Origin of the sequence: Vibrio satsumensis (assembly GCF_050337435.1) — a bacterium.
In the GTDB taxonomy this organism is placed as follows: domain Bacteria; phylum Pseudomonadota; class Gammaproteobacteria; order Enterobacterales; family Vibrionaceae; genus Vibrio; species Vibrio satsumensis.
In genome coordinates this window covers 57,672-115,342 of record NZ_JAKJSX010000010.1, presented here as the reverse complement: position 1 = coordinate 115,342, position 57,671 = coordinate 57,672, and the positions used below count along the sequence as shown (strand labels likewise).

Below are 57,671 nucleotides of genomic sequence, written 5' to 3'. Positions count from 1 at the left end.
TTGCGTTGAAAAGTACGCTGCCAAGACCTGGGTAGTTAAAGATGATTTCGATAATTAACTGACCACCGATTGCCATACCTAGAGACATTGAAAGAGCAGTCACACTTGGTAGCATCGCGTTACGAGCTGCGTAGTTGAATACCACTCGGTTTTCGCTCAGGCCTTTGCCTTTCGCCATGGTGATGTAGTCTTCTGCTAGTAGGTTGATCATGTTGTTACGCATGTTTACTAGGAAGCCACCAATTTGAACAACAGAAGCACAGAACAGTGGTAAGAAGGCGTGGTAAGCGACATCTTTAATGAATGCCCAGCTTGTCCAATCTGGCATAGTACCTGCGGTGTAGGCGTAACCTGTTGGGAACCACTTTAAGCCAATTGCAAAGGTAAATAGTGCAATCATCGCGATAACAACTTGAGGAACAGCTTGTAGAATCAGCATCCCTGGAGTTACGAAGGCATCGTATTTACTGCCGCGTTTCCACGCTGCGAAAATACCTAGGATTGAGCCAATCGAGAAAGAAAGAATAACTGCAGTGCCTGCTAAGAAAAGCGACCAACCGAATGCTCCACCCAACAGTGTGTTTACAGAAAGTGGGTAGAATTGAATTGATGTACCAAGTTCCCAGCTAAGAATGTTCTTCATGTACGCTACGTATTGAACCAGTAGACCGCCATCAACGAAGCCTAATAGTTCTTTCATTGCAGCAATACGCTCTGGAGTAACTTGTACAGAAGCGTTCGCAAACATCATGGTAACGGGGTCACCAGGCATTGCTCTTGGAATAATAAAGTTTAACGTCGCAGCAACTAATAGCGCGACAAAATAAAATGACAAACGTCTTAAAAAATAACCCATAACTCACACCTTACTCACCCAGATTGTTTCCCTGTTTCTGGATTCAGGTCGCTCCTAGCGAAATTTGGAACGAAAAATCCCCTGACGACTAGCGCCATACTTTCAATTGAGAGTGTGGGGATTTTTATAAGCGGCGTAAGAGGTTACGCCGCAAGGATTGAACGATTACTTATTTAACTGGTTTTAGGTCCAGTACATGAAGTAGACGCTCTGGAATACCAGCCCAAATGTTTGGACGGCCTTTTGGATTTTCTTCGTTCCACCAACCAGTGAAGCGAGTTGTGTTGTATTGGTACATGTAAGCACCAGACATCACAGGGATTGTCACTTGGTCTGCAGCGATGATTTGCTGAATACCGTGTGCAATGTCTAGCTGCTCGTTCTTATCAGCTGTTTTGTAGAAGCTGTTTAGAAGACCATCTAGCTTGTCGTTTTTGTAGAAGTGCATAGCGAAACGAGGCATACCATCACCAGATTGTAGTGATGAGTTGTAAGCACTGTTCCAGTACGTGTATGGATCCGCACCGTGGAAGTAGTTTGTGTATGCTACGTCGTATGTACCTTCAAGCATTGCTTGATTGTAAACAGAGAAGTCAGGTGTACGAGCTTTCGCTTTAATACCGATTTCGTTCAGCTGTTCTACCGCTAGTTGAACTGTGTTGTTGAAGTCAGTCCAGCCGTTTGGCGATTGAATCATTAGTTCGAAAGACTTACCTGATGGAGTGTCAACAAAACCATCTTTGTTTACATCTTTGAAGCCAGCGTCAGCAAGAAGCTTCTTCGCGCCTTCAGCGTTGTATGTGTTGAAGCCTTTGTACTTGTTATGAGTTTTTTCATCAGACCAAGCTTCAAACGCGTAGCCAAGACCCGATGCGAAATCGTTCACAGTACCGCCACCGTAGAATGCGATGTCGATGATAGTTTGACGGTCAAGAGCCATAGAGAAAGCACGACGGAAGTCAACGTTGCTCAATGCTTCATGCTTCGCAGCATCAGGGTGCTTGAAGTTAACGATGAATGCCTGTGTACCTGCTGGCGGGTACCAGTAGTGGTGTTTAGGGCTTGCTGCTGCGTATGTACGATCGATATCTGGAACGAAAGAAGACGTCCAGTCCATTTCACTGTTTACAACTTTACCTAAGAATTGGTCGTTGTTCGCAATTTGTGGAACACGTAGACAGTCAACATCTAGGTTGTCTGCATCCCAGTAGTTCGGGTTTGCACACTGGATGTATAGTTGCGCTGTAAACGTATCGATTTCTGTAAATGGACCAGAACCTACCGGGTTCTCATTGGTAAACGTTGATGGATCTTTAACGTCTTTCCAGATGTGCTTAGGTACTACAGGTACTTTAGCAATCTCGTAAGGTACGTTTGAGTTTGCTTCTGTTAGAGTGAACTTAACTTGGTTGTCGTTTAGTTTTTCTACAGAAGTTACCCAAGAGTTGATACCAGATTGGTCAAGCTCTGGCTTCTCTTTTACAAGGTTGAAAGAAAAAACAACATCATCAGCAGAGAAAGTTTCTCCGTCAGACCATTTAACACCCTTACGAATGTCGAAAACAACGCTCATCAGATCATCTGACATCTTGAAGTTTTCAGCTAGACGGAACACTGGAGTGTTACCGTGCATTTCGTTAAATACTACTAGCGGCTCATACATGAAGTCAGTTGTAGTATGTAGGTTAGTAGCACCAAGGTACGGGTTAAAGTTACGTACGAATGTAGTGTACTCTTTCGGGTGAACGGTCAGTTCGCTGCGTTCTGCAGCAGTTGCTACTGATGCAAAACCTGTTGTAGCAGTTGCAATAATTGCTGTTGCTAGTGCTGTTTTTTTTATATTGGCAAGCATAGCTGTTCCTTACTATTTGCTTTCATTTCACTAATGGATTGAATGTTATCTGTCGCTAAATTGTTTAGTAGATACACACTCTGGTTAAAGGCCTACCTCTTCTTCGTTGCTCCAGATTCATCGTTGATTCTGAGAAGTGGTAAGAGTGGCCTGTAGGCCTTTGGCAGGAGTAAGAAAACACCTTATCGATGAATTAATCAAACTCGTTTCCCGTCAAAAACGTTAAAAACACTTAACTCCACGTCATTAACGTCAAAAACGGGTGGTTTGGTGGTTTTTTATGCGCAATTGTTAAGGTGATGTGACTCGCATTTGATTTTGCGATGATGTTATAATGTTAGTGCTTACTTACTATTTGGGCTTTTTATTGTAAGGCTTTAAGGTGTGGTAGTGTAATTGTAGATCTCGGTCACTTGCCGGTTTTACGTTAAATTTCCCTAGAAAATTAAATCTGCCGTTCTGTTGTGACTCGCTTCTCAAACTGCAACAAAGAGTCGGAGAACTGTGAAATTCAGCCAAGAATAAGCTTCTAAATAGCGATTGAGCAGGTGATTGTTTAAGCTTGAGTAACGTGTCATTTTGCTTGTTTAATACCGTGAAAGAAGTGTGTTTGAATGGATGTTATCGTGCTTTGGTTACGAGCGATACCCACAAAAAAAGCCCACGCTAGGTGGGCTAATAAGGAGGTATTGGTTCAGGTTTAACTGGTCAAGAGTTTCTGCAGTTTATCCCTTAGCATCTCAATATGCGTCCTCTCTGGTGTTTGTTCTTTACAGTGATCAAGTATGAATTCGATAGAACTCAATACCGTTCGCCAGCGAGGTGTTTTTGGTAGGGTTTCGACGCGTAGGTATTTGTCTAGCGTTCGAGTTTGCAACGTACTGCGATCTAAGTAGACACGCCACAAGCCACTCTTCTCGGCGAAAGCAAATTTGGTTTCACCAGTCACCGATTCCCAGTAGATGATGGCATTAGTCATCGCATCGACTAAGACCTCACGCATTAACTCTTGCTTGTTTTTACCTTCTCCAGTGGCTTTATCTGCCAGACGAGTAAACTCACCACCGAGTTCTTTCAATTGTTGCAGTTTGTCCTTATCACCTTCAAATGCATAGCTAGAAAGCGCTTCAACAGCGGTCTCAAGGTTATTAATACGGTTTGAGTTAACGCCACCGCCTACATTAAAGATATACATGGTGTCGAGCCCTGAGCCTTCAGGTAGCTTAAGGATGTCACTTGGTATGCGCTGACGTGTGTCATCTATATAGATATCAATGTCACCGCAGTAGTGTGCTTGTTCCACCTTAAGGTATTTAGGTGCGATGATCTCGTCAGCCATTGAGCGTTTAAGTTGTTCTTGACCGCGCCTGAATAGCTTCGCTGCCGCTTCGTTAGCAAAGCGAATACGTTGGTCATCACGAATACAGATGATAGCCTCAGGTGCCGATTCTAACTGTTCTAATAAGCGTCCTTGAGTTTCCAACAGGTTAGCCTCAACCATCGCTCTATGTTTGAGCTCGAGTTGCAGTTGGTCGTTTTCAAGGCGCCTCTGTTCGGCTTTACTTGCTGATAGATGCGCTGTTATTCGAGCCGCCAGTTCTTGTTTGTTGAATGGCTTCGATAAGTAGTCATTGGCACCCGCTTCGAAACCTCGAACACGGTCTTCTGCTTGGTTGAGTGCCGTTAGCATGATGATTGGCAATTGAGCATGATCGTATTGCTTACGCAGTGCTTCACAAACCTGATAGCCGCTCATACCTGGCATCATTATATCGAGCAGCAGTAGTTCCGGTTTCTCTTTTTCAATCAACTCGATGGTTTCAGGGCCGTCACATGCAGTACGTACTCGATAACCTTCTAACTTCAAGAAGCTGTCTAATACTCGCAGGTTAACCGGCTCATCATCGGCGATAACCAGTAACGGACCATCTGGGTTTTCACTGATAACACTGTTTTCTTGTTGGCTGTTATCAATTAAATCAGGCGCTTGGAAGTGCGAGTAGTGACCTGATTCGTTGTAACTGTCCAGCTCATCTTGAGTAGCTAGGGGCAGGGTAAAGCTAAACGTAGTGCCAAGCATTGGCTGGCTACTTACGTACAGCGAACCGCCCATTAACTCAATTAACTGACGACTGATCGATAATCCAAGCCCAGCACCTTGGCGGTAGTTACTCGCATCTTGTCCTGCTTGAATCAATGGCTCAAAGATGTGTTCAAGATACTCGGCCGGAATACCTTGGCCAGTATCGACAACTTGTACACGAATGTTGTCGTCGATAACGCTGGCAGAGATAACAATTTTACCTTCTGAGGTGTACTTGATGGCATTGCCGACTAAGTTATACATCACTTGCTCAAGTCGTTGAGGATCCGACGAAACCAGCCCTAAATCACTTGGCACTTGGTTAATAATACGGATTGGCTTATTGCCCAACAGGTGATGAGACAACTCTAGGACCAAGCTGGTGGCTGCAGACAAATCAACGGCTGACTTCTTAATGTCCAAGCTGCCATAGCGCATCTTGTGATAATCAAGCAGATCATCAACCAAGGTCGCCAATCTCTGACCACTATTGATGATGATATCCAACTGATACTTCTGATTAGCAGGAATAGGACCATTCGCTCCAGATATCAACGCTTCAGCAATGCCCACCATGCCATGCAGTGGTGTTCTCAATTCGTGAGAGGTGGTTGCTAAGAACTCATCTTTGAGTTTGTTAGCCAGCTGCAAATCTTCGTTTTGCTTTTTAATGGTCTTGAGGTTGTCTTCAAGCTCATCATTTTGGCTTTTGATAAGCAGCATCTTTTCACGAATGGAGCGCTGCATTCGTTCAAAGCTTACCGCCAAACGACCGATTTCATCTTTACGTTCGGTATTGATCATCGTCTCATCAAGATCACCCGCAGAAACTTTCTCGGCTGCCCACGTCAGTTTAAGTAGCGGTGAGGTGATGAAGTTAGACAGATAGTGCGATGCGACAACAACCAGAATGATCGCGGTTAACATCACTATCACGAAGATCTTTTCTAACTGATGAATACGGGCAAATGCCTCTTTCTCCGGAAGCTCGACAACAAGAGCCCAAGTCGCGTACTTGAGTTCAATTGGTGTATAGGCTGCGATGATCGCTTGATTCAGGGTGTTGTCGAAGGTGCCAACCGCTGTTTCGCCAGCCAATGCTTTATCGACAACATCTAAGCTTAAGTTGATAGATTCTTGTGAATGAGCAAGGCTACGCGGCAGGTGATCATCACCCACAAGTAGTGTTTGAATATTCGAACTCTTGTTGAGATCCGCAATCAGCTTAGTAATGCCGTTGATTGGCAATCTAAACATCGCGTAACTGTGTAGGTAGCCCTGTTGAACGATAGGTGCGCCTAGCCATGCGGTCTGCTTGCCGTTCTCGTCTTTAAAGTCAGAAACGATAACCGGCGTGTAATCTTCGTTAGATTTGCGTCGGTCGGTTACGTCTTTCGCTAGTCGTTGAAAGGTAATACCTAGGTTGGAGTCCTTGTATTTTCCAGTCAGCAGGTTGGTGCCGTAATCATCATTTTTAAAGACGGAATAAGCGACGTTACCGTTGATATCAACCAAGAGAATATCGTCAAAATCAGAGCGTTTAAGCAGCTCTAGGTAAGCATTATGGTAGCGCTTGTGAAGTAGTCGATAACGCTCGCTGCCAATAAAGCTACTGGACTCTGGAAGAATCGACGTTTTGATTTGATCGCCAGATCCCTGAATGTAGCGTTGCTGCGCATTACTGCGTGCCTCGTCAATATCTAACCCCAATCGTTGGAAAGCATTGATCAAACCATAAAATCGCCCGCCACTGGCATTGGCCAATTCTGAGCGAACAAAGCCCATCACTTGGGATTCTTGGGCTTGTAGGTAATCGACAATTTGCTGCTGCTTAGTATCACGAACCGAAACAAGGTGTGAGGTGCTTTGTTCCTGGAGATCCTGACTGTGCGATTGGAGGAAAAACATCGCGATAAGTGTCACTGGGGTAATACTGAGGACAAGAAATGCCAGCATTAGGGTATTTTGAAGGCGCTTAAACTTCTGCTTACGATAGAATCTAAACATAAATTGGGTACTACTTTCCTTTGATGTACTGCTAAAAGGGGCGAAAACAAGTACAGAGAATAGAATTAACGGGTTCCAATTTAACGAAATTAACGAGTTTTTTTACTTTGACAAGTAAGTGGTATTTAAAGCGTGTGCAAAAGCTCATTTTTATAGAGTTTTGACAAAAATATGAACAGACAGCGCAGATAATGACCCTGCGCTGTGTTAGGTAGGCTATTTGCTTGCGTGATAAATCGCGAATTTAGTGGTCTTATTTAGAGTCGCGCATTTTCCAAACGCTTGTTCAATAATTGGAATGTATTTTAAGAAACTGTTCGCAACAATAATCATCTCACCAGAACGTTTCAAATGCTTAGGAGCCTGAGCAAGTAAGGTCTCAGTCGCACTGTAGCTAGTATCCAAACCTGAGTGGAATGGTGGATTACTGATGATGAACTGGTAGTCTTCTGCAGTATCAGAATAGACATCTGAAGCGAAGACTTTACCCGTTAAACCGTTCGCTTCTAGGGTTGCTTGGCTGGATGCCACGGCAAATGCACTGATGTCGCACATTTCTAGTTCGATATCAGGGTTACGAGATGCCATTACCGCGCCTAATACGCCTGCACCACAACCAAAGTCCAGTACTTTGCCTTTTAGTTTTGGCAGAGTATCAAGCAGAAGTTGGCTGCCGACATCGAATTGACCGTGACTGAAGACGCCAGGAAGGCTTTTTACCGTCAGAGGTTGTTCATCAATGTTAACCGTGTAGGTCTTAAACCAGTCTTGTAGGTTGAATGCTTGTGGTTGCTCGAAGCATTGACCCCAGTAGAAAGAGCAGCGACGTGCTGAATCGTATTTAACGACTTTGCCGTAAGGAGTAAACATCTTCTCGATGCTCTTCACGCCTGAGCGGTTCTCACCAACCACGACGATTTCGGTATCTTTGCCTAGCTTGGCAAATAACATCGCTAACAAAAATTCTGCTTCTGCCTTGGCCTTTGGCCAATACAGCATCACTAAGTCTGCTTTGGTCTCTTCAGTAAACTCAGCACCGTAAAAACGTTGGATGGTGTTACAGCCTTCCAATTGACGGTAGTAGCTGTAATTAGACGTAAATACAGAGACAGATTCACAATGTTTCGCTAACTCAACAGGGAACAAGTCTTCTGCCTCACCTGCAACTAAAACATGTTTGCCTTCAAAGTAGGCGAGTTGGCGTTGAGCAATCTGGCTTGGGGCAATATAAGCTGACATAGGATACTCTGTTGAATCGTTAGCAAAAAATGAGGGCGGATTTTCGCATAATCCGCCCAAAGCTTGAAGTGTTTAATACTCGTTCGGCAACCAAGTTGCTGAGCTGTTGATTAACTCTTGTCTTGCTGGTTTAAAAAGTCTTTAAACTCTTCATCGTAGATGTTGAATAGGACAATGGTAATCGCAAAGATTAGTGGGCCATAGATAAGACCAATTAGGCCAAACAGTTGAATACCACCTAACAGTGAGAAGAAGATCATTAGGGTATTCATGCCTGCACTGCCTTGCATCAACAACGGACGTAGCAGGTTATCAATTGAACCAACAATTGCTACACAGTAAACCGTTAGGAAAATCGCCCAAGTGGTATCGCCTGTTAGGAACAAGTATGTCGCAGCAGGGATCCAGATGAGAGCGGTTCCCACGACTGGGATGAAAGAGGCAAAGCCCATCATGGTTCCCCAGAACAACCCAGGGAAACCAGCAATCCACATACCTAAACCACCCGCAAAGCCTTGCGCGATGGCCGTTAAGAATGAGCCCATTACTGCTGATTTAGATACTTGCTCTATCTCTGTTAGAAGCTTGTCTTCTTGGCTACGAGATAGCGGAAGAATATGACGCACCACACTAATGATTTTGTCGTGATCTCTTAATAAGAAGAACAAAACGAACAGCATCAAGAAGAAGTCCATTAAGAAATTGGTCGCATCACCTAAGATTTTCGCACTGATTCCAACCAACTTAGAACCAAAACTTGTCGCGAATTCGCCAACTTTCTGTGCGATGGCTTTAGGTTCAATGTTATCAAAAGGCAGGTAGTTATTTACGAACGACAGTGCTTTAACAACGATAGGGTGCTCAAACAGAGTCTGAATACCGCCGTGTGTCACCCATTGGTAAGTGTTCTGAGAGAACAGAGAACCTTGCTGCACAATCGCTGCGAACACTGCTAATAAAGGAATCACAATAATGAAAGTCAGGATGACACAAGACAGCAGAGAGACGATGTTTTCTTTATTCGGAATCTTCTTTTCAAGCCACTCGTGGATCGGGAACATCAACAGTGAAATGATGAAAGCCATCACAATTGAATTAACGTACGGCTCGATAAGCAGGTAACAAGCATAAGCAGCCGCAAGTAAGGCTATGATGATCACCCAGTGACTGGAATTGATTTTAATTTTTTCTGACACGGTAATGGTCTCTATATTTGCGTTCTAAGTTTATAATGGCTGCAAAACAGAGAGTTAGCAATGAGGAGTTTTGATAATGGGATGCTGTAATAAAGATAAGAAATGCCAAGATGAAGAACAGCAAACAAAAAAAGAGATCCCTTGGTTCAGAATGTTCCTAGGTACCTTGATGCTGTTGGTTTTTCTTTTTTGGGAGCGTTAGGTGTTTTTAGTTCAATTTTGGTCTTAGTTGGCTGATAGGCAAGCTGCCATATTCACAGTTGATGAACGTGGCGTACAAAAAGGGCCGCACCTAATGCAGCCCTAAATTCAATCAGTTAGCGACTTATAAAGTGCTTTCGATTATTTGCTTTCAGCTGCAATGATCGCAAGAGAGCGATCGGCGGCTTCTAGTGTTGCATCCAGTTCTTTTGAACCGTGAGCAAGAGAAGTAAAGCTTGCTTCGAATGCTGAAGGTGCAAGGTAAACACCGTGATCTAACATTAGGTGGAAGAAGCGCTTGAAGCGTTCTACATCACACTTAGTTACATCTTCGTAGCACGTCACAGTTTCTTGATCTGTAAAGAAGAAACCAAACATACCACCAACTTGGTGAACTAGCATTGGGATGCCGTGTTTGTCAGCAAGTTGCTTGAAGCCATTTGCTAATTGCTTAGTTTTTGAAGCTAGACGCTTTTCGTTGCCTTCTTCTCTTAGAAGGTTCAAACACGCGTAGCCAGCAGCCATTGCAACAGGGTTACCTGAAAGAGTACCCGCTTGGTAAACTGGGCCTGTAGGTGCGATGTATTGCATCACTTCTTTGCGACCACCGAAAGCACCCACTGGCATGCCGCCGCCGATTACTTTACCAAGACACGTTAGATCTGGCTTGATGTTGTAGTAAGCCTGAGCACAACCTTCAGCAACGCGGAAACCTGTCATTACTTCATCAAAGATTAGCAATGCACCTTCTTGGTCACAGATTTCACGTAGACCTTCGTGGAAGCCTTCTACAGGAGGGATACAGTTCATGTTGCCCGCGACTGGCTCAACGATGATACAAGCGATCTCGCCTTTATTTGCTGCGAAGATTTCACGTACTGAATCTAGATTGTTGAAGGTTGCTGTTAGCGTTAGTTTCGCAAAATCAGCCGGTACGCCTGGTGAGCTTGGCTGACCTAAAGTCAGTGCGCCAGAACCTGCTTTTACAAGTAGGCTGTCTGCGTGACCGTGGTAGCAGCCTTCAAACTTAAGAATTTTGTCACGACCAGTGAAGCCACGAGCTAGACGAATTGCACTCATTGTTGCTTCTGTACCTGAGCTCACCATACGTAGCTGTTCCATTGATGGAACCATCTCAGAGACAAGTTCAGCCATTTTGATTTCAGTTTCGGTTGGAGCGCCGAAGCTAAGGCCACGTTGAGCTGCTGCAATAACAGCATCACGAATGACAACGTGGTTGTGACCAAGGATCATTGGACCCCAAGAGCCAACGTAATCGATATACGCTTTACCATCAGCATCAAAAATAAGTGGGCCATCAGCGCGTTCAACGAAGATTGGAGAACCACCTACGCCATTGAATGCACGAACTGGAGAGTTTACGCCACCAGGAATAGTTTGCTGTGCTTTTTCGTACAGCTCTGCTGATTTGGTCATTGATATATCCTCTTTTGACTGTCGGACCAATTGGCACGCATTGTACCTATCCATAATCCAACTAGGAATGCTTTCGCTGATATAATCGCCCGAATCTGGTTGTTTTGTGTGGTTACACGTTTTAATTGCTCAATATTGACTACTTTACTGCACTAAAAGAGGCGATCCGGTGGTGAATACTTGAACGTTTCAGTCAGGTATTAGATAATCAGTAGAATATAAGAAAATACTCAACAACTATGGTCTCGAATTAGATTTGTATCATGTTGTTTTTGACACAGGTAAGAGAGGTTGTCGTGAGCGAAGTAAATATCCCATTGTCTTTTTCTGATGCAGCAGCTACCCGCGTACAAACGCTAATCGCTGAAGAAGAAAACCCAGAACTAAAACTGCGTGTATACATTACAGGTGGTGGTTGTAGTGGTTTCCAATACGGCTTCACATTTGATGAAAAAGTAAATGATGGCGACACTACGATTGTAAACAGCGGTGTAACGCTAGTTGTTGACCCAATGAGCCTACAATATCTAATGGGCGGCATGGTTGATTACACAGAAGGCCTAGAAGGCGCACGTTTCTTTGTGAACAACCCGAACGCTACAACAACATGTGGCTGTGGTGCTTCATTTAGCGTATAGCTTGAACAGAAAAAGCTGAAAGCTACATTAGAAACACTGCAAACGCCGAACCTATGTTCGGCGTTTTTGTGTTATAGACTCCTCAAAAAGCCGTAGTAAGTTAAACCTGACTGTCGACCGCTTGGCTTTTTCATCGAAATCAGTACTTACCTCGATATTTAACCTATTATTTTTCAAAGTATTTCCTTCATTTTTAGTACACGGCATATTCTTTAAACTGTCGATAGCGTCCAACTTCGTTTGGTTTTGGTCTGGTAAGGTTATCTCTGTGCATATGGAAGTTGCACATAACAGTGTTAAGCCAATTAGCTTACCTTAATTACATCGGACAAAAGGATTTGTTATGCCCACTCTATTTCCTAACTCACCACTTTTTCAGAAACTTAAGCAGCCATGGCTAGTTTCTCTGACTCTAGTCGTGTTGTTGTCGTTCTGGCTTGGTTTAGGCGTAGGGCAAGCAGAAGAGTCACCTGAAAAAAAGGCGACAGAAATTCCGTTGGCTAAAGTTTCCTTTCAAACCTTCACTTCATCACCGACCTTTAAAACGATTGATCTCTATGGAAGGACGGCGCCCGATAGGCATGCTCGTCTAGGCGCAGAAGTCGCGGGCAAGATTGTCAGATTGAATGTTGTTAAGGGGGATATGGTTAAAGCAGGACAAGCCATTGCCCAGATAGATAAGGGTGATTTGGAGATTCAACTTGAGCGAGCCTCAGCTTTATATCGCTTGAAGCAGAAAGAGTTTAAAGCGGCGCAATCACTGAAGAAAAGAGGGCTGCAAGGCGAAATCGCCTACACCACAGTAGAGGCTTCGTTAACAGAAGCAAAAGCCATGATGCGCAATGCAGAGTTGGCTTTAAAGAATACGGTAATTACTTCCCCGTTCTCTGGTGTGGTTCAAGATTTGATGGTGGAGCTTGGTGACTTTGTTGGGGTTGGCGATCCGGTCGCGGGCGTGATTGACCTCGATCCTCTGGTCATCGAAGCCGATGTGAGTGAACGTCATATCCAGCATTTGTTAGTTAATCAGTCTACCTTGGTTCGCTTGCTGGGAAGAGAAGAAGCGGAAGGCCGTTTACGTTATGTTTCTCGAATCTCTTCTGCCTCAACCAATACCTTCCCAATTGAGATTGAAATCGATAACTCCGATGGCCTGTTACCTGCTGGTGTCAGTGCCGAAGTAACCCTCAATCTAGAAACGAGAGACGCTATCAAAGTGACACCTGCCATGTTGGCACTAGATGAGGCGGGCAATCTTGGAGTCAAAACTTTGGTTTCAATTGATGACTCACCAATCGTGAAATTTGTCGGTATTCAACTGGTGAAAGCTGAGCAAGATGGAGTGTGGCTGACGGGGTTAGGTCAGCGTGTCGATATCATCACGGTGGGGCAAGGTTTTGTGCGTGATGGTGATTCGGTGATTGCTGTTGAGCAAGGCGCTGAACTCTCTAACGTAACCGCAGAGTAGGAGACAATCGATGTATTCAATTATTGATGCAGCATTGTCTCGTGCTCGAACAATGCTCTCCCTTTTGGCGTTAATTATTGTCGCCGGTGTCATTACCTATATCACGATACCCAAAGAATCGAGCCCAGATATCACCATTCCGATTATCTACGTTTCAGTAGGGCACCAAGGGATCTCGCCAACCGATGCGGAGCGTTTACTGGTACGCCCAATAGAACAAGAGCTTAGGTCGATTGAAGGCGTAAAAGAGATGACGGCAACCGCTGCAGAAGGCCACGCTTCTGTTGTGTTGGAGTTTAATGTTGGTGTCGATCTTACCAAAGCAATGGCCGATGTGCGTGACGCGGTTGATCTGGCTAAGCCAAAACTGCCAGAAGATAGTGATGAACCGGTTGTAAATGAAGTGACACTTGCTTCGGAGCAGCCTGTACTTTCTGTAGTTCTGTTTGGAACTGTACCAGAACGTACTATCGTACAAATTGCTCGAGAGCTGGGAGATAAACTCGAAAGTTATCGTCAGATATTAGAGGTCGATATAGCGGGTGACAGGGAAGATATTGTTGAAATCATTGTTGATCCTCTTTTAATGGAAAGCTACAGCCTAGATCAAGCCGATATCTATAACCTGATTGCGTTAAACAATCGAGTGGTTGCTGCAGGCTTTGTCGATACTGGCTATGGTCGTTTCTCGGTTAAAGTTCCTTCGGTGTTTAACTCTCTAAAAGACGTGCTTGAGCTACCAATTAAAGTGGATGGTAAGCAGGTCGTGACCTTTGGTGATGTGGCCACGGTTCGTCGAGCGTTTCGAGATCCTGAAAGCTTTGCTCGCTTAGATGGTAAATCTGCGGTTGTCTTGGACATTAAGAAGCGCGCAGGTGAAAACATCATTGAAACGGTTGAGTTAGTGAAAGCCGTAATGGCTGGCGCTCAACAGCAAGCCGAATGGCCAAATAACTTATTGGTTAAGTACACTTGGGATGAATCTAAAGATGTGAAGATCATGCTCAATGATCTGCAAAACAACATTCTATCCGCCATCATTTTAGTGGTGATCGTTATCATCGCCATTCTTGGTGTCCGAACCGCGCTATTGGTCGGAATTTCAATTCCTGGATCATTCCTTACCGGGCTACTAGTGCTGTCTGTATTCGGTTTAACCGTCAACATTGTAGTGCTGTTCTCTTTGATCATGGCGGTTGGTATGTTGGTCGATGGCGCGATTGTGGTGACCGAATTTGCAGACAGGCGAATGCAAGAAGGTGAAGGACGTAAAGCCGCTTACCGGGATGCAGCTAAACGTATGGCATGGCCGATAACAGCGTCTACTGCGACAACCTTGGCGGCATTTGCTCCGTTATTGTTTTGGCCGGATGTGACGGGCGAATTCATGAAGTATTTGCCGTTAACCCTTATCGCTACTTTAACTGCTTCATTGATCATGGCGCTGTTATTTGTGCCCGTATTAGGCGGCTTGATTGGCAAACCTCAATACGTATCGTCTAAAAGCCAAGCTCGAATGGTCGCACTGCATAATGGTGACTTTTCACAAGCCACCGGCTTAACTAAGGCGTATTACCACACACTGTCGATTGCGATTAAGCACCCCTTTAAGATTCTTTGTAGTGCGATACTGCTCGCGGTTGCGGTTGGATTTACTTACTCCAAAGCCGGTCTTGGGGCTGAATTCTTCCCTGAGGTTGATCCGCCATTCTTTAATGTCAAAGTCCGCTCACATGGTGATCTCTCTATCCAAGAAAAGGATGGCATCATGCGTGATATTGAGCTGATGATGCTCAACTATGATGAGTTCGATACCGTTTATACGCGCACTGGTGGTGACGACCAGATTGGTTTGATCTCGATTACGCCTGTTGATTGGCAATACCGCCGCAGTGTTAAAGCGATCATTGATGAGTTGAAGGTACAAACCGATCAATACGCTGGTGTTGAGATTGAATATAAGTTTCCAGATGCAGGGCCTCCGGTTGAGAATGATTTAGTGATAGAGCTGTCGGCAAGAACGCCAGAGCAACTGAATCAGGCCGCAAAAATTGTGAGACATTGGGCGGATGGTAATCAAGCGCTGACTAATATCAGCGATACAGCAAGCAAAGACGGCATCGATTGGAAGGTGGATATTCGCCGCGACGATGCCGCTCGTTTTGCAGCTGATGCGACTTTGGTGGGTAATACCGTTCAATTTGTTACCAATGGTCTCAAGATTGGTGATTACCTGCCTGATGATTCTTCAGAAGAGGTCGATATCTTGGTGCGTTACCCTAATGATAAAAGAGATATCGGACGCTTCGACCAACTGAGAGTTAAAACGCCTGCAGGCTTAGTGCCGATCACCAATTTTGCGCAGATAGTCCCTGACCATAAGCAAGACACGATCAAACGTCTTGATGGTAAGCGTGTAGTGAACATCATGGGTGATATGGAAGAGGGCTATAACCTTGCTCTCGAGTTGCCAAAGATCGAGCAAGCGTTGAGTGAGTTGGGTCTACCAAGTAGTGTCGAGTTTCGTATTCGTGGTCAAAATGAAGAACAAGAAAACTCTTCTGCTTTCTTACAAAGTGCTTTCTTGGTTGCTCTGGCGGTGATGGCTTTGATTCTGATTACTCAGTTTAATAGCTTCTATCAAGCGTTTTTGATTCTTAGTGCAGTGTTGTTTTCGACGGTAGGTGTATTTGTTGGTTTGCTTATCTTCCAGCTCCCGTTTGGCATCGTGATGTCTGGTATTGGAGTGATTGCACTGGCAGGTATAGTGGTGAACAACAACATTGTGCTGATCGATACCTATAACCAGTTGATTAAAAGAGGCTTGGATAAGCGAGATGCGATTCTAAGAACCGGAGTTCAACGTTTAAGACCTGTAATGCTGACTACTGTCACTACTATTTTAGGTTTGATGCCGATGGTGTTAGAGATGAACATCGACCTGATTAATCAAAAGATAGAATTCGGTGCTCCGAGCACGCAGTGGTGGTCGCAACTCGCTACCGCAATTGCGGGAGGCTTAGCATTCGCGACAGTCCTAACTTTGGTACTGACGCCTTGTCTATTGATGCTAGGGCGAGACAAGAAGCCTGAAGAATAGTCGATACAGTGGTTCGATGAACATAAAAAAGAGCGCCTTGGTGGGCGCTCTTTTCGTTGGTTTATATGGCTATTAATCTAATTAGTCACTAGTAGCCTAATTAGTTGCTAGTAACTGGCCGTATCGCTCTAGGTTATTCAATCGAATCTCCGAGTTCGCAATAAATGTTGCTTTTGCCTTACCGGTTAACGACTTAGATTGAGGCAATTTCACGGTACGCGCATTCTTATGTACGCCATTGACCAAGAATTCATAGTGTAAGTGTGGGCCAGTCACTCGGCCCGTACCACCCAAAGTACCAATGGTTTGGCCTTGTTTTACGCGCTGACCAGTTTTCACCATACGTCGCTTCATGTGCAGGTATTTGGTGATGTAGGTGTTGCTGTGGCGTATGAACACGTAGTTACCATTGAATTGGTTGTAACCCGACTTCTGAACGATACCGTCACCGGCAGCCCAGATAGGCGTGCCAACAGGGGCTGCGTAGTCAGTGCCGCGGTGAGCGCGAACCTTACCGGTTACTGGGTGTTTTCTGTTAGGGTTAAAGTTCGATGTTACACGACGAAAATCAATAGGAGAGCGCAAGAACGCTTTCTTCATTGCACGACCATTTTCATCGAAGTAGTTGCCGCTCTTATCATCTAATACCGCGGTAAATGAATCACCTTGGTTTTTGAATACGGCTGCCATGATCTTACCGCGACCAACCACTTCACCTTCAACTACTTTTTCTTGGTATAAGATTTTGAAGCTGTCATTCTTACGAATATCTAACGCAAAGTCGATATCCCAGCCGAAGATGCCCGCCAGTTCCATAATTTGGTTTGCGGTTAAACCTGCGCTTACGCCAGCATTCCAGAAATTCGAGGTGATGTCGGCTTCGGCATAATTGTATTGGTAGGCAACCTCTTTCTTGTCGAAACTAGAGGAAAACGAATCGCCAGACTTAGTGATCTTAAAGCTTTCAAACGCACTAAGCTGTCGCTTTAGCTGAATAAGGTCGTTGTTTTCATCAAAGCCAAACTGCAATACATCACCAGGTCTTAGGTTAGACAGCTGCTTCTTAATATCATTGTTGGTATTAAGTAGGGTGATCAGCAAGCGGTATGAGAGGCCAATACGTTCGAATAGAACAGAAGTGCTTTCGCCAGAACGAACGGTATATTTTTCCCAATTGAGCACTGCTGTCGGCGGTGCGTCACTTGAACTAACAAGCGCGGATGTATTGATAGTCAGTGGGTAATGTTTCCCCACCACTAAAGCGCCCGTATCGTCACGTAAACTGTTGACGTCGGGGAGTAAGAAAATCGCGACGAAAATTACGGCACTAAAAAATGCGATAAAAGCCCGGTGCAAAATAGGAAGGCGTGCAAAAATAGACAACATGTTCCGGTTCGTTCTGTAAATATTATGAAAATCGACGACGGAATAGTGTAACTGGTTTCAAAATACATCGCTATTCAAGTAAGATGTCTAATTATTATATTTTTGCCAAATCTGTGGGAGTGAACAAGAATGGCGAGTATTGAAGCTGCACTAGCCGAGATCAAACGTGGCGTAGAAGAACTGATTCCAGAAGACGAACTAATTGCTAAATTAAAAGAAGGTCGTCCTTTACGCATTAAACTGGGTGCTGATCCAACAGCTCCAGATATCCACCTAGGCCATACGGTTATCTTTAACAAGCTTCGTGCTTTCCAAGAGCTTGGTCATGAAGTGACATTCCTTATCGGTGATTTCACTGCAATGGTTGGTGACCCATCAGGTAAGAACTCAACCCGTCCACCGCTAAGCCGTGAAGACGTATTGAAGAATGCTGAAACTTACAAAGAGCAAGTATTCAAGATTCTAGATCCTGCGAAAACGCAAATTCGTTTCAACTCTGAGTGGCTATCTGAGCTTGGTGCTGAAGGCATGATTCGTCTTGCTTCTAACCAAACTGTTGCTCGTATGCTTGAGCGTGATGACTTCAAAAAGCGTTACGCTGGTGGTCAACCGATTGCAATCCACGAATTCATGTACCCACTCCTACAAGGTCACGACTCTGTTGCACTAGAGAGCGACGTTGAGCTTGGCGGTACTGACCAGAAGTTTAACCTGCTAATGGGTCGTGAACTGCAAAAAGCTGCCGGTCAAAAACCACAAGCGGTACTAATGATGCCACTACTTGTTGGTCTAGACGGCGTGAAGAAGATGTCTAAGTCTGCGCACAACTACATCGGTATCAGCGAAGCACCAAGCGAGATGTTTGGTAAGATCATGTCTATCTCTGACGATCTAATGTGGAGTTACTACGAACTACTGTCTTTCCGTCCTCTTGAAGAAGTTGCGGAACTGAAAGCTGGCGTTGATGCAGGTAAGAACCCGCGTGACGTTAAAGTGCTTCTTGCTAAAGAGATCATCGCGCGTTTCCACAGTGAAGCAGATGCTGAAGCCGCTGAGCAAGAATTTGTTAACCGTTTTGCTAAGAACCAAGTTCCTGATGAAATGCCTGAATTTGAATTCGAAGCAGGTCTACCAATTGCGAACGTTCTAAAAGAAGCGGGTCTAGTAAACTCGACTTCTGATGCGATGCGTATGATCAAGCAAGGCGCGGCTAAGCTTGAAGGCGAGAAGATTGAAGACAGCAAATTCGTACCTGAAGCAGGTACTGCGGTTTACCAAGTAGGTAAGCGTAAGTTTGCTCGTATTACTATTAAGTAATAATGCACATCAATAATTGAAATCAAAGGCATCCACGGATGCCTTTTTTATTGACTTAAAATTGACGAAACTTTGAAACGCCTATTGCTACACTATGCGCGCTGTCAAATTGACAGTAATTCTGGAGATTTTTATGAACAATACCGACCATCCTCCTAGTTTGAATGGAGAAGAATAACCTGTCCGGTATTGATCTATTGTCCTGCCGTTCAGGTAGGGTATCTTTGTTTTTCCCCCTCATTCTTTTCCACACACTAGATTCTAACAAGTAGACACACCAGTAGCTTTCAGCTCTTGGTGCGCATAAATCTATAAATCTATAAATCTATAAATCTATGCTATTTGTTTTGATGGTCGTTACCTTTGCCAATCGGGAGATTCGCCATGACGGTAATGAACAACGCTTTTTTATCTATTGAAGCTCTGTATTCAGAGCAAGACATCCAAGCTGTATCGAATGCATTTCAACAGTACGGACGTGAACAACAAATTAACCTTTTGAACCGTATGCCGCTTGAAGATGCGGTGTTAGTACTGGGACAATGCTCTCTTAGTACGATTCAGACTTTACTTAGTGAGCTAGAAGAGCAGGGTTTTGAGAAGCGCTCTCGACATCTAGCTCACCAACTAGGGCTGATCTACTCAGAGGTAGAACCTCAGCAGGGCTACCTTTCTACTGGAGTAATGAGCCACGTTAGGCAGCGAATCGGTTGGATTATTGCATTAGCACTATTGGGAATCGTCTCAGGGCTTATTATTGCTCAATATGAAGACATTCTTAGTCAGTTGGTACTTTTGGCAATCTATATGCCTGTGATTGCTGCTGCTGGTGGTAACACCGGAACACAAGCCGCGACTTTGGTCATCAGAGCCCTAGCCACGGGGGAGTTGAAAAAACGCCAATGGGCTAACGTTCTATGGAAGGAGTTTAGAGTCGCCATCTGCTTAGCACTTGCGATTGCAGTGGTGATGATTGGTCGTATTTTGCTGTTTAGCGAAAACCAATCGACAGGTGGTTATGATATCAACATGATTGCCCTTGCGATTGCGGTAGCGCTGTTTATTCAAGTGACCATATCTACCGTACTCGGAGGCGGGTTACCGATAGTTGCTAGGCTATTTAAGCTTGATCCTGCGGTGTTAGTGAGTCCAGTACTCGCTTCTATTGTAGATATCTCAGGGATGTGGATCTACTTCACTGTCGTGAACTCATTCCTAGGAATCGCTTAAAAGCTTCTAAAAATAGCTAAAATACATCTTAGAAATGAAAATGGCGCTGAAGATCTTCAGCGCCATTTTTTATCGGGTAATTAACCGTTTACACAAGTTAACCACTATTGATATTCACTTTGTGTTTGACTGAATTCGACCACATCTTTGTAGAAAGCACGTTCAAACTGGGTGATTGGCGCTTCTACTGGCTTGTCTGGATCTTGTTCTTCAGGGAAGTAATCACGCACAAACTGCACAAACAGAGAGTTGGGACTCCCTGTTTTATCTAATCCGTATCCCGCCATGTTGTAACTGCCATATAAAGATCCGCTCTTTGCAACAATGTTGCCTTGGATCGGTGCTTTTCTCATGCTTTGACGGTATTTGAGCGTTCCATCAGTGCCAGATGTAGGCATTGCCTCGATTAAGTTGAGCTGCTGATCATTTTCCCAGATATAACGAAGTACCTGCGCCATCGTCTGCGACCTCATTCGGTTATTTCTAGAAAGCCCTGAACCGTCGACCAATTGTGCTTTACTGAGGTCGATATTGGCCTTGGTTAGTAGTATCTGCTTTATCGCTTCAGTGCCGTTGTTGAAACTACCCGGTTGCACATAAAATGTTTCTCCTAGAGTTTTGGTTAGGTTGTCTGCGATAAGATTATCTGACTTCTTGAGCATGGTATCGAGCAGTTCAGGAAGTTTTGCTGAGTTGTGACTAGCGACTAACGTGGTCTTGCCAGGTTTATTTTTTTTACTAACTAATACATCACCTTTTACTTCTATTTTCAGTTCTTTGAGAAGCGATGTAACGACTTGATAGGTGTAAAGTTCTGGATTTTGAATCGCGAACTTGAGTGGCAGTGGCTTTTTACGTTCAACGAGGCAGCCAGAGAGCTTATAAGCGTTATCTGGTGTCGTTATGAGCTCCAAGTCGCATTGTGTTGCCTTCTGCCCAGAGCGAGTTACCGTGGCTGCAGAGGTTGTCACGTCTATCGGGTAGTGAGCCGGAATATAGACCCGAGTGCTGCCGTTATCTTTTGTATAAATAGAAGCTTGCGCGCAATTGCTGTCCAGTGTCATCGCACTCGAAGGCGCGCTGTAACAAACCCCTAGAATGTCCCAAGGCCAACCAACGGCTCGCTGATAGCCAGTAAAAGCTGAACTATCGAGATACAAGTTACCTTCGATGGTTTTAGATTGCGACTTAGCGTATTGAGCTAAAAGACTTTTTAGGTGTTCTCGTTGTAGTGTTGGGTCGCCGCTAAATGAGATCACAACATCCTTATTCGAACGGGAAATACTTGTCGTGTAGTGAAAATCATCACCTAACTCTAATTTAGCTGCCAAAGCCGTAACTAGTTTTAAAGTGCTGGCTGGTGGGTAAAAGCCATCAGTGTCGGTATTCATTTCATTTGAATCGCCACTCAATGACTGCAGTATTAAGCTTGAACTACTACCGTCTGGCAATTTATCTAAAGGGGCATATGCGAAAGTGTTAGTCGAGAAAATGCTAATGGAAAAACCACATACAAGTAGGGTGGGTAGAAGGCGCATAGAAGATTTCTTGGATGGTTGATATTTTCAGTATACAGATATAAAAAACGCCCGCTAGATAGCGGGCGTTTTGATTCTCAATTAACTAATTGATCAATTAGATAATCAGAATTAGAAGTCGTAACGTAGACCTAGAGCTAGCTCGTCTTCAGCGTCAGCAGAGCTTGCTGTGCCGTTAGTTAGCTTGTTAGTAGTACCGATCGTGTCACCTTCAGAGATTAGGTTGAAGTTGTACGATACGTAACCACGGAAGTTAGGCTTGAAGTAGTAAGTAGCATCGATTGCGATGTTATCAGCAGATGTTTTGCTATCAGTTTCAGCGTTGTTGTACGTAGTTGAGAATACAGTTTGGCCTAGTGTGTAAGCTGCTGCTAATTCGTAACCAGTGTAGTCTACAGCGTCGTTAGAGTTAACACCTGTAGTTTGTTTTTCACCATCTGTGAATACACCTGCGAAGTACAGGTCAGAGATAGCATAAGAACCAGAAAGCATGTACTCGTTAGATTGGTCTTGGTCTGCGTAACCAGCACCTAGCTTAACGCCAGTTTCGCCGATTGCGTAGATAGCAGATAGAGAGTAGCCGTCTTTACCGTTGTCTGTGAACTCACCGTTAGCATCAACACCATCACGGTCTGCAAAACGGTAGCTTGCTTTTAGGCCTAGATCTTGGAATTGACCTTTGTAAGAAAGCATGTTGTCTGAACGGTCAGCTACTGCGATTTTGTCTGCAGCAGAGTTACCGTGGTAAGCCATGATATCTGTAAAGTCAGTGATTACGCCTAGAGCACCGTCGTTTTTACCGTAAGTTACTTCACCGAATGTACCGCCTAGACCAGCGTACGTGTAACGGTTTGTAATGCTGCCGTCGTTGTTATCAGTAGAGCCGCCGTTTTCAGCAGTTGTGAATTCGCCTTCGTAGAAACCAACACCGTATAGGCCGTCTTGGATTTCAACTTTACCTAGGAAGTTAAGACGCACACGTGTTTTGTCTTCAGCTTTGCCATCTTTTAGAGATAGACGAGCTTCAGCACGGCCGCCCATTTCAACAGAGTTACCGTCTTGGTTGTATAGTTCTGCCGCGTTAGCGCCAGTAGCAAGAGCTGCAGCAGATACAGCAAGCGCGATCATAGTCTTGTTCATGTTATTAATTCCTAATTACTGTCCATAAAGGTATTTATTAAGGATTTGAATCCTTTTAGTGTCTTGCCTGTATTAATCAGGCTTCATAACCATGATTAGGTCAGAACGCTAAAAAATGCCAGTGCAATCCATGAGTTACTTTTTACCCCTAAAGTTCCTTAGCTAGTTAGTAAAATGATATAAATTGAAAAACTGAACACTGTTTTATTATGTTGATTTATTCTTAACTTGTTGTTTTTGTAGTTGTATTTTAAAAGTGTGATCTACATTTATTTGGTTTGTTTTTGTTTTTTTTAGGTATTCAATTGCTGACTTATTGATGGGGAGGTTATTATTCATTTTTGTGATGTCTGTAATTTAGAGCTAGATAAAGCTTTTATAAGACAAAGTGGAATAAAGGTGATTTAGCCATCAAGTTTGTTTACACTAAGCCAAATTGTTTTGTTTCTATCACCCAATAAGTATGTTGGGTGGATTTATGTTGGCCAAAGAAAGCTTTGGCATAGAGGTAAAAAATGGAAAAGGTTCCAATGACAGTACGTGGCGCTCAGCAGCTACGTGACGAATTAGATCGCCTACTTAAGCTACGTCCTATTATTTCAGCAGCTATTGGTGAAGCACGTGAACTCGGTGATTTGAAAGAGAATGCAGAGTACCACGCCGCTCGTGAAGAGCAGGGTATCTGTGAAGCTCAAATTCGAGATATAGAATATAAGCTATCGCTAGCTCAGATCATCGATGTAACTCAGATGGATAATACGGGTAAGATTATCTTTGGTACGACAGTAACTTTGATCGATGTCGATACGGATGAAGAATTCCGCTACCAGATCGTTTCTGAAGATGAAGCTGACATCAAAACTGGTCGTATTTCTGTGAAATCACCAATTGCACGTGGTCTTATCGGTAAGATGGAAGGCGATGAGGTTATTATCTCTACACCTGGTGGCGATAAAGATTTCGAAATCGACAAAGTAGAATATATCTAATTGAATTTTCTTTGTTTCTGATAAGTAAAAAGGTCGCTTAATGCGACCTTTTTCGTTTCTCACGCTACACTAAAAGATAAGCGTTATGGCTTTCTCTTAGTGGAAGTTAGCTTATATTAAGCTCGCTTATTTACGTGGAATCTCGATTTTACGTGCTTCTGACTGACGGAATAGTACTAGAACTTTACCGATAGTCTGTACTTTTTCAGCTTTAGTTTCACGTACAATTGCATCGATAATCAGTTGCTTAGTCTCACGGTCTTCTGATGCAACTTTAATCTTGATCAGTTCGTGGTGGTCTAGAGCTAATTCGATTTCCGCTAGAACAGCTTCAGTAAGTCCATTTGCGCCCATTAGCACAACAGGTTTTAAACTGTGAGCTAGGCCCTTTAGATGCTGCTTTTGTTTGGTACTTAGGTTCATTACGCGGCCAATTTTCTTTACTATTAGGGTTGAAAAAACCTATTTTAACGCCATCTAAAGCTGAAGACTATAATTTATTCAGCAATTAGTACTTTCCTCCAATTTAGGTATCCAATGAGCAAACAGAAACACTCGGCCAGTTCAGGCCGTTGGTTGAAGGAACACTTCGACGACAAGTACGCAAATGAAGCTAGAAAGAAAGGCTATCGTTCACGTGCTTATTTCAAAATGGAAGAGATTCAAACGAAAGATAAATTGCTGTCTCCTGGGATGACCATTGTGGATTTGGGTGCAGCGCCTGGCGGTTGGTCTCAATATGCTGCTAAGATTGTTGGAGACAACGGACAAATCATTGCGTGTGATTTGTTACCAATGGACCCGATTGCTGGTGTTAGCTTTTTACAAGGCGATTTCCGCGAAGAAGCAGTGCTAGATGCCTTGTTGGAGCGTATACAACCAAACATGGTTGATGTCGTGATGTCAGATATGGCACCTAATATAGCAGGCAACAATTCTGTGGATCAGCCAAGAGCTATGTATTTAGTTGAATTAGCTTTGGATATGTGTCGACAAGTTCTAGCTACCAATGGTAGTTTTGTTGTAAAAGTATTCCAAGGCGAAGGGTTTGACCAATACGTTAAGGACGTCCGCGAGATGTTTAAAACAGTAAAAGTCAGAAAACCCGACTCTTCTCGAGCTCGATCTCGTGAAGTGTTTATCGTAGCCACTGGTTACAAAGGTTAACGATTCTCTTCCAATAGTGAGAGTTAACAACATGGCTACAGGTTACAAACTGTAGTACCCTACCTTTAATTACAATTAGTTATCGAGAGGCTTACACCTTGAGTGACATGGCAAAAAATTTAATTCTGTGGCTTGTTATCGCGGTAGTGTTGATGTCGGTATTCCAGAGCTTTGGCCCTGGAGAAAGTAACGGCAGAGCAGTAGATTACACCACGTTTGTACAGGAAGTTGGCCAAGGCCAGATTCAAGACGCACAGTTCAATAACAGCGAAATCACTTTCACACGTCGTGGTGGTGGTTCTAAGTATGTAACTTACATGCCTGTTTATGATCAAAAGCTACTTGATGACTTAATTAATCAAAACGTAAAAGTTCAGGGTACACCACCTGAAGAACAGAGCCTGCTTGGCACTATCTTCATCTCATGGTTCCCTATGATCTTACTGATTGGTGTGTGGATTTTCTTCATGCGTCAAATGCAAGGCGGCGGCGGCGGTAAAGGCGCGATGTCTTTCGGTAAGAGTAAAGCTCGAATGATGAGCGAAGAACAAATCAAAACGATGTTTGCTGATGTTGCAGGTTGTGACGAAGCAAAAGAAGACGTGAAAGAGCTTGTGGATTACCTTCGTGATCCAAGCCGCTTCCAAAAGCTAGGTGGTAAGATCCCGACAGGTATCCTGTTGGTTGGTCCTCCTGGTACGGGTAAAACATTGCTTGCAAAAGCGATTGCCGGTGAAGCGAAAGTACCGTTCTTTACGATTTCTGGTTCTGACTTCGTTGAAATGTTTGTTGGTGTTGGTGCATCTCGTGTGCGTGACATGTTCGAACAAGCGAAGAAAGCGGCACCTTGTATCATCTTTATCGATGAAATCGATGCTGTAGGTCGTCAACGTGGTGCTGGTGTTGGTGGTGGTCACGATGAACGTGAACAAACACTAAACCAAATGCTGGTTGAGATGGATGGTTTCGAAGGTAATGAAGGAATTATTGTTATCGCTGCGACTAACCGTCCAGACGTACTAGACCCAGCATTACTTCGTCCTGGTCGTTTTGACCGTCAAGTGGTGGTTGGTCTACCTGATGTACGTGGTCGTGAACAGATTCTTAAAGTGCACATGCGTAAAGTGCCACTATCGGGTGATGTTGAACCATCTCTGATTGCTCGTGGTACTCCTGGTTTCTCTGGTGCAGATCTTGCGAACCTTGTGAACGAAGCGGCGCTATTTGCAGCTCGCGGTAACAAGCGCAATGTATCTATGGTTGAGTTCGAACTAGCTAAAGATAAAATCATGATGGGTGCAGAGCGCCGTTCAATGGTGATGTCTGAAGAAGTGAAAGAGTCAACGGCTTACCATGAAGCGGGTCACGCAATTGTTGGTCGTCTGGTACCTGAACACGATCCAGTGTACAAGGTGTCAATCATTCCACGTGGTCGTGCACTTGGTGTCACTATGTACCTACCTGAGCAGGACCGCGTAAGCATGTCTCGCCAACATCTAGAATCAATGATCTCTAGTTTGTATGGTGGTCGTCTTGCTGAAGAACTTATCTACGGTAAAGACAAAGTTTCGACTGGTGCGTCTAACGATATCGAACGTGCAACTGATATTGCTCGTAAGATGGTTACGCAGTGGGGCTTCTCTGAAAAACTGGGTCCTCTTCTATATGCTGAAGAAGAAGGCGAAGTTTTCCTTGGTCGTGGCATGAGCCAAGCGAAACATGTTTCTGACGATACTACTAAGCTGATCGATGAAGAAATTCGTATTCTAATCGACCGCAACTATGCTCGTGCGAAGCAAATTCTTGAAGAGAACATGGATATCATGCACTCGATGAAAGATGCGCTAATGAAGTTTGAAACGATTGATGCAGGTCAGATTGATGACTTGATGGAACGTAAAGACGACATTCGTGAGCCAGCTGGTTGGGGTGATCAGGCGAAAGCAGAACCTGCAAAGGAAGAAGCTAAACCTGAAGCGAAATCAGAAGAGCAAACTAAAGCCGAACCAAAAGCTGAAGAGTCTCAAGTTGAAGAAGTTAAGTCTGAATCAGACGATGCTCAAAACAAAGATTCTTAATCGCTAAGCTTTAAATTAAAACCCTGAGTACGCTCAGGGTTTTTCTGTTTATAGCCCAAGATGTTTTTACCTTTAAGACCCGCCTTCAATGATATTAAAAGCACATAATAAAACGCTCGTTTTAGACCGCCCACATGTGATGGGTATCCTCAATGTCACGCCTGACTCTTTCTCTGATGGCGGGAAATTCAATTCATTAGATAATGCTTTACTGCAAGCTGAGCGAATGATTCAAGTTGGTGTTAGCATTATTGACATTGGTGGTGAATCAACTCGTCCGGGAGCACCTGACGTATCTTTAGAAGAGGAGCTCGCTCGCGTTATCCCTGCCATTAAAGCCATTCGTGCCAAGTTTGATGTGTGGATCTCTATTGATACCAGTAAAGCAGAAGTGATGCGCCAAGCCGTTGAAGCGGGGGCTGACTTGATCAATGATGTGCGCGCATTACAAGAGCCCGGAGCTCTAGAAGCAGCCGCCAATGCTAAGGTACCAGTTTGCCTGATGCACATGAAAGGTCAGCCAAGAACCATGCAAGCTAACCCAAATTACGATGATGTTCTAACGGATGTTGAAGCTTTTTTAAAAGAAAGGGTGGAAGCGTGTGAAGCTGTTGGTATATCAAAAGAGCAGCTGATTCTAGATCCTGGTTTTGGTTTTGGTAAAACCATTGAACACAATTACCACCTATTAGCGCACCTAGAAAAATTTCACACGCTTGGGTTGCCAGTCTTAGCGGGGATGTCGAGAAAGTCGATGATCTTTAAGCTATTAGACAAAGCCCCGGCAGATTGCATGGTCGCTAGCGTCACTTGCGCTACTATCGCGGCAATGAAAGGCGCACAAATTATTCGCGTTCACGATGTTGAAGATACATTGGAAGCGATGAAGATAATCGAAGTGATGAATAACAATCACTAATCATAATTAAGGAAAATCACTATGTCTGATAAGAGACGTTATTTCGGCACAGATGGTGTACGTGGCAAAGTTGGCCAGTACCCTATTACACCTGATTTTGTTCTGAAGCTTGGCTGGGCTGCGGGTCGTGTTCTTGCGAAACAAGGTACAAAGAAAGTCATCATTGGTAAAGATACGCGTATCTCTGGCTACATGCTGGAGTCTGCGCTAGAAGCAGGTCTTGCTGCTGCTGGTTTGCAGGCTACGTTTACTGGCCCAATGCCAACACCTGCCGTTGCTTACCTAACTCAAACCTTCCGCGCGGAAGCTGGTATCGTTATCTCTGCATCGCACAACCCTTACTACGATAACGGTATCAAATTCTTCTCTTCTGAGGGAACAAAACTACCAGATGATATCGAGTTGGCGATTGAAGCCGAATTGGATAAAGAGATCGAATGTGTTGACTCATTTGAGCTTGGTAAAGCGGTACGTTTAAACGATGCCGCTGGTCGTTATATTGAATTCTGTAAGAGCACATTCCCAAATCAGATGACACTTGCTGGCATGAAGATTGTTGTCGATTGTGCTCATGGTGCGACTTACCATATTGCACCTGCTGTATTTAAAGAGCTAGGTGCTGAAGTTATTGCGATTGGTGTTGAGCCAAACGGTACTAACATCAACCATGAAGTGGGTGCTACCGATGTACGTGCTCTGCAAGCAAAAGTACTTGAAGAAAAAGCGGCCTTAGGCCTTGGCTTTGATGGTGATGGTGACCGTATCATTATGGTTGACGAGCTAGGCAACAAAGTTGATGGTGACCAAATTGCTTACATCATTGCTCGTGATGCCCTGCGCCGTGGTGAGTTGAAAGGTGGCGTTGTTGGTACACTAATGACCAACCTTGGTATGGAAAATGGCCTTAAGCAGTTAGGTATTCCGTTTGTACGTGCGGCTGTTGGTGACCGTTATGTAATGGAACAGCTTCTTGCTAAAGGCTGGAAGATCGGTGCCGAAAACTCGGGTCACGTTATCCTACTAGATAAAGTGACGACGGGTGATGCTATCGTTGCTGCTCTGCAAGTATTGGCTTCAGTTGTTGATAGCGAAATGACTCTGAATGAGCTGTCTCAAGGCATGACGTTGTACCCTCAAGTTCTAGAAAACGTTCGTTTCAGCGGAGACTCAAACCCATTAAAAGCAGAAGCGGTAAAAGCAGCGGTTGTTGAAGTAGAAGCAGAGCTTGGCGAGAAAGGCCGTGTGCTATTACGTAAGTCTGGTACAGAGCCACTACTACGCGTGATGGTTGAAGGCGAAGATGCTGAGCTTGTTCAAGCATCTGCGCTTAAGATTGCAGATGCAGTAAAAGCAAACTGCTAATTTAACCTTTTACTTAACAGGCGCAACGAATAGCGCCTGTGATTAGAAGTGATTGGCTTATATAGCGGTCAAAAGATATAACGGTCAATAGAGACGTAAATGAGTTTTGTGTCGCTTTTGACCTTTTTTTGACCATTCGCTTGGTAAAGGCTTATTTTTTAGCAAATTCTCCTTGTCAGTCAACGTAGCATTCGCTAGTATTGCTCGGCCTTCAGTTAGGAGGTCGCTAGCCTTGTTCTGAAAAATAGTTTTTTGAACGGCGCTGGCTCAACAATTAGGAACATAGGTGGAAAAATGTTTACAGTTCTACTTGTGATTTACCTGTTGGCAGCGCTTGGTGTAATTGGCCTAGTGTTGATTCAACAAGGTAAAGGCGCAGATATGGGAGCCTCTTTCGGTGCTGGCGCTTCAAACACTGTGTTTGGTGCTGGTGGCTCAGGAAATTTCCTTACCCGAATGACTGCAATTTTTGCAACTACATTTTTTATCCTTAGCTTAGTGCTTGGTAATATGTCTACACATAAAACTGAGTCACAATGGATTGACCCGACTCAAGGTCAGGTAATTCAACAAGCTGATGATGCAGTGAGTGAAGTTCCGGCGCAAGGCGACGAAATTCCACAATAATCTGTAAAGATTTGATGCCGAGATGGTGAAATTGGTAGACACGCTAGCATGAGGTGCTAGTGCCTTAGGGTGTGAGGGTTCGAGTCCCTCTCTCGGCACCATGTTTACAAACTTGTAAAACATCTTGTTGGGCGTATAATGCTCACAAGTCGGACGCGGGATGGAGCAGTTTGGTAGCTCGTCGGGCTCATAACCCGAAGGTCGTCGGTTCAAATCCGGCTCCCGCAACCAATTTCAATGCTATTATATAGCTTGTATTGGTAGCAAGTTTGCACAGTGTGAACCTCACTGTGAGTTAAGTGTGATATCGAATGTGATGGCACTTAACATATAAGGGTCCAGCAACAAAAACCCCGGCTTATACGGGGTTTTTTGTTATCTAAGCATTTATAAATGCGTTTAGATAATGTTTGCTTGGAATTTAAATTGGGCTTTGAGCCCTTTTTTTGTTTCTGGAGTGGTTAAATGACTGGTTTAGAAAGACAACTTACTGAAATGCTTGACGCTCCAGTAGCAGCATCAGGTTATGAGTTAGTTGGATTAGAATTTATTCGTGCTGGTGAGCACTCAACGCTACGTATTTACATCGATTCACCGAATGGTATCAATGTAGATGATTGCGCTGAAGTTAGTCACCAAGTAAGTGCCGTAATGGACGTTGAAGATCCAATTTCAGTGGCTTATAACCTTGAAGTGTCTTCACCAGGTTTAGAGAGACCACTGTTCAAAGCAGAGCATTACCAACAATTTATTGGTCACGAGGTAAGCATCGTTTTGAAAATGGCTGTCGGCAACCGTCGTAAATGGAAAGGTGATATCCAATCTATCGAAGGCGAGACAGTGAAAGTATTGGTTGAAGGACAAGAAGAAGAGTTCGTCCTGAGCAATATTGCGAAAGCTAACCTGATCCCTAAATTTTAGTTCTCCTAGAGAGAAGAGCTTAAGAGGCTAGATTAATGAACAAAGAAATTTTGGCGGTAGTAGAAGCTGTTTCTAATGAGAAAGCAGTTCCTCGTGAGCGTATTTTTGAAGCGCTTGAAATCGCGCTTGCAACGGCAACAAAAAAGAAAAGCGAACTAGAAATTGAAGTTCGTGTTGAAATCGATCGTAAAACGGGTGATTTCGAAACTTTCCGTCGTTGGGAAGCTGTTGAGGAAGTTGAATTCCCAACAAAAGAAATCTCTATTGAAGCTGCAAAGTACGATGATCCAGAGATCGAACTTGGCGGTTTCATTGAAGATGACATCGAATCAGTAACGTTTGACCGTATTACGACTCAAACGGCTAAGCAAGTAATCGTACAGAAAGTACGTGAAGCTGAACGCGCTCAAATCGTTGAACAGTTCATCGACAACGAAGGCGAGCTAGTAACTGGCGCAGTTAAGAAAGTTAACCGTGACACTATTATTCTTGACCTAGGTAACAACGCTGAAGCGGTAATCCTTCGTGATGACCAACTTCCTCGTGAAAACTTCCGTCCAGGTGACCGTGTTCGTGGTCTTCTTTACGCAGTTAAACCAGAAGCTCGTGGTTTCCAGCTTTTCGTTACTCGTTCGAAGCCAGAAATGCTAGCTGAACTATTCCGTGTTGAAGTGCCTGAGATTGGTGAAGAGCTAATTGAACTTAAAGGTGCTGCACGTGACGCTGGTTCTCGTGCTAAAATCGCAGTGAAAACAAACGACAAACGTATTGACCCAGTTGGTGCGTGTGTTGGTATGCGTGGCGCACGTGTACAAGCTGTTTCTAACGATCTTGGCGGTGAGCGTATTGATATCGTTCTTTGGGACGATAACCCGGCTCAATTCGTAATCAACGCAATGGCTCCTGCTGATGTTGCTTCAATCATCGTTGATGAAGACGCACACTCTATGGATATCGCTGTTGAAGCGGATAACCTAGCACAAGCAATTGGCCGTAGCGGTCAAAACGTACGTCTAGCTTCTCAACTGACTGGTTGGGAACTGAACGTAATGACTGTTGCTGACCTAGAGAAGAAGCACCAAGAAGAAGCAGTAGCTTCTATTGAAAACTTCATGAAGCACCTAGACATTGAAGAAGACTTTGCTCAAATGCTTGTTGAAGAAGGCTTCTCTACACTTGAAGAAGTAGCATATGTTCCTGTAAACGAGCTTCTTGAAGTCGACGGTCTAGACGAAGGTATCGTTGAAGAACTACGTAACCGCGCAAAAGACGCGCTGACTACTCTAGCGCTAGCGAAAGAAGAAACTTTCGACGGTGTTGAGCCTGCTGAAGACTTACTTGCACTTGAAGGTCTTGAGCGTGAAATGGCTTACAAGCTAGCAGCAAAAGGCGTTGCGACATTGGAAGACCTAGCTGACCAAGGCGTTGATGAACTAGAAGGCATCGAAGACCTAACTGCAGAGCGTGCAGGCGAGCTAATTATGGCTGCGCGTAACATCTGTTGGTTCGGCGACGAAGAATAATTCAGCAAGGAGAGAAAGCGGTATGACACAATTAACAGTTAAAGCACTGAGTGAAGAGATTGGTACGCCAGTTGACCGCTTAATTGAACAACTTGCTGATGCAGGCATGAAGAAATCAGGGTCGGATCAAGTGACTGATTCAGAGAAGCAAACATTGCTAACGCACCTTAAAAAGGAGCACGGCGATACTTCTGGTGAAACAGAACCGACTCGTTTAACTCTTCAACGCAAGACCCGCAGCACGCTAAGTGTTGCCGCTGGAGGCGGTAAGAGTAAGGATGTTCAAGTAGAGGTACGTAAAAAGCGTACTTACGTGAAGCGCAGCACTATTGAAGATGAAGCGAAACGTGAAGCTGAGGAAGTAGCTAATCGTGAAGCGGAAGAGAAAGCACAACGCGATGCTGAAGAGCAAGCGAAACGTGATGCTGCAGAGAAAGCACAGCGCGAAGCCGAAGAAAAAGTAACACGTGAAGCGGATGCAAAACGTGAAGCTGAAGAGAAGGCTCAACGCGCACAAGCTGAAAAGGCTAAAAAAGACATGAATTCAAAAAATGCAGACGCTAACGCACAAGCGAAAAAAGAAGCGGATGAACTTAAAGCTCGTCAAGAGCAAGAAGCAACTCGTAAAGCAGAAGCTGAAGCAGCTAAGCTTGTTGAAGAAGCTCGTAAGTTAGCAGAAGAGAACCAAGAACGTTGGTCTGAAGAAGAGAAGAAGAAGAAAGAGCAAGAGAAATCTGCGGATTACCATGTGACTACTTCTACTTATGCTCGTGAAGCTGAAGATGCGGCAGATAAGAAAGATGAGAAAGCACCTCGTCGTCGCAAGAAGAAAGCAGCTCCTGCTAACCAACCTGCAAACAACCGTGGTGGTCGTAACCAACGTGGTCGTGGCGGTAAAGGTAAGCTTGCTAAACCAACTTCAATGCAGCAAGGCTTCGATAAGTCAGCGACTGTTGCTAAATCTGACGTTGCTATCGGCGAAACTATCGTTGTTTCTGAACTGGCGAGCAAAATGTCAGTTAAAGCAACTGAAGTTATCAAAGTAATGATGAAGATGGGCGCTATGGCGACTATCAACCAAGTGATCGACCAAGAAACAGCACAACTTGTTGCTGAAGAAATGGGTCACAAGGTAATCCTACGTAAAGAAAACGAACTTGAAGAAGCAGTACTAGCTGACCGTGATAGCGATGCTATCGCTGAAGGTCGTGCTCCTGTTGTTACTATCATGGGTCACGTTGACCACGGTAAAACTTCAACACTTGATTACATTCGTAAAGCACACGTTGCTTCTGGCGAAGCTGGCGGTATCACGCAGCACATTGGTGCTTACCACGTAGATACTGACAACGGCATGATCACTTTCCTTGATACTCCTGGACACGCGGCGTTTACAGCTATGCGTGCTCGTGGTGCTCAAGCGACAGATATCGTTGTACTTGTAGTTGCAGCAGACGATGGCGTAATGCCACAAACAATCGAAGCAATCCAGCACGCGAAAGCGGCAGGCGTTCCTTTGATTGTTGCTGTGAACAAGATCGATAAAGAGGGTGCAAACCCAGACAACGTTAAAAATGAGCTAGCTCAATACGACGTTATCCCTGAAGAATGGGGCGGCGAGAACATCTTCGTTCACATCTCTGCAAAACAGGGTACAAACATCGATGGTCTTCTAGAAGCAATCCTTCTTCAGTCTGAAGTTCTTGAGCTTACAGCGGTTAAAGAAGGCATGGCGTCTGGTGTTGTTGTTGAATCTCGTCTTGATAAAGGTCGCGGTCCAGTTGCAACAGTACTAGTACAGTCTGGTACTCTAAACAAAGGCGACATCGTTCTTTGTGGTCAAGAGTACGGCCGTGTTCGTGCAATGCGCGATGAGAACGGCAGAGACATCGAAACTGCAGGTCCATCTATCCCTGTAGAAATTCTCGGTCTTTCTGGCGTACCGGCATCAGGTGACGAAGCGACTGTTGTACGTGATGAGCGTAAAGCACGTGAAGTTGCGAACTACCGTCAAGGTAAATTCCGTGATGTTAAACTAGCTCGCCAACAAAAAGCGAAACTAGAGAACATGTTCGCGAACATGACGGCTGGCGAAGTTGCTGAGCTTAACGTTGTACTTAAAGCTGACGTTCAAGGTTCTGTAGAAGCGATTGCTGACTCTCTACTGAAACTGTCAACTGACGAAGTTAAAGTGAACATCGTAGGTTCTGGTGTTGGTGGTATTACTGAAACTGATGCAACTCTTGCAGCAGCTTCTAACGCTATCATCCTTGGTTTCAACGTTCGTGCTGACGCAACTGCGCGTAACACGGTTCAGAACGAAAACCTAGATCTACGTTACTACTCAATCATTTACCAATTGATTGACGAAGTTAAACAGGCGATGGGCGGTATGCTTGCTCCTGAATTCCGTCAAGAGATCATTGGTCTTGCACAAGTTCGTGACGTATTTAAGTCGCCTAAACTTGGTGCAATCGCTGGTTGTATCGTTACTGAAGGTACGATTAAGCGTAGCAACCCAATCCGTGTACTTCGTGAAAACGTTGTTATCTACGAAGGTGAACTAGAGTCACTTCGTCGCTTTAAAGATGACGTTCAAGAAGTTAAGAACGGTTACGAGTGTGGTGTCGGCGTTAAGAACTACAACGACGTTCGCGTTGGTGACCAGATCGAAGTATTCGAAATCGTTGAGGTTAAACGTACTCTAGACTAATCAGTCTGTACGACTCGACATATTGACTAAGGTTACTAACATTACTAGTAAAGGTAATAAGTAATCGGTTGTTGAATACACCATGGGGGGCTGGTAATTACCAAGCCCCCCATCTTTCTAAGTGAGAAAAGAAAATGTCAAAAGAATTTAGCCGCACACAACGTGTGTCTCAGCAGCTTCAAAAAGAGCTTGCTCTTATCCTACAACGTGAAGTTCGTGACTCACGTATTGGTATGGTAACTATCTCAGACGTAGAAGTGTCTCGTGACCTTGCATACGCAAAAGTGTTCGTGACTTTTCTATGTGTTGGTGAGCAAACACCTGAATCATGCCTTAAAGCTCTTAAAGAGCATGAAGTGCCAGTTCGTATGGCTCTTGGTAAGCGTATTCGCCACCGCCTAACGCCTGAAGTTCGTTTTACTTATGACAACACACTAGTAGAAGGTATGCGTATGTCTAACCTAGTAAGTGAAGTTCTGAATGACGACAAGCGTAAGCAAGAAGAAGCTGGCCGCACTGACGAAACTCAGTCTAAGGGCGAAGAGTAATGGCTCGCCGTCGTAAAGGTCGCCCTATCAACGGGGTAATTCTATTAGATAAGCCGACTGGCATTTCGTCTAATGATGCACTGCAAAAAGTAAAGCGTATTTACTTTGCAGAGAAGGCAGGGCACACCGGTGCTCTGGATCCTCTTGCGACTGGCATGCTGCCAATTTGTCTTGGTGAAGCAACGAAGTTCTCTCAGTTTCTTTTAGATTCTGATAAGCGCTACGTTGTTATTGCTAAGCTTGGTGAGCGTACCAATACCTCTGACTCTGATGGTGAAGTGGTTGAGACGCGTGATGTTAACGTGACCCAAGAACAGCTTGAGCGTTGCATTGCGAGCTTCAAGGGTGAAACCGATCAGATACCATCAATGTTTTCGGCATTGAAGTATCAAGGTAAGCCTTTGTACGAATACGCACGTGCAGGTATCGAGGTTCCTCGTGAGTCTCGTAAGATTACAGTGTACTCTATTGAACTGCTTCGCTTTGAAGGTGATGAAGTTGAAATGGAAGTGCATTGTTCGAAAGGTACTTACATCCGCACAATTACCGACGATCTTGGTGAAATGCTAGGTTGTGGTGCTCACGTGACCATGCTTCGTCGTACAGGTGTAGCGAAGTACCCATATGAGCGTATGGTGACTTTGGAGCAGTTAAACGAGATCCTAGAGCAAGCACAGGCGCAAGAAATTGCACCGAAAGAGCTGCTTGATCCACTGTTGATGCCAATGGACACTGCCGTTGAAGATTTACCAGAAGTAAACCTGAACGCGGAACTGACTGACCTAGTTCAGCACGGTATGCCAGTTCAAGTTGCTGGTGCGCCAACTGAAGGTACGGTTCGTATGACAAGTGGCGAAGAGAAGCTGTTTGTCGGCGTTGCTCAGATTGCTGAAGATGGCCGAGTTGCACCGAAGCGTTTGGTTGTTTTCAGAGATGAAGAGCCACAAGCGTAGCGCTGAAACCGAATTAGGTATTAGTGTTTAGCCTTGAAAAGCGAGCAAATAAGACAGAAAGCGAACGCCTAATTTAGGTGGTTCGCTTTTTTCGTTTTTAATGGGTTCGATTGTTATTGCACCAACTGACAAACTTCCCTATAATCCTCGGCTCGCGTAGCGGCTGAATCAGAGATTGGCTGCTACAAATATAAACTTACTCTTATCAGGAGAGAATTATGTCTCTGAATGCAGAAACTAAAGCAGCAATCGTTGCAGAATACGCACAATCTGAAGGCGACACAGGTTCACCAGAAGTACAAGTAGCACTACTTACTGCTTCTATCAACCACCTACAAGGTCACTTCAAAGCGCACAAACACGATCACCACAGCCGTCGTGGTCTACTACGTATGGTTTCTAGCCGTCGTAAGCTTCTTGATTACTTGAAAGGCAAAAACCTTGCTCGTTACCAAGACCTAATCAAGCGTCTAGGCCTACGTCGCTAATAGCGATGTCTGCAAAGACAGTTTGAAGAAAAGGAGCATTTATGCTCCTTTTTTTGTGCTTGTAAGAAAATGCTAGGCCGGATGCTCAGAATATCATCTGGCTTTTTCTGATAGGAAATATCTCTCCTAATAAAAATAGTTTATACTACGCCCGCCTATAGCGTTTTCAACGTTTGGCAATCAACCTCTCAAGAGATTACAGTCACAGATGTCGGCCAATAGGTCGCGACTATTCAAAGGCGGATTTGGTCTTAATTCGGCGTATGAACTCATACAAAGAGTCACTATTCTAAGTCCCTTTTCACTAGTCGCGATTGGTAATATCTTGAGTCATTATTCACTTAATCTAAAGTCTGACTTTAGAGCTAAGGATATACAATGTTTGAAAAACCAGTTGTAAAATCGTTCCAGTACGGTAACCACACCGTTACTCTAGAAACGGGCGTAATTGCACGTCAAGCTACTGCTGCTGTAATGGCGACTATGGACGATACATCAGTATTCGTTTCTGTTGTTGCTAAGAAAGAAGCAGTTGCAGGTCAAGACTTCTTCCCTCTAACAGTTAACTACCAAGAGCGTACATACGCTGCGGGTAAAATCCCTGGTGGCTTCTTCAAGCGTGAAGGTCGTCCATCTGAAGGCGAAACACTAACAGCTCGTCTGATTGACCGTCCAATTCGTCCACTTTTCCCAAGTGCGTTTAAAAACGAAGTTCAAGTTATCGCTACGGTTGTTTCTATCAACCCTGACGTAAACCCAGACATGATCACTATGATCGCAACGTCTGCTGCGCTTGCTATCTCTGGTGCTCCATTCAATGGTCCTATCGGTGCTGCACGTGTTGGTCACATCGACGGCGAACTTGTTCTTAACCCATCAAATACTGAGCTTGAAAACTCTAAACTAGACCTAGTTGTGTCTGGTACAGAAGGCGCAGTACTAATGGTTGAATCTGAAGCAGATAACCTATCTGAAGAAGAAATGCTTTCAGCTGTTGTTTACGGTCACGACCAACAACAAGTTGTAATCAAAGCAATCAATGAGTTTGCTGCTGAAGTAGCAACTCCAGCTTGGAACTGGGAAGCGCCAGCAGTTAACACTGAGCTTAAAGCTCAAGTTGCTGAACTTGCTGAAACACGTCTATCTGACGCGTACCAGATCACTGAGAAAATGGCTCGTTACGAGCAAGTTGGCGCAATCAAGAACGACGTTGTTGAAGCTCTAATTGCACAAGACGAAAACCTAGATGAGCGCGAAATCCGCGGCATGCTTGGTTCTCTAGAGAAAAACGTAGTACGTAGCCGCATCATCGCTGGCAACCCACGTATCGACGGTCGTGAAAAAGACATGGTTCGTGCGCTAGACGTACGTACTGGTGTTCTTCCACGTACACACGGTTCTTCTCTATTCACTCGTGGTGAAACTCAAGCACTTGTTACTGCAACGCTTGGTACACAACGTGATGCTCAAATCATCGACAGCCTAATGGGTGAGAAGAAAGACAACTTCCTTCTACACTACAACTTCCCTCCATACTGTGTAGGTGAAACTGGTTTCGTTGGTTCACCTAAGCGTCGTGAAATTGGTCACGGTAAGCTTGCTAAACGTGGTATCCAAGCAGTAATGCCTTCTGTTGAAGAATTCCCATACACAGTTCGTGTTGTATCGGAAATCACTGAATCTAACGGTTCTTCTTCAATGGCTTCTGTATGTGGTACATCTCTAGCGCTTATGGATGCTGGTGTTCCAATCAAAGCTTCTGTTGCGGGTATCGCAATGGGTCTTGTTAAAGAAGGCGACGATTTCGTTGTTCTTTCTGACATCCTTGGCGACGAAGATCACCTAGGTGACATGGACTTTAAAGTAGCAGGTACTAACGCTGGTATCACTGCACTTCAAATGGACATCAAGATCGAAGGTATCACTAAAGAGATCATGCAAATTGCACTTAACCAAGCGCAAGGTGCACGTAAGCACATCCTTTCTGTAATGGATGAAGCTATCTCTGGTGCTCGTGAAGATATCTCTGAATTCGCTCCACGTATCCACACAATGAAAATCAGCTCTGATAAGATCAAAGATGTTATCGGTAAAGGCGGCGCAGTTATCCGTGCTCTTTGTGAAGAAACTGGTACTACAATCGAAATCGAAGATGATGGCACAATCAAGATTGCTGCTACTGAAGGCGCTGCTGCTAAAGAAGCAATCCGTCGTATCGAAGAGATCACAGCTGAAGTTGAAGTTGGTCGCATTTACCAAGGTAAAGTTGCTCGTCTAGCTGACTTCGGTGCATTCGTAACTATTCTTCCAGGTAAAGATGGTCTAGTACACATCTCTCAAATCGCTGACAAGCGCGTTGAGAAAGTGTCTGATTACCTAACTGAAGGTCAAGAAGTACCAGTTAAGGTTCTTGAAATTGACCGTCAAGGCCGTGTACGTCTAAGCATGAAAGAAGCAGTTGAAACGCCAGCTGAAGGCGAAGCACCTGCAGCTGAGTAATTCTCAGTGTGTCGATGGTGATATCGCTTTTTAGTGATTTCTAACCCATCGTCAACAAAGCATGTTATAAAGGGGAGCATATCGCTCCCCTTTTTTATTGCGGTCATAACAGGAGTAATTATTTGTGAAATGGTTTCAAACCGCGAGTATGTGTTTACTGCTTGTACTAACAGGTTGTGCGACAACATCAGATAACACCTCACGTTGGGTTTATCCACCGATGGCTGTGCCACTGCAACCAAGCGTTCAGCAAGAAGTTCAAATTGCACGTCTTAGTCAGCTATTACAGCGCCCAGATTTGAACGATGAAGTTCGAGCTAAGATGCTGTTTGAACGTGGTAATTACTACGACAGTGTTGGCCTGCGTGATCTAGCGCGTCTCGACTTCAACCAATCTCTTTCATTGAACCCTGCTCAACCTGATATCTTCAACCTTTTGGGTGTTTACTTTACGCAGGTAGGGGAGTTTGATGCGGCTTATGAATCTTTTGATTCTACGTTAGAGCTTGATCCTGCAAACTCTTACGCAGAAAGAAACCGCTCTATCGCGCTTTATTATGGCGAGCGTTACGACTTAGCTAACGAAGAAATGATGAAGCACTACGCCGATGATCCTAGCGATCCGTTTCGTGCTCTGTGGTTGTACATCATTCAGCATGAGCTCACGCCAGAGCAAGCTAAGCTTGATTTACAAAAACGTTACGAGAGCCGTGATGAGCAGTGGGGCTGGGTATTAGTCGCGATTATGCTTGATGACATTACTGAAGAGCAGGCTTTCAAGGCGATTTTAACCGGTACTCGTGATAACACTTTACTTGCGCAGCGCCTAACAGAGACATACTTTTACCTTGCTAAGCGTTACCACATGAATGGTGACTACGCGAATGCGATCTCTTTATACAAGTTGTCAGTGTCTTTCAACGTGTATGAATATGTGGAGCACCGCTACTCTTTCTTAGAGCTAAGTCGTATCTTCACTACGCTTAAAGCCGAGCACTTAGCGCAAGTTAAGTTGGCTGAGGCCGAAGAAGAAGCTAACGCTAAGTAAGCTATACACCTTGATTCCGTAAAGCCGCTGCCTGTCAGCGGCTTTTTTATGCTTCTTTTTATGCTCTTTTTTTATAAACAGGGGGGGCTCATTTTTGATTGCTTTTAATTTAAACAATACTAAAATAGTTAGCCTTGCTAACTAAATGTTGTTCTTTGATTGGATGAATATGCTGAACCAGAATTTAGAAAAGATTGAGCGCTTCGCCTCTAAGATATGGCGAACTCAGGTAAATGAAGAGCCTATTTGTCAATTGAGCTTCAATGAGTATGACTATTTGAAGGTTATTCAAGCATCTCCTGAACCGATCCGATTAACTGATCTTGCGATTGAGATGCAAGTCACCAAGCCTTCAGCGACCACTATGGTTCAGAGGCTTGAGAGAAAGGGCCTTGTTGAACGTAAAGCTTCGCTCGAAGATGCGAGATCTAAGCTAGTAGTACTGACCAATAAAGCAGAAATGGGTTTGGAAGAAGAAAGTAAGATCTATCAGGTTATGGCACAGATACTGGAAAGTCGTTTGTCTGAGCAAGAGTCTCAACAACTAAATCTATTATTAAATAAGGCTTTGAAGTAAATAATTTAGATATTTAGTTAGCTTTGTTAACTAATTTTTCGAGTCATATCTTATTGATATGCGACTCACAAATGAAAGTAGAGTAAAAAATGAGTAACTCAATTAGTCGCCAGTTTTGGCGATACACAATCCCTACCGTGGCAGCCATGTTGGTTAATGGCCTGTATCAAGTGGTGGATGGCATCTTCATTGGCCGCTATGTGGGAGCTGATGGGCTTGCAGGTATCAATGTTGCGTGGCCTGTGATTGGTTCGATTCTCGGTATTGGTATGTTAGTGGGGGTGGGTACAGGTGCGCTGGTCTCTATTCGCCAAGGTGAAAAAGATACTCAAGGCGCTAAGCAGATCTTAGCAACGGGTTTAACCTTGCTGTTAGCGATCACGCCTATTGTTTCGGCATTGCTGTTTTTGTTTGCTGATAACTTCTTGCTTTGGCAGGGTGCTGAAGGGCGAGTGTACGAGCTTGGTCTGCAATACTTACACATTCTGATTGGTGCCGGTGTCTTCACGCTAGGTTCGATCGCGATGCCGTTTTTACTGCGCAATGATGACAGCCCTAATCTCGCCACCATATTGATGATCGTTGGTGCGGTAATTAACATCGTACTCGATTACCTGTTTATCGCCCTCTATGGTTGGGAGTTGATGGGCGCGGCATTAGCAACAGCGATTGCCCAGTTTGTGGTAACGGGTCTTGGCTTGGCTTACTTCTTCTCACGTCGAGCAAACCTACGTTTACGTTGGAATGAGTTGAGACTGAAGCTCGATGTGATTCCACAAATCTTCGCCATTGGTACATCAAGCTTCTTTATGTACGCTTATGGTTCGATGATGGTGGCGCTGCACAATGCGTTGTTCTCCCAATATGGCGATCAGTTGATGATTGGCGCTTACGCGATTTTGGGTTACATCGTGACGGTTTATTATCTCACAGCTGAAGGTATCGCCAACGGTATGCAACCTTTGGTGAGTTACAACCATGGCGCGCGTAACCAAGCGAATATCCGTAAGCTACTTAAGATTGCGATGATGAGTTCGGTATTGATTGGTGTGGCGTTCGTGTTGCTTCTGAACGCGTTCCCACGGGAGTTTGTATCAGTATTTAACTCAGACGAACCTCAGCTAGTTGAGTACACCGTGTTGGGTATTCGACTTCACATGTTTGCACTGGCGCTGGATGGCTTCTTGGTAGTAGCAGGAGCTTACTATCAAGCAGTGAACAAGGGCAGCAAAGCGATGTTTGTGACGATAGGTAATATGCTTATCCAACTACCTTTCTTGTACATTATGCCTAAGTTGTATGGTGTGCCGGGGATCTGGATTGCGTACCCACTGTCTAACATCGCGCTAAGTGTGGTGGTGATGGTAATGCTCTACAAAGACCTAAAGAAGCTCGATGCCTCGCCGATGGAAACAGCGACGGCATAGGTTGTGTTTCTTAAGTCGAATTAGAAAGGTCTAGCGAATGCTAGACCTTTTTTGTATCTGTTGCTGGTTAGTCCAATGCGAAGAACTAAATGTTCTTAACGTCTAAACCTGCAAGCTGATGCCAGTAACCATTACATTGGCGGCTTTCAATCTTCATCGGTTTTTGACCTTGCTCGTTTGCTCTGAAATTATTGATTTCAGAGAAGGTATCGATACCGAGTGGGCTTAAACGAACCACATCAACTAGGTCGTGCATGTTTGGCAAATCATTGACTAGGTTGTAGCAGTAGCCTGATTGTGTCTGGATACCATTAAGGTTGAATACTGATTGGCCTTCTTGGCTTTCTACTTGTAGCCCTGTTGGGTACTTGATACAGCATGTTTCGCAATCGTCTTTAGCTTTGTTTTCTGCGCGAGCTGTAAAGCAGCGAGCCGAGTAAGCAAGCGGTAGATAGCCGTGGCTAAATACTTCTACTTCGAATTTGTTGCGGATGTTCAGCTCTTCGCACTGTGTCATTACGTTGCTTAGCCATTCGCGAGAAAGCTCAACCGGCATACACCAACGCGTCATACCTTGTTTCAAGAACAGGTTCAGTGTGCGTGCGTTATATGTGTTTACTGCAGGGCCGACCACGAAAGGTACTTTGCTTTCGCTAGCTAGTTGAATTGCAGATACATCATTGGCTTCGATCGCAAAGTCACCATTATCGATGTACTTCTTCATGATGTTGACTTCGCTTGGCGCTTCTAGCAATGCCATGGTCGAGAGTACAACTTGCTTACCGGAAGCAGACAGCTCTTTAGCAATGTCCATCCAGTGTTTCGCTTTCATCTCTCGACGCTTTGAACATACAGCTTCACCTAGGTAGATGATGTCAGCAGAGCTTGATTTCGCTTGCTCATAGAAGCTTTCAACGTCTTGTTTTGGCCAAAAATAAAGTAGAGGGCCTAATGCGTATTTCATTGAGTTCTCCATTTGGCTCTATTGCCATTTACGGTGATAAGCGCCAAGCGTGGTTTGTGTACCTTCAGATACATTCGCCAGTGTCGCATTCCAAGCTTGTTCAACTTGGTATTGTTCTGGGTTCGCTAAGTAGCGATCGATAGCAGCGCGCCAAGTACGAGTCACTTGCTCGACATAAGCAGGGCTGCGTTGGCGGCCTTCAATCTTCACTGAGGCAACGTTTGCAGCGAAAAGCTCAGGCAACATGGATAGCGTGTTGAGGCTGGTGGGCTCTTCAAGTGCGTGATAGCGCTTACGTTCACCATCGATCTCGGCTTCAAAGCGGCCTTTACACAGCGTTGGGTAGCCAGCGTTCTCACCTGCTTCATACTTATCGATAAGGATCTCATTCAAGCGAGACTCTAGGCCCGTTTCTGTTTCTTGCCAGCGAACGTATTTCGCAGGAGAACAAGCGCCCACTGTGTTTGGTGATTCGCCCGTCATGTATGAAGAGAGGTAGCATCGGCCTTCTGCCATGATACATAAGCTACCAAAAGCGAATACTTCAAGGTCAACGTCAGAAGTGATGTTACGAGAAAGCTGTTTAACCTGATGAATCGATAACACGCGCGGCAGTACGACACGTTTTACGTTGAAGTTCTTGTGGTAGAAGTCGATCGCAGCGGCATTGGTTGCAGAAGCTTGAACTGATAGGTGCAGTTCTAGATCTGGATATTTGTTTGCAGCGTACTCAAGCACAGCGATGTCTGCGATGATCAGTGCATCAACACCCAGTGCAGCGGCGTTGTCTACGGCATTGGTCCAACGGTCGAAGCCATTTGGGTGAGCAAACGTATTTAGAGCAACATGAATTTTCTTGTTGTGGTCATGTACATACTGCACAGCACGATCGAGCTTTTTACCCGCAAAGTTTAGGCCTGCAAAGTGTCGGGCATTGGTATCGTCTTTGAATCCGATATAGACAGCATCCGCACCGCAATCAATGGCGGTTTTCAAAGCAGGTAAGTTACCCGCTGGGCATAAGAGTTCCATTTGCTCACTACCAGTAGAATTAAGTTGAAGCGGGCATTTTATGAAGAATTGTGAATGACGGAATTGATGTAAGGCAGGTTTAGATGGATAAATCTGCTTTTACTCCGTTTGAGGTACTGACGAGTGACCGTTTTACATGTTGGCTTGGCTTGAACGTGAGATATTTGAATCGGCTTGTTAGTTCTTATGGCGACGATTTTGGGCAAATAGCTCTTCGACATCTTGTTTTGGTTGAGGGCGATAGAAGTGAAAGCCTTGAATTGAACTACAATTGAGGTTAGACAGTAGAGTCGCTTGCTCACTGGTTTCTACACCTTCAGCAACCACGGTTAAATCGAGAGACTTACCAAGGTTGATGATGTTTTCAATTACAGTAATTTGCTTTGGTAGGGTATCGATATCAGAGATGAAAGCACGGTCTATCTTAAGTTCATCAATTGGGAATCGAGCTAGGTAAGATAGTGATGAGTAACCGGTACCGAAATCATCAATCGATAGAGCGAAGCCGAGCTTTTTAATCGCGTTGAGCATTTGCAGTGTGTGTTCACTGTCACTCATCACCGCGCTTTCCGTTAGCTCAAATGTAATCGCACTTGGGTCAAGCTCTGTCGAACGCAGCAGCTTTTCCATGTAATCAATCAGCTTCGGATTTCCAAACTGTTCAGGAGAAAGGTTGATTGCTACACGACCAGGGAGAATTCCCTGCATCTTCCAGCGCTTAACCGTAGCAAATACTTCACGCATAACCACACGACCAAGTTGTTCGATAAGGCCGGCTCGCTCCGCTACTGGGATGAACGCCGCTGGACTAATATAACCCTCTACAGGATGTTTCCAACGAACTAGAGCTTCAGCGCCGTTGATGGTGAAATCTCGTGCGTTGACCTTAGGTTGATACCAAACCTCAAGTCCATTCTGTTGCAGCGCTTTTTGTAGTTCAATCTCCAGCCACAGTCGCATACGCGCTTCTTTGTTCATCTGTTCGTTGAACTTGATTAGACGATTGCGACCACGATCTTTGGCTTCATACATTGCTGTGTCTGCATTTTGCAGCAAGATACGAGCATCAGTACCGTCTTGAGGAAAGCTCACACTACCAATCGAGCAGGCTAAGCGTTTACTAAAATGGTGAAGATCGAAAGGTTGATTGATCAGGGAAATGATCTTTTCAGCGAGCATTTCAGGTGTTCGCTGATGTTCGGGTTCTGGCAGGATAATACCAAATTCATCACCGCCTAAATGCCCAATTACGGCTTTACGAGGCAGTAAGCGTTTAAGGCGTGAGGCGACCTCTTTAATCACTTTATCACCGATGTGATGACCAAGTGAATCATTGATATTTTTAAAGTTATCAATGTCTAAGTAAAGCATCACAACCGGCGTATCGTTGTGAATGAATTGCTCAAGACGCTTAGTAAACCCAACTCGGTTGTAGAGCTTGGTCAGTGCATCGATGTAGGCATCTTCACTGTTTGCCGATGTATATTGTTTTGCGGTTTCTTGTGCGTCTTGAATAAGCACCAACTGAGTGTTACTTCCAAGAACGGTGGTAGAGTCGATGTTGAGCTGAACCTTACGTTCAAAGCCGCATCGGGCACCCGTTAAGCAAACCAAACCAGACTCAGAAATAATAGAGCTGAGTTTATTATTGAAGACTGTTTTGGTTTGTTCATCGATAAATAGGCGTCCCAACTCTTCGCCAATTAACTCTATGGTGGAGTTAAAGCCAAGCAAGCGCGCTGCAGCTGGGTTGGATGACAAGATGTAGTCACTTTCAACTAGCAGTAACCCGTCTGGGAGTAGGTGAGATAGTTTGTGAAATTTTGCTTCAGATTCTTCTAAAGAACGGACGAGTACTTGGTTTTCTGATGTGTCGAAGGCATGAAAGACAATGTAGTCAGTTTTGTTGCCATTGGTAAGCGGAGACAGGCTGAAGTGAAGGCTGGTATCGAGATCGGTTTCGTTGAGGGTGACTTCGGCCTCAATCGACTCGCCATTAAATGCACGCTCATAGTAAGGTTTAAGGTGCTGGTAGAATTGCTCGCCCAATGTTTGACGGTCATTCATGCCTACAAGCTCTGTTTGACTCAAACCAGCAATATCGCAGTAACGCTCATTCACCATAAAATAGTTATGTTGAGCATCAAGTACTGCGAAAAAGAACGGACTGTTTGCAGTTAGCTGGGTAAACCAATGTTGTAGTTGCTGGGGAGGCATCAAAGTACTACCAATTCTCCAAGAGCTTGAATATTCACTATCGATAAATATTTATTACTTTTTGTGTAGCTATCGATATTTACCTGTGAGTGCAGCGAACCGCTGTAATTCTCATTACCTGAGTTACTATAACTGTGATTTTCAGGATATTAAAGGTCGAGCATCAAACAGAAGTTAATTTGATACATAACAGTAACTGAGATCTCAACATCATCTATGATGTATTCCATATTATTGACAAAGTTACGGATAAGTCACGTGATAAACAAGATTCGCACTCAACTAGTTCAAAATGCCGCATCAATTTTGCGATCTCCAGTCCAGTTATTGCCTAAAACAGTACAAAAAAGAGCCTTGTTGGAGGCGCTTAAGAATGTCTTTAAGGAAGCTTTAGAGGACGGTGACTTTGAATTTTTAGAAGACAAGTGGCTTAAAGTCTCAATAAAAGATATGGGGTTAAGTTGGTGTATTAGCTACAAAAATGAGCAACTAGTTGTAGCTGATAAAGAGGTGGCTGAAGATGTAAGCTTTAGCGGTAATCTTAACGATCTTGTGTTGATTGCGGGGCGTAAAGAAGACCCAGATACGCTTTTCTTCCAACGTAGACTGTCTATTGAGGGCGATACCGAGTTAGGTTTAGAAGTTAAAAACTTGATGGATAGCGTAGATTTGGACGTATTGCCGAGCCCTATGAAAACTTTGTTAAATCAATTAGCTGATTTTGTGCAGAAGGGAGTACAATCCCCAGATACACAAAGTGAGGTAATGAATGCTTATTCGAACTGAAGCACCGGCAGATATACTTGTCATCGATCGTTTATTGAAATCTGTTTTTGAAACAGATGCAGAAGCTAACTTGGTTATGAATTTGCGTGAGAATAGCCATTTAACGCTATCGCTGGTCGCTTGTTCTGATGAAGGCGAAGTGGTCGGTCACCTGATGTTTAGTCCTATCACTCTTGATGGTGACGATCATAACTGGCAAGGGCTTGCACCTCTCGCCGTGAAGGAAGAGTTCCGCAATCAAGGTATTGCCACATCACTGGTTGAAGATGCGTTTTCTACTTTGGTTGATTTCGGTTATCCAGCCTGCGTTGTGTTGGGTGATCCAGCTTATTACGGTCGCTTTGGTTTCAAAGCTGCAAGTGAATTTGGCCTGAGTTGTACTTGGGATGTGCCAGAAGGCGTCTTTCAAGCGATTGAGTTGGTAGAAGGTGCTCTTACGGGGCGTCCTGGCGAGGTAGCTTACAGCCCAGAGTTCAACGAGTTATAAAGCTATTTCCAACGCAATATGATGCAAACTGATTTGGTCTAAATAAAGGAGCTTGATGCTCCTTTATTTTTTGTTAGTATCAGCCCAACTCTAATGGACTGTTTTAAAGTTTGCTCTGATTAAGCCTCCCACCACCAACCTAAGGTTATAACTGCTAGATATGTCACAAACACACGCACAATACCTGCAAGAGATGGGCATAAGCCAATGGGAGCTTAGTCACCCAGAACGTTTGGCGGGTTATGAATCTAAACTGACTCCGCTAGCGAGTGATTGCAAGTTACTTTTGGTTTCGCCTGAAAAACCTCAGGAAGATCTCGCCGTGATGTTTGAGCGTGTACTCAAGAGTATCAAGCTTGATTTATCTCAGGCACTACACGTTCAGCCTCAACACCTAACTTATATCGAACTCGGTGATGTTGAATGGGTATGGTTTGCTGGGTGTGAGTCTGCCCAAGAGCTGAATGCAAAAACGCTTCAATCTCCATTACTGTCTGACATCAATGGTAATAACCAACATCGCCGCGACTTATGGCAACAAATTTGTGCTTATGACTAATCAATTTTTACCGACTTCACAACAACACCTAGACGCTATTTGGCAGATAGAGCAGACCGCGCATTCTCACCCTTGGTCTGAAACCATGATTCGCGATCTCGATAGTCGAGGTGCTTGTCATCATGTTCTTGAAGTCGATGGGCAAGTAGTCGGATACTTCTTCGCCCAGAACATCGTTGGTGAAGTCACGTTACTTAATATTGCGGTAGACCCAAGCCAACAAGGCAAAGGGTATGGGAAAGCGTTAACTGAATATTTCCTTGATATGTGCGAACAAGCTGACGCCGAGAGTGCTTGGCTGGAAGTTCGTGAAAGTAATGTGCATGCTTTTAATCTTTACGAGAAGGCTGGCTTTAATGAAGTCGACCGTCGTCGTAATTATTACCCAACCAAGCAAGGCAACGAAGATGCGATCATTATGAGCTATCTTTTCATGTCGTTTAGCTAATCATATTATGTCTTTTAGCTAACCCTAAATAGCTAACCACAGAATCAGCGATAAATAGGGTGTAAACTGACCCTTTAGAAAGTGACACGCTTTCTGTATAATCCGCACACAGAATTCAAGGGCAAGTATTATCTACTTGCCCTTTTTACGCTTTAGATCAGCAAAGGGCGACTATGTCTTTCCAACAAGAAGTGAGCAAACGTAGAACGTTTGCAATTATCTCTCACCCGGATGCGGGTAAAACCACGATTACTGAAAAAGTTCTTTTATTCGGAAACGCGATCCAGAAAGCGGGTACCGTAAAAGGCCGTGGCTCTAACCAGCACGCTAAATCTGACTGGATGGAGATGGAAAAAGAACGTGGTATCTCGGTAACTACGTCGGTAATGCAATTCCCATACAATGATTGCCTAGTAAACCTACTAGATACTCCAGGACATGAAGATTTCTCGGAAGATACGTACCGTACACTAACTGCGGTTGACTCTTGTTTGATGGTTATCGATGCTGCGAAAGGTGTCGAGGATCGTACTCGTAAACTAATGGAAGTAACACGTCTACGTGATACGCCAATCGTAACGTTTATGAACAAACTTGACCGTGACGTCCGTGATCCAATGGAAGTGCTTGATGAAGTAGAGAGCGAGCTAGGTATGGCTTGTGCTCCTATCTCATGGCCTATTGGTTGTGGTAAAGAGTTTAAAGGTGTTTACCACATTCACCGTGATGAAACGATCTTGTATGAATCTGGCCACGGCCACGAGATCCAAGAAGTTCGTATCATCAAAGGTCTAGATAACCCAGAGCTAGATGAAGCGGTAGGTGCTGATCTAGCGGAAAGCGTACGTGAAGAGCTAGAGCTTGTTATTGGTGCTTGTCCTGAATTTGATCACGACTTGTTCCTAGCGGGTGAGCTAACGCCGGTGTACTTTGGTACTGCATTAGGTAACTTTGGTGTTGACCATATGCTTGATGGTCTAACTAAATGGGCTCCAGCTCCTCAAACACGCCAAGCGAATGAGCGTGATGTTGAAGCGACTGAAGAGAAGTTCTCGGGTTTCGTATTTAAGATCCAAGCAAATATGGACCCTAAACACCGTGACCGTATCGCATTCATGCGTATCGTTTCGGGTACTTACAACCAAGGTATGAAGATGAATCATGTTCGTACTGGTAAGAGCGTAAGTATCTCTGATGCGGTAACCTTCATGGCGGGTGACCGTGCACGAGCTGAGAAAGCATACGCGGGTGATATTATCGGCCTGCATAACCACGGTACTATTCAGATTGGTGATACCTTTACTCAAGGTGAGAGCCTAAAGTTCGCTGGTATTCCTAACTTCGCACCTGAACTATTCCGTCGTATTCGCCTACGAGATCCACTGAAGCAGAAGCAACTTCTTAAAGGCTTGGTTCAGCTTTCAGAAGAGGGCGCAGTACAAGTATTCCGTCCTATGCAGAATAACGACTTGATCGTTGGTGCGGTTGGTGTACTTCAGTTCGACGTGGTTGTAGCGCGCTTGAAAGCGGAATACAACGTGGAAGCTATCTACGAAGGTGTTAACGTTGCAACAGCTCGTTGGGTTGAGTGTGATGACGCTAAGAAACTGGAAGAGTTCAAACGTAAGAACCAATCTAACCTAGCGTTAGATGGCGGTGACAACCTGTCTTACATCGCACCAACTATGGTTAACTTGAACCTAGCTTCTGAGCGTTTCCCTGAAGTTCAATTCCGAGCGACGCGCGAGCACTAATTTCTCCGAGCTCTATTCGAGTTAAACAAAAACGTCTATTGTTCTGCAGTAGGCGTTTTTTAATACGTGTTATCTGAGGATGGAGACTGAGATTTGAGCATGAGTATGTTGGGTTGGATAAAAGCTTGGGTTAGGAAATACGATAAGTGGTGTGAAGAGCTTGGCTTAACGCCTGAAAATAAGCGTAGCTGTGTACCTTATCGTCGTGACCTGCAAGGCCAGAAAGCAGAGAATGGAAAAGATGACACAGCAAATAAGTGACTTTCCGCTGTTTGATACTCATTGCCATGCGGATTTTGAGGCGTTTAAGCAAAATATTGTAATTGATCAGGGAACTACACTTGATCAAAGTATTGATCGCTACCTCAAAGAAGCGAAACAAGCGCAAGTCGAGAAGCTACTCATCCCTTCTATAGGTCAAAATAACTGGCATAAGCTTGAGAAAATTGCGCAATCCTACCCCAACGTTTATTACGCGCTAGGCTTTCATCCTTACTTTTTAGAGCAAGCGGATGAGGTGCAATTTGAAGAGCTGCGCCAATTACTCTCTTCTAAAATACGTCAATGTGTCGCGATAGGTGAGTGCGGACTCGACTTTTTTATGGACGTTGAACGAGAGAAGCAAGAGCGCTTTTTCATCCAACAAATGGAGCTAGCGAAGGCGTTTGAGCTGCCTTTGATTGTCCATGAAAGGAAGTCTTACAACCGACTTATCGAGCTAATAAAGCAGCACAAGTTCACCTTAGGAGGTGTGATTCACGGTTTTTCAGGGAGTGAACAGCAGGCTTTAGCGTGGATCAAGCTCGGTTTCTATATTGGTGTCGGTGGGACGATAACTTACCCAAGAGCACAAAAAACACGCACAACCATCGCGAAATTGCCGCTTGAATACTTGGTATTGGAAACGGATGCTCCTGACATGCCCATGCATGGAAACCAAGGAAATGTTAACCATTCCAAACATTTAGTTACGATCTTAAATGAACTTTTTTTGCTTAGAAAAGAGCCAAAGCAATCGATTGCAGCGCAAGTTTGGCAAAATAGCCATCGCGCATTCGGTATATGTGAATAAAATCGAAGGTTTTTGTTTATCGTTTGCGTAAATTGCATTGGGCTTGTGATTTAGCTCACATTTGCGTGTGAATGGTACATGAATCTTGTACGAAAGTGTGAGGACGGCATTACTTTATTAGTGGTCGCATGAGTATAATTGCCTCCGCTTTATAGCCCCATTTTGTAACACGCCAATAAATAACTAATAAGGAAGTCATAAACTATGAGCCTGTTTATGAGCCTAGTCGGAATGGTTGCACTGATCGCAATCGCAGTACTACTATCTGACAACCGCAAAGCTATTAATCTAAGAACAGTGGGTGGCGCTTTCGCTATCCAATTCGCACTTGGTGCATTCGTACTTTACATCCCTTGGGGTCGTGATCTACTTGCAGGTTTCTCTGCTGGTGTAGCAAACGTGATCGACTACGGTAAAGACGGTACTGGTTTCCTATTCGGCAGCCTAGTTAACTTCTCAGTTGACGGTATCGGTTTCATCTTTGCTTTCCAAGTACTACCAACTCTGATTTTCTTCTCTGCACTTATCTCTGTACTTTACTACATTGGTGTAATGCAAATTGTAATCAAAGTTCTTGGTGGTGGTCTTCAGAAAGCTCTAGGTACTTCTCGCGCCGAGTCTATGTCTGCAGCAGCAAACATTTTCGTTGGTCAAACAGAAGCGCCTCTAGTTGTTCGTCCTTTTGTTCCTAAAATGACTAACTCTGAACTATTCGCAGTAATGTGTGGTGGTTTGGCTTCTGTAGCTGGTGGTGTGCTAGCAGGTTACGCATCTATGGGTGTACCTCTAGAGTACCTAGTTGCAGCGTCATTCATGGCAGCACCTGGTGGTCTACTATTCGCTAAAATCATCAAGCCTGAAACAGATACGCCAGACGACAACATCGCTGACGAAATGGACGGTGGCGATGACAAACCAGCTAACGTTATCGACGCAGCAGCAGGTGGCGCATCAGTTGGTCTACAACTAGCTCTTAACGTTGGTGCAATGCTACTAGCATTCATCGGTCTAATTGCTCTAATCAACGGTATCCTAGGTGGCATCGGTGGTTGGTTCGGTATGGAAAACCTAACTCTAGAACTTCTTCTAGGTTGGATCTTCGCACCGCTAGCATTCATCATTGGTGTTCCATGGGAAGAAGCAACTATCGCTGGTTCTTTCATTGGTCAGAAGACAGTTGTTAACGAATTCGTTGCATACCTAAACTTCGTACCTTACGTTGGTGAAAATGCTCAAGTTGTTGCAGCAACTGGTCAAGTGATGTCTGAGAAGACTCAAGCTATCATCGCATTCGCACTATGTGGTTTCGCAAACCTTTCTTCAATTGCGATTCTTCTAGGTGGTCTAGGTGGTATTGCACCAGCTCGTCGTCACGACATCGCTCGTATGGGTGTTAAAGCGGTTATTGCTGGTACTCTATCTAACTTGATGGCAGCAACAATTGCTGGCTTCTTCCTATCTTTCTAATCAAGTAGATTTAGATATATAGACGCCATAATAATATCGCCCCGTAGCAAGAAATTGCTGCGGGGCTTTTTTGTTTTTAGGCCTAGTGATTTTGAGTATGAGCATGAGCTGATGCTGGGATTCAATAATGGGTCTAGAATGTTTTTTTGAGATACAAACCGTTTGCGTTCTAAGGAGCACTACAATTTATTGATGGATACCTATAATGTATAAGCTTAAGGGATAGGATGTCTCTTGTTGGCAAGAAAGTGACCGCTTGGATTCGTTCAAAGGTTATTGTTCTGGGATTAAGCCAAACTTAGCGATACGCTATAGATGTTAGACACAACATGACTGATTTGTTGTGCCATAGACCAAACTGGTACTGTGCGGTGACAAGGATTGCAATTGGTAGCGAAAGTTATCAAGTCTTCAAGGAACCAAGTCCGTTCATTTGTGACTACTGAGCATTACTAAAATATCCATCTATACTGGATGGGTGGCGAAGTAGTTAACTATTTGAATATATTGATCGGAGATAGAAATGAGCGATTTAAAAGCAGCAGCTCTACGTGCACTTAAACTTATGGACCTAACTACGCTAAATGACGACGATACTACTGAAAAAGTAGTCGCGCTTTGTCATGATGCGAAGACTGCAGTTGGCAACACTGCTGCAATCTGTATTTACCCTCGCTTTATCCCAGCCGCTAAGAAAGCGTTGCGTGAGCAAGGTACTCCAGAAGTACGCATTGCGACTGTAACTAACTTCCCTCATGGTAATGACGACATCGAAATTGCTGTTGCTGAAACGAAAGCAGCGGTAGCGTACGGCGCAGACGAAGTCGACGTAGTATTCCCATACCGTGCTCTTATTGCTGGCAACGAAGAAGTTGGCTTTGAGCTAGTGAAACAGTGTAAAGCAGCTTGTGGTGACATCACACTTAAAGTGATCATCGAAACGGGTGAACTAAAAGAAGAAGCACTTATTAAGAAAGCTTCTCAAATCTGTATCGAAGCGGGTGCAGACTTCATCAAAACTTCAACAGGTAAAGTGCCAGTAAACGCGACTCCAGAGTACGCGCGCATGATGCTTGAAGTTATTCGTGACATGGGCGTTGCTAAAACAGTTGGTTTCAAACCAGCTGGTGGCGTACGTACTGCTGAAGATGCAGCACTATACCTAGCAATGGCTGATGAGCTACTAGGCGCTGAGTGGGCAGACAATATGCACTACCGTTTTGGTGCTTCAAGCCTACTAACTAACCTTCTTAATACATTAGAAGTGACAGACCAGACTGCTGATCCAGCAGCATACTAATTTCCCTATCGGGTATAACAATAAAGTCTGTTTGATGGAGTGGCGTCAAGCCACTCCACATAACCTCTTTCCCTACAAACCATACTCACTAGAGTTTGGGAGGCACTAATGTATCTACCTCAAGAAATTATTCGCAGAAAACGTGACGGTGAAGTCTTAACAGCTGAAGAAATTAACTTCTTCATTCAAGGCGTGGCTAAAAATACGGTTTCTGAAGGCCAAATTGCAGCATTCGCAATGGCAATCTTTTTTAATGAAATGACCATGCCAGAGCGTATCGCACTAACGTGTGCAATGCGTGATTCAGGCATGGTGATTGACTGGAGCCACATGAATTTTGATGGCCCAATCGTTGATAAGCACTCTACTGGTGGTGTTGGCGACGTTACTTCTCTGATGCTTGGCCCTATGGTGGCAGCATGTGGTGGTTTCGTTCCAATGATCTCTGGTCGTGGTTTAGGCCATACTGGCGGTACGCTAGACAAGCTAGAATCTATCCCAGGTTACAACATTACACCAACTAACGAAGTGTTCGGTGAAGTAACTAAAGATGCTGGCGTAGCGATCATCGGTCAAACAGGCGATCTAGCCCCTGCTGACAAGCGTGTTTACGCGACTCGTGATATCACAGCAACAGTCGATAACATCTCGCTAATCACGGCTTCAATCCTATCTAAGAAACTGGCAGCTGGTCTTGATTCTCTAGTGATGGATGTAAAAGTAGGTTCAGGCGCATTCATGCCAACTTACGAAGCGTCAGAAGAGCTAGCGAAATCTATCGTTGCAGTAGCAAACGGTGCGGGTACTAAAACAACGGCAATCCTAACGGACATGAACCAAGTATTGGCTTCTTCAGCGGGTAACGCAGTGGAAGTTCGTGAAGCGGTTCAGTTCCTAACGGGTGAATATCGTAACCCACGCTTGTTAGAGATCACTCTAGCATCGTGTGCTGAAATGTTGGTGCTGGGTAACCTAGCTAAAGATTCAGATGAAGCGCGTGAAAAACTGATGGCAGTGCTGGATAACGGTAAAGCAGCAGAGTGTTTCGGTAAAATGGTAGCGGGCCTTGGTGGTCCAGCAGATTTCGTAACGAACTACGATAACTACCTAGAAAAAGCAGACATTATTAAACCAGTGTACGCGCTAGAAAGCGGTGTGGTATCAGCAATGGATACTCGTGCAATTGGTATGGCTGTGGTTGGTATGGGCGGCGGTCGTCGCGTAGCAACTGACAGCATTGATTACGCAGTCGGTTTTGATCACTTCATTCGCTTAGGTGAAGTAACAAGTGAAGATAAGCCATTAGCAATGATTCATGCTCGCAACGAACAACAGTGGCAAGAAGCTGCAACAGCATTACAAAATGCAATCACTGTGGGCGGAGAATATACAGCAACGCCAGACGTTTACCGTCAGATTCGTTCTGAAGACGTGTAAATAACAGATATCGGTATGCCTAGCGTATACCGATAAACAGAGTTCTGGTGTAAAGAGCAATAAGTTGGTGAAGAAAATGAAAAGAGCATTTATTTTAGTTTTAGATTCATTCGGTATCGGTGAAACAGCGGATGCGGACAAATTTGGTGATGTAGGTTCTGACACTATGGGCCACATCGCAGATCATTGTGACCAAGGTCTTGCAGACAATGCAGATCGTAAAGGTTCACTGACGCTGCCAAACCTGTCTAAGCTAGGTCTAGCGATGGCTCACAAAGAGTCTACAGGTCGTTTTGCTCCTGGTATGGATGTAGACGCTGAGATCATTGGCGCTTACGGTCACGCTGCTGAGTTGTCTTCTGGTAAAGACACGCCATCAGGTCACTGGGAAATCGCAGGTGTTCCGGTACTGTTTGACTGGGGCTATTTCACTGACAAAGAGAACAGCTTTCCAAAAGAACTGACTGACCGCATCCTTGAGCGTGCAGGCCTGTCTGGTTTCTTAGGTAACTGCCACTCATCTGGCACGGAAATCCTAGATAACCTAGGTGAAGAGCACATGAAGACTGGCTTGCCTATCTTCTACACTTCTGCAGACTCTGTTTTCCAGATTGCTTGTCATGAAGAGACATTCGGCCTACAAAACCTATTAGACCTTTGTCAGATTGCTCGTGAAGAGCTCGAAGACTACAACATTGGTCGTGTTATCGCTCGTCCGTTCATTGGCCCAGGTAAAGGTCAATTTGAGCGTACTGGTAACCGTCGTGACCTTTCTGTTGAGCCACCTGCAGCCACCATTCTTCAAAAGTTGGTTGATGAGAAGGGCGGTAACGTTCACTCAATTGGTAAGATCTCTGATATCTACGCGGGTTGTGGTATCACTCAGAAAACCAAAGCAACAGGTATCCCTGCGCTATTTGAAGCAACCAAAGAAGCGATCAATGAAGCGGGCGACAACACTATCGTGTTCACTAACTTCGTTGATTTCGACTCAGCTTACGGCCACCGCCGTGATGTTGCGGGTTACGCAGCGGCACTTGAGTACTTCGATGGTCGTATCAATGAAATCATCGAGATGATGAAAGAAGACGATGTACTTATCTTAACGGCTGACCACGGCTGTGATCCGACATGGCCAGGTACTGACCATACTCGTGAACACATCCCTGTGATTGTTTACGGTCAAAAGGTTCCAGCAGGTTCTTTAGGCCGTCGCGATACTTTCGCTGATATCGGTCAAAGCTTAGCGTCATACTTTGGCACATCGCCAATGGGACACGGTATAAGCTTTCTATAATAGTTAACGAAGAGAGAGGGAAACCTCTCTCTTCTTTTTTTGTTTTGAGATTAAGGATATTTTCAATGGCTACTCCACATATTAATGCTGAAATGGGTGATTTCGCTGACGTAGTTTTAATGCCAGGCGACCCGCTACGTGCTAAATACATCGCTGAAACCTTCCTAGAAGAAGTGGTTCAAGTGTGCGACGTTCGCAACATGTTTGGTTACACCGGTACTTACAAAGGTCGTAAGGTTTCCGTAATGGGACATGGTATGGGTATCCCATCTTGTTCTATTTACGCGACTGAGCTGATCAAAGACTTTGGTGTGAAGAAGATCA

At 44.5% G+C, this 57,671-nt stretch carries 46 protein-coding genes and 2 tRNA genes (2 of these 48 cut by a window edge); 35 read left to right on the top strand and 13 right to left on the bottom strand.

Annotated features, from left to right (window positions below; translation table 11 throughout):
- The 6 genes from L4C44_RS14145 to hemL all read right to left on the bottom strand — a co-directional run.
- A protein-coding gene (locus L4C44_RS14145; protein ID WP_017633262.1) for an ABC transporter permease crosses the window boundary here: on the bottom strand, positions 1–856 show its 5' portion. It extends 131 nt beyond the left edge of the window; only the first 856 of its 987 coding nucleotides appear in the window; it begins with the start codon at positions 854–856; the stop codon falls past the left edge of the window.
- A 169-nt stretch (positions 857–1,025) separates the two neighbouring features.
- Positions 1,026–2,708 carry an ABC transporter substrate-binding protein gene (locus L4C44_RS14140; RefSeq protein ID WP_428805273.1) on the bottom strand — a complete coding sequence of 561 codons (1,683 nt, stop codon included), beginning with the start codon at positions 2,706–2,708 and terminating at the stop codon, positions 1,026–1,028.
- A gap of 700 nt (positions 2,709–3,408) precedes the next feature.
- Positions 3,409–6,798: a response regulator gene (locus tag L4C44_RS14135; protein WP_428805272.1), complete on the bottom strand. Its 3,390-nt coding sequence runs from the start codon at positions 6,796–6,798 to the stop codon at positions 3,409–3,411.
- 216 nt (positions 6,799–7,014) lie between these two features.
- Positions 7,015–8,037 (bottom strand): 16S rRNA (guanine(1207)-N(2))-methyltransferase RsmC, encoded by a 1,023-nt coding sequence (rsmC, locus tag L4C44_RS14130; protein WP_146490648.1) that lies wholly within the window; start codon positions 8,035–8,037, stop codon positions 7,015–7,017.
- A 110-nt stretch (positions 8,038–8,147) separates the two neighbouring features.
- A complete protein-coding gene (locus tag L4C44_RS14125; RefSeq protein WP_060982637.1) occupies positions 8,148–9,233 on the bottom strand; it encodes an AI-2E family transporter in 1,086 nt (361 codons plus the stop codon).
- A 342-nt stretch (positions 9,234–9,575) separates the two neighbouring features.
- A complete protein-coding gene (hemL, locus tag L4C44_RS14120) occupies positions 9,576–10,871 on the bottom strand; it encodes a glutamate-1-semialdehyde 2,1-aminomutase (RefSeq protein ID WP_146490649.1) in 1,296 nt (431 codons plus the stop codon).
- 296 nt (positions 10,872–11,167) lie between these two features.
- Between hemL and erpA the strand changes: the two genes are divergently transcribed.
- The 3 genes from erpA to L4C44_RS14105 all read left to right on the top strand — a co-directional run bounded on the left by erpA (position 11,168) and on the right by L4C44_RS14105 (position 16,077).
- Positions 11,168–11,509, top strand: coding sequence for an iron-sulfur cluster insertion protein ErpA (gene erpA / locus L4C44_RS14115; RefSeq protein ID WP_004734539.1), 342 nt, complete (start codon positions 11,168–11,170; stop codon positions 11,507–11,509).
- 343 nt (positions 11,510–11,852) lie between these two features.
- Positions 11,853–12,977, top strand: a complete 1,125-nt coding sequence (locus tag L4C44_RS14110) for an efflux RND transporter periplasmic adaptor subunit (protein WP_428805271.1) — start codon at positions 11,853–11,855, stop codon at positions 12,975–12,977.
- A gap of 10 nt (positions 12,978–12,987) precedes the next feature.
- Complete coding sequence (locus L4C44_RS14105; protein ID WP_428805270.1) at positions 12,988–16,077, top strand: efflux RND transporter permease subunit; 3,090 nt, start codon at positions 12,988–12,990, stop codon at positions 16,075–16,077.
- Between the two features lie 96 nt (positions 16,078–16,173).
- Here L4C44_RS14105 and shyC read toward each other — a convergent pair whose 3' ends face one another.
- Complete coding sequence (gene shyC, locus L4C44_RS14100) at positions 16,174–17,463, bottom strand: peptidoglycan DD-endopeptidase ShyC (RefSeq protein WP_428805269.1); 1,290 nt, start codon at positions 17,461–17,463, stop codon at positions 16,174–16,176.
- Between the two features lie 129 nt (positions 17,464–17,592).
- Here shyC and tyrS point away from each other — a divergent pair, with 129 nt between their 5' ends.
- Positions 17,593–18,780 carry a tyrosine--tRNA ligase gene (tyrS, locus tag L4C44_RS14095; RefSeq protein WP_017059402.1) on the top strand — a complete coding sequence of 396 codons (1,188 nt, stop codon included), beginning with the start codon at positions 17,593–17,595 and terminating at the stop codon, positions 18,778–18,780.
- Between the two features lie 384 nt (positions 18,781–19,164).
- Positions 19,165–20,010, top strand: coding sequence for a magnesium transporter (locus L4C44_RS14090; RefSeq protein WP_285954258.1), 846 nt, complete (start codon positions 19,165–19,167; stop codon positions 20,008–20,010).
- A gap of 104 nt (positions 20,011–20,114) precedes the next feature.
- On the opposite strand, the gene dacB is transcribed toward L4C44_RS14090, so the two are convergent.
- Complete coding sequence (gene dacB, locus L4C44_RS14085) at positions 20,115–21,548, bottom strand: serine-type D-Ala-D-Ala carboxypeptidase (RefSeq protein ID WP_428805268.1); 1,434 nt, start codon at positions 21,546–21,548, stop codon at positions 20,115–20,117.
- A 111-nt stretch (positions 21,549–21,659) separates the two neighbouring features.
- On the bottom strand, positions 21,660–22,688 hold the full coding sequence (locus tag L4C44_RS14080; protein WP_285954260.1) for a porin: 1,029 nt from the start codon (positions 22,686–22,688) through the stop codon (positions 21,660–21,662).
- Positions 22,689–23,203: 515 nt separating this feature from the next.
- Here L4C44_RS14080 and greA point away from each other — a divergent pair.
- A complete protein-coding gene (gene greA, locus L4C44_RS14075) occupies positions 23,204–23,677 on the top strand; it encodes a transcription elongation factor GreA (protein WP_061018733.1) in 474 nt (157 codons plus the stop codon).
- 126 nt (positions 23,678–23,803) lie between these two features.
- Here the strand turns inward: greA and yhbY are convergent, their stop codons facing one another.
- Positions 23,804–24,100, bottom strand: a complete 297-nt coding sequence (yhbY, locus tag L4C44_RS14070; RefSeq protein ID WP_004738252.1) for a ribosome assembly RNA-binding protein YhbY — start codon at positions 24,098–24,100, stop codon at positions 23,804–23,806.
- Positions 24,101–24,214: 114 nt separating this feature from the next.
- On the opposite strand from yhbY, the gene rlmE reads away from it, so the two are divergent.
- The 17 genes from rlmE to L4C44_RS13985 all read left to right on the top strand — a co-directional run bounded on the left by rlmE (position 24,215) and on the right by L4C44_RS13985 (position 42,527).
- The gene (gene rlmE / locus L4C44_RS14065; protein ID WP_017059396.1) at positions 24,215–24,844 is read left to right on the top strand and encodes a 23S rRNA (uridine(2552)-2'-O)-methyltransferase RlmE; all 630 of its coding nucleotides are present in this window, start codon (positions 24,215–24,217) and stop codon (positions 24,842–24,844) included.
- Between the two features lie 107 nt (positions 24,845–24,951).
- Positions 24,952–26,922, top strand: a complete 1,971-nt coding sequence (ftsH, locus tag L4C44_RS14060; protein ID WP_146490656.1) for an ATP-dependent zinc metalloprotease FtsH — start codon at positions 24,952–24,954, stop codon at positions 26,920–26,922.
- An 88-nt stretch (positions 26,923–27,010) separates the two neighbouring features.
- Positions 27,011–27,841 (top strand): dihydropteroate synthase, encoded by an 831-nt coding sequence (gene folP / locus L4C44_RS14055; RefSeq protein ID WP_146490657.1) that lies wholly within the window; start codon positions 27,011–27,013, stop codon positions 27,839–27,841.
- 21 nt (positions 27,842–27,862) lie between these two features.
- On the top strand, positions 27,863–29,203 hold the full coding sequence (glmM, locus tag L4C44_RS14050) for a phosphoglucosamine mutase (RefSeq protein ID WP_428805267.1): 1,341 nt from the start codon (positions 27,863–27,865) through the stop codon (positions 29,201–29,203).
- 294 nt (positions 29,204–29,497) lie between these two features.
- Positions 29,498–29,830, top strand: a complete 333-nt coding sequence (gene secG, locus L4C44_RS14045; RefSeq protein WP_017059392.1) for a preprotein translocase subunit SecG — start codon at positions 29,498–29,500, stop codon at positions 29,828–29,830.
- Between the two features lie 16 nt (positions 29,831–29,846).
- A tRNA-Leu gene (locus L4C44_RS14040) sits at positions 29,847–29,931 on the top strand.
- Between the two features lie 53 nt (positions 29,932–29,984).
- A tRNA-Met gene (locus L4C44_RS14035) sits at positions 29,985–30,061 on the top strand.
- 234 nt (positions 30,062–30,295) lie between these two features.
- Complete coding sequence (gene rimP / locus L4C44_RS14030; protein WP_004738265.1) at positions 30,296–30,751, top strand: ribosome maturation factor RimP; 456 nt, start codon at positions 30,296–30,298, stop codon at positions 30,749–30,751.
- Positions 30,752–30,786: 35 nt separating this feature from the next.
- On the top strand, positions 30,787–32,274 hold the full coding sequence (nusA, locus tag L4C44_RS14025; protein ID WP_017059230.1) for a transcription termination factor NusA: 1,488 nt from the start codon (positions 30,787–30,789) through the stop codon (positions 32,272–32,274).
- A 22-nt stretch (positions 32,275–32,296) separates the two neighbouring features.
- Positions 32,297–34,987, top strand: coding sequence for a translation initiation factor IF-2 (infB, locus tag L4C44_RS14020; protein ID WP_060982625.1), 2,691 nt, complete (start codon positions 32,297–32,299; stop codon positions 34,985–34,987).
- Between the two features lie 134 nt (positions 34,988–35,121).
- The gene (gene rbfA, locus L4C44_RS14015; protein WP_017065964.1) at positions 35,122–35,535 is read left to right on the top strand and encodes a 30S ribosome-binding factor RbfA; all 414 of its coding nucleotides are present in this window, start codon (positions 35,122–35,124) and stop codon (positions 35,533–35,535) included.
- Entirely contained in the window at positions 35,535–36,488 is a 954-nt protein-coding gene (gene truB, locus L4C44_RS14010; RefSeq protein ID WP_017059233.1) for a tRNA pseudouridine(55) synthase TruB, read from the top strand. The genes rbfA and truB overlap by 1 nt, the downstream gene beginning before the upstream one ends.
- Before the next feature lie 218 nt (positions 36,489–36,706).
- Complete coding sequence (rpsO, locus tag L4C44_RS14005) at positions 36,707–36,976, top strand: 30S ribosomal protein S15 (RefSeq protein WP_010436144.1); 270 nt, start codon at positions 36,707–36,709, stop codon at positions 36,974–36,976.
- 378 nt (positions 36,977–37,354) lie between these two features.
- On the top strand, positions 37,355–39,475 hold the full coding sequence (pnp, locus tag L4C44_RS14000; protein WP_060982624.1) for a polyribonucleotide nucleotidyltransferase: 2,121 nt from the start codon (positions 37,355–37,357) through the stop codon (positions 39,473–39,475).
- Positions 39,476–39,599: 124 nt separating this feature from the next.
- Positions 39,600–40,523: a lipoprotein NlpI gene (gene nlpI / locus L4C44_RS13995; RefSeq protein WP_061018730.1), complete on the top strand. Its 924-nt coding sequence runs from the start codon at positions 39,600–39,602 to the stop codon at positions 40,521–40,523.
- 169 nt (positions 40,524–40,692) lie between these two features.
- The gene (locus tag L4C44_RS13990) at positions 40,693–41,100 is read left to right on the top strand and encodes a MarR family winged helix-turn-helix transcriptional regulator (RefSeq protein ID WP_428805266.1); all 408 of its coding nucleotides are present in this window, start codon (positions 40,693–40,695) and stop codon (positions 41,098–41,100) included.
- An 89-nt stretch (positions 41,101–41,189) separates the two neighbouring features.
- Positions 41,190–42,527: an MATE family efflux transporter gene (locus tag L4C44_RS13985; protein WP_146490661.1), complete on the top strand. Its 1,338-nt coding sequence runs from the start codon at positions 41,190–41,192 to the stop codon at positions 42,525–42,527.
- An 85-nt stretch (positions 42,528–42,612) separates the two neighbouring features.
- On the opposite strand, the gene L4C44_RS13980 is transcribed toward L4C44_RS13985, so the two are convergent.
- The 3 genes from L4C44_RS13980 to L4C44_RS13970 form a co-directional block, all read right to left on the bottom strand.
- Positions 42,613–43,491 (bottom strand): U32 family peptidase, encoded by an 879-nt coding sequence (locus L4C44_RS13980; RefSeq protein WP_017059237.1) that lies wholly within the window; start codon positions 43,489–43,491, stop codon positions 42,613–42,615.
- An 18-nt stretch (positions 43,492–43,509) separates the two neighbouring features.
- Positions 43,510–44,523 (bottom strand): ubiquinone anaerobic biosynthesis protein UbiU, encoded by a 1,014-nt coding sequence (gene ubiU / locus L4C44_RS13975; RefSeq protein WP_017068227.1) that lies wholly within the window; start codon positions 44,521–44,523, stop codon positions 43,510–43,512.
- Between the two features lie 177 nt (positions 44,524–44,700).
- Complete coding sequence (locus L4C44_RS13970; protein WP_146490662.1) at positions 44,701–46,740, bottom strand: sensor domain-containing protein; 2,040 nt, start codon at positions 46,738–46,740, stop codon at positions 44,701–44,703.
- Between the two features lie 258 nt (positions 46,741–46,998).
- Here L4C44_RS13970 and ubiT point away from each other — a divergent pair, with 258 nt between their 5' ends.
- The 12 genes from ubiT to deoD form a co-directional block, all read left to right on the top strand.
- A complete protein-coding gene (gene ubiT / locus L4C44_RS13965) occupies positions 46,999–47,526 on the top strand; it encodes a ubiquinone anaerobic biosynthesis accessory factor UbiT (RefSeq protein ID WP_419184283.1) in 528 nt (175 codons plus the stop codon).
- On the top strand, positions 47,510–48,013 hold the full coding sequence (locus L4C44_RS13960) for a GNAT family N-acetyltransferase (protein ID WP_146490664.1): 504 nt from the start codon (positions 47,510–47,512) through the stop codon (positions 48,011–48,013). Before ubiT ends, L4C44_RS13960 begins: the two co-directional genes overlap by 17 nt.
- Positions 48,014–48,173: 160 nt before the next feature.
- Positions 48,174–48,572 (top strand): DNA polymerase III subunit psi, encoded by a 399-nt coding sequence (locus L4C44_RS13955; RefSeq protein ID WP_146490665.1) that lies wholly within the window; start codon positions 48,174–48,176, stop codon positions 48,570–48,572.
- Positions 48,565–49,020, top strand: a complete 456-nt coding sequence (rimI, locus tag L4C44_RS13950) for a ribosomal protein S18-alanine N-acetyltransferase (protein WP_285954265.1) — start codon at positions 48,565–48,567, stop codon at positions 49,018–49,020. Before L4C44_RS13955 ends, rimI begins: the two co-directional genes overlap by 8 nt.
- A gap of 173 nt (positions 49,021–49,193) precedes the next feature.
- Entirely contained in the window at positions 49,194–50,774 is a 1,581-nt protein-coding gene (gene prfC / locus L4C44_RS13945) for a peptide chain release factor 3 (RefSeq protein WP_061018717.1), read from the top strand.
- A gap of 105 nt (positions 50,775–50,879) precedes the next feature.
- Positions 50,880–51,035 carry a DUF5363 family protein gene (locus L4C44_RS13940; RefSeq protein ID WP_285954336.1) on the top strand — a complete coding sequence of 52 codons (156 nt, stop codon included), beginning with the start codon at positions 50,880–50,882 and terminating at the stop codon, positions 51,033–51,035.
- Positions 51,016–51,846 (top strand): TatD family hydrolase, encoded by an 831-nt coding sequence (locus L4C44_RS13935; protein WP_428805310.1) that lies wholly within the window; start codon positions 51,016–51,018, stop codon positions 51,844–51,846. The genes L4C44_RS13940 and L4C44_RS13935 overlap by 20 nt, the downstream gene beginning before the upstream one ends.
- Positions 51,847–52,050: 204 nt before the next feature.
- Positions 52,051–53,313 (top strand): NupC/NupG family nucleoside CNT transporter, encoded by a 1,263-nt coding sequence (locus L4C44_RS13930; protein ID WP_060982613.1) that lies wholly within the window; start codon positions 52,051–52,053, stop codon positions 53,311–53,313.
- A 523-nt stretch (positions 53,314–53,836) separates the two neighbouring features.
- Complete coding sequence (deoC, locus tag L4C44_RS13925; protein WP_010436196.1) at positions 53,837–54,613, top strand: deoxyribose-phosphate aldolase; 777 nt, start codon at positions 53,837–53,839, stop codon at positions 54,611–54,613.
- 108 nt (positions 54,614–54,721) lie between these two features.
- On the top strand, positions 54,722–56,050 hold the full coding sequence (deoA, locus tag L4C44_RS13920; RefSeq protein WP_285954267.1) for a thymidine phosphorylase: 1,329 nt from the start codon (positions 54,722–54,724) through the stop codon (positions 56,048–56,050).
- Between the two features lie 76 nt (positions 56,051–56,126).
- Positions 56,127–57,347, top strand: coding sequence for a phosphopentomutase (locus L4C44_RS13915; RefSeq protein WP_285954268.1), 1,221 nt, complete (start codon positions 56,127–56,129; stop codon positions 57,345–57,347).
- A 65-nt stretch (positions 57,348–57,412) separates the two neighbouring features.
- Positions 57,413–57,671, top strand: the 5' portion of a protein-coding gene (gene deoD, locus L4C44_RS13910; RefSeq protein WP_017066980.1) for a purine-nucleoside phosphorylase. 461 nt of this gene lie beyond the right edge of the window; 259 of the gene's 720 nt are visible here — the first part of the coding sequence; its start codon is at positions 57,413–57,415; its stop codon lies off the right edge, out of view.

Excerpts from the sequence above, each read along its gene's own strand:
- L4C44_RS13960 (WP_146490664.1), top strand. The coding sequence starts at position 47,510 with ATGCTTATTCGAACTGAAGCACCGGCAGATATACTTGTCATCGATCGT.
- hemL (WP_146490649.1), bottom strand. The coding sequence starts at position 10,871 with ATGACCAAATCAGCAGAGCTGTACGAAAAAGCACAGCAAACTATTCCT.
- nusA (WP_017059230.1), top strand. The coding sequence starts at position 30,787 with ATGAACAAAGAAATTTTGGCGGTAGTAGAAGCTGTTTCTAATGAGAAA.
- shyC (WP_428805269.1), bottom strand. The coding sequence starts at position 17,463 with ATGTTGTCTATTTTTGCACGCCTTCCTATTTTGCACCGGGCTTTTATC.
- L4C44_RS13980 (WP_017059237.1), bottom strand. The coding sequence starts at position 43,491 with ATGAAATACGCATTAGGCCCTCTACTTTATTTTTGGCCAAAACAAGAC.
- prfC (WP_061018717.1), top strand. The coding sequence starts at position 49,194 with ATGTCTTTCCAACAAGAAGTGAGCAAACGTAGAACGTTTGCAATTATC.
- ftsH (WP_146490656.1), top strand. The coding sequence starts at position 24,952 with ATGGCAAAAAATTTAATTCTGTGGCTTGTTATCGCGGTAGTGTTGATG.
- greA (WP_061018733.1), top strand. The coding sequence starts at position 23,204 with ATGGAAAAGGTTCCAATGACAGTACGTGGCGCTCAGCAGCTACGTGAC.
- tyrS (WP_017059402.1), top strand. The coding sequence starts at position 17,593 with ATGGCGAGTATTGAAGCTGCACTAGCCGAGATCAAACGTGGCGTAGAA.
- rimI (WP_285954265.1), top strand. The coding sequence starts at position 48,565 with ATGACTAATCAATTTTTACCGACTTCACAACAACACCTAGACGCTATT.
- rpsO (WP_010436144.1), top strand. The coding sequence starts at position 36,707 with ATGTCTCTGAATGCAGAAACTAAAGCAGCAATCGTTGCAGAATACGCA.
- L4C44_RS14090 (WP_285954258.1), top strand. The coding sequence starts at position 19,165 with ATGACGGTAATGAACAACGCTTTTTTATCTATTGAAGCTCTGTATTCA.
- ubiU (WP_017068227.1), bottom strand. The coding sequence starts at position 44,523 with ATGGAACTCTTATGCCCAGCGGGTAACTTACCTGCTTTGAAAACCGCC.
- rlmE (WP_017059396.1), top strand. The coding sequence starts at position 24,215 with ATGAGCAAACAGAAACACTCGGCCAGTTCAGGCCGTTGGTTGAAGGAA.
- deoA (WP_285954267.1), top strand. The coding sequence starts at position 54,722 with ATGTATCTACCTCAAGAAATTATTCGCAGAAAACGTGACGGTGAAGTC.
- L4C44_RS14135 (WP_428805272.1), bottom strand. The coding sequence starts at position 6,798 with ATGTTTAGATTCTATCGTAAGCAGAAGTTTAAGCGCCTTCAAAATACC.
- L4C44_RS13935 (WP_428805310.1), top strand. The coding sequence starts at position 51,016 with ATGACACAGCAAATAAGTGACTTTCCGCTGTTTGATACTCATTGCCAT.
- deoC (WP_010436196.1), top strand. The coding sequence starts at position 53,837 with ATGAGCGATTTAAAAGCAGCAGCTCTACGTGCACTTAAACTTATGGAC.
- glmM (WP_428805267.1), top strand. The coding sequence starts at position 27,863 with ATGTCTGATAAGAGACGTTATTTCGGCACAGATGGTGTACGTGGCAAA.
- pnp (WP_060982624.1), top strand. The coding sequence starts at position 37,355 with ATGTTTGAAAAACCAGTTGTAAAATCGTTCCAGTACGGTAACCACACC.
- L4C44_RS13930 (WP_060982613.1), top strand. The coding sequence starts at position 52,051 with ATGAGCCTGTTTATGAGCCTAGTCGGAATGGTTGCACTGATCGCAATC.
- secG (WP_017059392.1), top strand. The coding sequence starts at position 29,498 with ATGTTTACAGTTCTACTTGTGATTTACCTGTTGGCAGCGCTTGGTGTA.
- L4C44_RS13990 (WP_428805266.1), top strand. The coding sequence starts at position 40,693 with ATGCTGAACCAGAATTTAGAAAAGATTGAGCGCTTCGCCTCTAAGATA.
- L4C44_RS14080 (WP_285954260.1), bottom strand. The coding sequence starts at position 22,688 with ATGAACAAGACTATGATCGCGCTTGCTGTATCTGCTGCAGCTCTTGCT.
- folP (WP_146490657.1), top strand. The coding sequence starts at position 27,011 with ATGATATTAAAAGCACATAATAAAACGCTCGTTTTAGACCGCCCACAT.
- rimP (WP_004738265.1), top strand. The coding sequence starts at position 30,296 with ATGACTGGTTTAGAAAGACAACTTACTGAAATGCTTGACGCTCCAGTA.
- L4C44_RS13970 (WP_146490662.1), bottom strand. The coding sequence starts at position 46,740 with ATGCCTCCCCAGCAACTACAACATTGGTTTACCCAGCTAACTGCAAAC.
- truB (WP_017059233.1), top strand. The coding sequence starts at position 35,535 with ATGGCTCGCCGTCGTAAAGGTCGCCCTATCAACGGGGTAATTCTATTA.
- rbfA (WP_017065964.1), top strand. The coding sequence starts at position 35,122 with ATGTCAAAAGAATTTAGCCGCACACAACGTGTGTCTCAGCAGCTTCAA.
- L4C44_RS13915 (WP_285954268.1), top strand. The coding sequence starts at position 56,127 with ATGAAAAGAGCATTTATTTTAGTTTTAGATTCATTCGGTATCGGTGAA.
- L4C44_RS14140 (WP_428805273.1), bottom strand. The coding sequence starts at position 2,708 with ATGCTTGCCAATATAAAAAAAACAGCACTAGCAACAGCAATTATTGCA.
- L4C44_RS13985 (WP_146490661.1), top strand. The coding sequence starts at position 41,190 with ATGAGTAACTCAATTAGTCGCCAGTTTTGGCGATACACAATCCCTACC.
- L4C44_RS13955 (WP_146490665.1), top strand. The coding sequence starts at position 48,174 with ATGTCACAAACACACGCACAATACCTGCAAGAGATGGGCATAAGCCAA.
- yhbY (WP_004738252.1), bottom strand. The coding sequence starts at position 24,100 with ATGAACCTAAGTACCAAACAAAAGCAGCATCTAAAGGGCCTAGCTCAC.
- L4C44_RS14110 (WP_428805271.1), top strand. The coding sequence starts at position 11,853 with ATGCCCACTCTATTTCCTAACTCACCACTTTTTCAGAAACTTAAGCAG.
- rsmC (WP_146490648.1), bottom strand. The coding sequence starts at position 8,037 with ATGTCAGCTTATATTGCCCCAAGCCAGATTGCTCAACGCCAACTCGCC.
- L4C44_RS13940 (WP_285954336.1), top strand. The coding sequence starts at position 50,880 with ATGTTGGGTTGGATAAAAGCTTGGGTTAGGAAATACGATAAGTGGTGT.
- dacB (WP_428805268.1), bottom strand. The coding sequence starts at position 21,548 with ATGCGCCTTCTACCCACCCTACTTGTATGTGGTTTTTCCATTAGCATT.
- infB (WP_060982625.1), top strand. The coding sequence starts at position 32,297 with ATGACACAATTAACAGTTAAAGCACTGAGTGAAGAGATTGGTACGCCA.
- L4C44_RS14105 (WP_428805270.1), top strand. The coding sequence starts at position 12,988 with ATGTATTCAATTATTGATGCAGCATTGTCTCGTGCTCGAACAATGCTC.